A 55,974-nucleotide genomic window follows, 5' to 3' on the forward strand; every position below is an offset into this window, starting at 1 on the left:
GTTCATCGAGCGCGCCATGATCCGCGCCAACGACAATCTCGCGATCCTGTCGGCCGAAGCGCCGATCAACCAGCCGCTGATGACCGATGGTTCGGCCTTCATGCAGCTGCAGGACGAATTCCGTCACGCGTTCGAAATGACCGTGGTGGATATGCCGCGAAACATGATGATCAACTTCCCGCATCTCCTCAACGAGGTGAATGTAGTGGTGCTCGCAACGGAGATGTCGCTTGCCTCGGCGCGGGATTCGATCCGTATCCTGTCCTGGCTCAAGACCAATGCTCCGCATGCGACCCCGCTGATCATCGCCAACAAGGTCCAGCCTGGCGCTGCTGAAATCAGCAAGGTCGATTTCGAAGCTTCGATTGAACGGAAGATCGATGTCTCCGTACCCTTCGATCAGAAGGCAGCCGCCAACGCTGCCAAGCTGGGCAAGACCTTCATCGAAGCCAACGGTGCCTCGAAGGCCGGCTCGGCGATAAAGCAGGTCGCCTCGCGGATCATCGCCATCGGTCACGAAGGTGAGGAAGAAGATGGCGAGGAAGCGGCGAAGAAGTCGCTGCTCGGCGGGCTCGATTTCAAGGGACTGCTGTCGAAGAAAAAAGGCGCCAGCGCCGAACCCGCGGAAGCGGTCGAATAAGGACGCTCCGGGTCCGGCGCATGCCTCCGGACCCGGCCAGCGATCAACGAATACAGGGGACGGAGTCAGCGAATGGATATCATTCAAGTCGTATTGCTAGCGATGGGGATATTGGCCCTGCTCGCTATCGGCTATGCGCTGGTCGCCGGACCCGATGCGGCCAAAGCGAGCCAGCGGCGCCTGCAACAGGTGCGCTATCGCCACTCCGAAAGCACCGACGCAAAAGTCGAATCGCAGTTAAAAAAGGCGATCGCTTCGCGCAAACCCAAGCGGCACAAGGTCGCCGGGTCGACCTCGCGTGTCGATGCATTGGCCATCCGGCTTGATCGCACCGGTAAGAACTGGACGCTCAGCCACTACGCCTATGTCTCGATCGGTATCGGCCTCGTCGTCGCGCTCTTGCTGTTCCTGCAAAGCGGCTCGCCTGCGCTGTCACTCGGCATCGGCGTCCTGGTGGGCGCCGGCCTGCCCCACTTTATTGTTGGTCGCCAGATCAACAAGCGCACGGCACAGTTCAACGCCAAGTTCGCAGATGCCATCGAACTGCTCGTGCGCGGCCTGCGCTCCGGCCTCCCCGTAACCGAAACGCTTGCAGTCGTGTCGCAGGAAATCGGCGGCCCGGTCGGACAGGAGTTTCGCGGGATCGTGGAGCGTATCAAGATCGGCAAGACCATGGAGGATGCACTGCAGGATACTGCCGACCGTCTCGGCATTCCGGAGTTCAACTTCTTCTGCATTACCCTGGCGATCCAGCGCGAAACGGGCGGCAACCTTGCTGAAACGCTTTCGAACCTCGCCGACGTGCTGCGCAAGCGCGCGCAGATGAAGCTCAAGATCAAGGCAATGAGCTCGGAATCGAAGGCTTCCGCCTACATCGTCGGTTCGATGCCCTTCATCGTGTTCCTCCTCGTCTACGTTATGAACCCCGACTACGTCTCGGGTTTCTTCACCGACGATCGTCTGATCATCGCCGGTCTCGGCGGGCTTACGTGGATGAGCATCGGCGCCTTCATCATGGCCAAGATGGTCAACTTCGAAATCTGAGCAGGGAAGAGACTGACCATGGATCCCTCAACCGGCCCAAAGCTTCTCGGCTTCGACGTCATCCTCGTCGGCTCGATCCTCGCCGGGATCGCCGCCCTCGCCGTCCTGTTCGCGATCTATACTGCCGTCACGATCAAGGATCCGATGGCCAAGCGCGTCAAGGCGCTGGAAGGGCGCCGCGAAGAGCTGAAAAGCGGCCTCATGACCGCAGGCACGAAGAAGCGCCAGAGCCTCGTCCGCAAGACCGATACCACAGAAAAGCTCAAGGACACCTTGGGCAATATGAAGGTCCTGCAGCAGAGCCAGGTCGAGGTCGTGCAGCAGAAGCTGGCTCACGCCGGCATTCGAAACAAGGAACTCGCGGTCGTTGTGATCGCGGCGCGCATCGTCCTGCCGATCTTGCTTGGCGGAACGGCATTCCTGTGCATCTTCCTGCTTGACATGTTCCCCGACTGGGGCGGGATCAAGCGCAATGGCGCGCTCGCAGCCGCGGTGTTCGTCGGGTACAAGGGCCCCGAAATCTACATCGGCAACATCGCAAAGAAGCGTTCCGATGCCATTCGCAAAGGTCTGCCCGACGCGCTCGACTTGCTGGTCATCTGTGCCGAAGCGGGCCTGACCGTCGATGCTGCCTTCAACCGCGTCGCGAAGGAACTTGGTCGGGCCTATCCCGAACTGGGCGACGAATTCGCTCTTACGGCGATCGAACTGTCCTTCCTCAACGAGCGGCGCAAGGCCTTCAACAACCTCGCCTATCGCGTCGATCTCGATGCGGTGAAAGGCGTGGTCACGACCATGGTGCAGACGGAGAAATACGGTACGCCGCTTGCGTCTGCCCTGCGTGTCCTGTCGGCCGAATTCCGCAATGAGCGCATGATGCGCGCGGAAGAGAAGGCGGCGCGCCTGCCGGCGATCATGACCGTGCCGCTGATCCTTTTCATCCTTCCGGTCCTGTTCATCGTCATTCTTGGCCCGGCGGCCTGTTCGATCGCCGACGCCTTTAGCGGCGGAGCGATGGGCGGCTGATAGTCTCCGACCATTCCAGTTCGCCCAACGAAGCCTGGCCGACCTCTAGTCGGCCAGGCTTTGTGCGTCGAACTCACCAGCGTTTTCGCGCACGCGGTGCAGCATGTCGCGCAGCATCGCACGCTCGTCGTCGCTGAGGACGGCGAAAAGCTCTTCCTCGATCTGGCGCGCCAGCGGCATGATCCCGGCATGGACTGCCCTACCCTCCACCGTCAGTTCGAGCAGATGCGAGCGGCCGTCCTTTGCATTGGGCGAGCGCCGGACAAGTCCGCGCTCTTCCAGCCGCTTGCAGGAGCGGTTTACCGGTACCTTGTCCATCAGCGTAAGCTGCGACAGGTCCCGCTGGGTCAGCGCTCCGCTATCGCCCAGCACGGCCATGATGCGCCATTCGGTCGTCTTCAGCGCGAACCGTTTGCGATATTGCTCGGCGATGCGCGTGGAGACGGCGTTCGAGGCAACGGAAAGCTGGTAAGGCAGGAAGTCCGCGAGACGCGGCGATAGCTGGCGGCTGGGCATGGTGCCTTACTTACGCCCCATGGCCACCTTGGCAACCCGGTTGCACGCGTGACTGTCGCAATGGCAACTACTTGTAGGCAGGCTCCTCCCACCAGGGGTAGAAGTCCGGCATGTCCTCGCTCACCGTGTCGGGATAGTTCGGCGCGCGCTTCTCGAGGAAGCTCGCGATGCCCTCCCTGGCGTCCGCGCTGCGGCTGAGGCGATAGATCGCCCGGCTGTCCACCCGATGCGCGTCCATCGGGTGGCCGCCCGCGCCGTTGTGCCACAGCATAGCGCGGGTCATCGCCACCGACACGGCAGAGGTGTTGTCCGCGATTTCGCGCGCGATTCCGACTGCTGCATCCATAAGCTCGTCCTGCGGGTGAACCGAGCGTACCAGGCCACGCTCCAACGCTTCGCCCGCATCGATCAGTCGCCCGGTCATGCACCATTCGAGCGCGGTCTGCATGCCGACCAGCCGCGGCAGAAACCAGCTCGAGGCGGCCTCGGGCACGATGCCGCGCCGCGCGAAGACGAAGCCATAGCGCGCCGTATCGCTGGCTAGGCGGATGTCGAAAGGCAACTGCATGGTTGCCCCGACGCCGACCGCGACGCCGTTGCAGGCGCCGATCAGCGGCTTCTTCGACTGGAACAGCCTAAGCGTCAGCCGCCCGCCCCCATCGCGCACGCGCTCGTCGGAGAAATCCTCCACAGGGTTCGGATCGGAGAACACCTGCCCCCCACCCTCCGGTGTCAGGTCGGCGCCCGCGCAGAAGGCCCGCTCGCCATGCCCGGTCACGATCACAGCCCGCACGCTGTCGTCCGCATCGGTCGTGTCGAGCGCGTCGATGAATTCGTCCATCATTGTCCGCGTGAAGGCGTTCATCTTCTCAGGCCGATGAAGCGTCACGGTGGCGATGCCCTCGGCGATATCGAGCTTGATCTGCGTGTAGGACATATGTTGGCTTTCTCTCCTCTCAGTACCCCGACATGGACCGCATGTTACACGGTCCATGCAAGGAAAACTTTGGTCGCCCGGAAACCGTGGCAGGAATTGGCGAAAGTGAAATGGGATTGCTCACGGCGACGATAGTGTCAGCCAGATCGCCAGTAGGAAAGGCGATGTCCGCTTCCCGGACGCAGTGGCCCGGCGAGCCAGCTTTCGAGCCGTCCCTGCATATGAAAGAAGGATGTTTTTGCGCCACTTGCCATGAACAGCTTCCAGCAAAAGCCCTCCTGATGTAGCTTGGCCTTGGTGGAATTGACCGAACATCCCATGCGCCGCGAACTGGTCGGCGAGATGCACCTGAGACGGTTCGCACCAGTTGCCGCACCCGCCACCATCCTCCAGGCAGTGCTGTTGGTCGGGGAGGACGAAAGAGACGACGAATTTCAGCGCCTCGCTACGCTGGCGCTGGATCACGACGTCGATCTGCACCCGAAGGCGCGGCACGCGCTCATCGCTCTTGGCGATGGCCTGATCTTTCTGTGGGAACGCCATACCGAGGCAACGACGCTGACGATAATCGCTGAAACGCGGGTCGAGGACACCAGCGCGGATCTGCCCCAATTTCTCGAGCGGTGGCCCGGCCTGATAGTGCGGGCCACCAGGATCCATGTCGAAAAGGATGTCGCAGGCGCTCAGAGCCGGTTGGAGGCAATGAACTTCGAAGACGACGAACTGGTTTGCTGCGGGGTCAATTCCGGAGTGATGATGTGGTCGGATTTCCGCATCCGGAAAGACGGGTTCGGTCGGCTGTTGGTCACCGCCGGGAAAGCCGGACCAGCCGAACTCGGCCGGATCATCCAGCGCCTGCAGGAACTGGGAAATTACCGCAATCTGGCGCTGCTCGGCCTGCCTGAAGTCCGTCGTCTCACTCCAACACTCACCGATCTGGAGAAACGGCTCGCGCGCTATTCGAAAGAACTCGGAGAAGAAGGGACCGAAAGCGACGAACGCCTGATGCTGGACCTTTCCGCGCTATCGGCCGAACTGGCGCAATTGCGAGTGGCGAGCAGTTACCGCCTCAGCGCCAGCCGCGCTTACGCGCAGATCGTGATGGACCGGCTAGATGCGCTGTCGATTACGCCGGTGGAGGGCTATCAGGATCTGGCCGAATTCACCGAACGGCGCCTCGTACCGGGAATGCGGACTTGCGACAGTTTCGTCGAACGGCTGCGGCGGCTGTCGGAGCGGGTCGGGGACGCGATCGCCCTCCTCAACACCCGGATCGATACGCGGATCAAGGCGCAGAACCTCGAACTGCTGCGTTCGATGGAAAGCAGCTTCAATCTCCAGCTCAGGCTCCAGCATCTCGTGGAAGCTCTTTCGGTGATCGCGGCCAGCTATTACGCGGTCGGCCTGATCGCTTTCATCCTGAAAGGTGCGAAAGCCTTTCCCGACTGGAATTCGATCGACCTGCTTCTCGCAGTCATCACCCCGCTCGTGATACTCGGGATATTTGCGTTGGTCAGTTTGATGAGGAAACGGTATCTCGGCGAAACGTCCGATAGCATTGCGAAAGTGGAGTAACCGCTAGGATTGACAGAAAAAGGTGTCTATAGCGTTTGACGAGAAGGGTTCAGAACGACCGAGGAGAAGGTGTGATGAGGAATATGAATGCCCTGAAGGGCGGCGTCGCCGTCGCAGCGCTACTTGCCTTGGCTGCATGCGGCAGCCGCGCGGACGAGGAAGCTGCCGAACCGGCTGCCGCTCCCGAACCCGCCGCCACTGCCACCGAAGCTGCTCCCGCTGCGGCGATGGAGCCCGAGGTCGAACCCAATGGCAACGTCATCGAAATCCAGATGCTGACACGCGATCCCGACGGCAGCGGCATGCAGGTCTTCAAACCGCGCCTGATCACTGCTCAGGTCGGCGACACCATCCGGTTCGTGCCCACCGACCCCACGCACCAGTCCTCGTCGATCGCAGGCATGATCCCCGAAGGAACGCGCGGCTGGGAAGGCGAAGTCAATCAGCCGGTCGAATATGTCGTGCCCAAGCCGGGCATCTATGGATACCAGTGCGTACCGCACTATTCGGCGGGCATGGTCGGACTGATCATCGTCGAGGGTGATGGCATGACGGACAATCTCGAGGCTGCAAAGGCGGTTACGCATCCGGGCCTTGCAGGTCGCGAGTTCACGGAAATCTTCGAACAGGCCCAGTCCGAAGGCATGCTGTCCCAGTAAACGCTTCGGCGCCAGCCGAACGAGCCAGTCAAACAAGAAGGCCCGGCTGGCCTTACGGAGAGCCGGGCCTTCTTGCTTTTCAAGCTGTCCGCGCCGTCAGCGGTCGATGAAATCGGTATCGTCCCGATCTTCTTTCTGGTGTTCCCGCGCTTCGCGGCGGCGCATCTCCTCTGCCGCCTTTCCTTCCGGCGTGTCCATCGGGTGACGGTTCTTCCGGCTCCGCATGAAAAGCGCAAAGGCGATCGCGAGGATCAGCACGATGATGATCAATGTGGTGAGCGACAGGCCGCCCAGCAGTGTTTCGGTGTTCATCGGTTTGTCCTTCCCGCAGCAGCGCTTCGTGTATCGCCGCTTGCAATATCAACGAGCCGTGGGTTTCAGCGGTTCCGGCTCAGGCGGCTGTCGCCATCCGGGCGAGCTCGCATTGCGACCAGATCTCGCTCAGCGCCGTGATGAGGCGGTCGATATCGCCATCGTCATGCACCGGCGACGGGGTGAGGCGCAGGCGCTCGGTCCCGACGGGCACGGTCGGATAGTTGATCGGCTGCACGTAGATGCCGTGATTGTCCATCAGCCAGTCGCTGATCCGTTTGCACTTGTGCGCATCGCCCACCATCACCGGGATGATGTGACTGGGATTGGGCAGATGCGGGATGCCCATCGCATCGAGCCGCGCGCGGACTTGTGCGACGCGATCCTTCTGGCGCTCGCGCTCAGCATTGCTTGTCTTGAGATGCTTGATGCTGGCGCAGGCCCCGGCGGCCACGGCCGGCGGAAGGGCGGTGCTGAAAATGAAGCCGCTGGCGAAAGTGCGGACGAAATCGACCAGATCGGCCGAGGCAGCGATATAGCCGCCCATCACGCCGAAGGCCTTGCCAAGCGTCCCTTCGATGACCGTAATCCGGTCCATCAGGCCTTCGCGCTCGGCGACCCCACCGCCGCGCGGGCCGTAGAGGCCCACGGCGTGCACCTCGTCGATATAGCTCATCGCGCCGTGCTTCTCACAAACATCGAGAATATCCGCGATCGGGGCGATGTCGCCGTCCATCGAGTAAACGCTCTCGAAGGCGACCAGCTTGGGCACCTCTGGTCCGAAGTCCGACAGCTTGCGGTCGAGATCCTCCACGTCGTTGTGACGCCAGATCTTGTAGGGGGCGCGGCTGTGGCGGATCCCCTCGATCATCGAGGCGTGATTGAGCGCATCGGAGAACACGACGCAGCCGGGGATGCGCGATGCAAGCGTGCCCAGCCCCGCCCAGTTCGACACATAGCCCGAGGTGAACAGGAGCGCCGCCTCCTTGCCATGCAAGTCCGCCAGCTCGCCTTCGAGCAGGACATGGTGATGGTTGGTCCCCGAGATATTGCGCGTGCCGCCCGCACCCGCCCCGCACTCGTCGAGCGCGTCGTGCATGGCCTCGAGCACGACGGGATGCTGCCCCATTCCGAGGTAGTCGTTGGAGCACCATACGGTGACCGCTTGCGTTTGCTCGCCAATGAAGCGCGTGGCCTGCGGGAAAGAGCCGCGATGGCGCTTGATGTCGGTGAAAACCCGGTAGCGGCCCTCCTCGCGAACGCCGTCGAGTTGCTGCTCGAAAAAGGCTTCGAAATCCATGGTCAGGTCACTCCCTCTTCAATCACATTTTCAACCGCGCGCTTGCGGATCGGCAGAGCCCAGCCCCACAGGGCACCGTCGCGGAACGGCAGGGCGAAAAACAGGTGTTCGAGAACGCCGAGTGCGGCGAGCGCGAAGAGCAGGCTGGCGCCGACCATCCCGGCGCTGCCTGGCTCTGCAGCCCAGGCCAGCGAACCGAGCCATGCGGCCAGAGCAGCACTTGCCGCAAGAGTCCCGCCCAGTAGCCAGGTGAACCGGTTCGGCCCGAAGTAGCTGGTCAGATAACCGAGGTGCGGCGGCAGGATATCGGTGCTCATGTTGGGCACGCCTGCAAACATGTTGAGCTTGGCGCTCAGCCGCAGCACGAACAGGAGGACGAAGACCATCGTCCCGACCTGGTTCGGCGCAGTCCAGGTGATGGCGAGCAATAGCAACGCCGTGACGGCGAGCGCGATCTCGTGATGGATCACTGCCGCGCTTGCATGGGTGAACCGCTGGAATCCGGACACGCCAGCGGGGCACTCGGTGCGTCGCGGCCCCGACACGGCACCGGTCAGAAAGGCCAGTTCGTGCCACGACCAGACCAGCAAAGCCCCGATGAAGGACAAATAGACCGCCGATACCGAAACCGTTTGCGCGGATTGCAGGATGAACAGCAATCCTCCCACTCCAGCGATGCCCCCCAGCGCAAGGCTGCGCGGGAAGGTCGCACGGTCACGATTATCGAGCCATGCGATGAGGCCGGTTGCGAAGAACCAGATCGCGATGGCGACGATCACCGGGAGGATATGGCCGCTCCAGCTTACCATGCGGGTTGCAGCCTCACGCTTTGCGGAAGCTCGTTTGTCCGGGCGCGGTGGACGTACATCTTCGCGAAATTCCAGCCGGCCCCGGCCATGCCGCTCACGCGTTTCAACAGGCCGCCAACGCCGCCCTGCTCCTTGCCATCCTCGATCCGCAGCACCGCCTGCCGGAGCGCTTCCATGCTGGCACGGAACCGCGGGCTGTCGATGTCGAGTTCCACCGGATAGACCTGGCGGCTGATGCGGTTGCAGATCTCGAAGACCTTGTAGTCGTAGTCGGTCGGATCGACGCCCAGCGCCTCGTGAAACACGGGCCGCGCATGATCGCGGACATACATCGTCGCGTAAACCGACAGCAGGAAGAAGCGGATCCACAGCTTGTTGTGGCCCTTCAGCAGCTTGGGATCGGCGCGCATCAGCATGGCGAAGGCCTCGCCATGACGGAACTCGTCGTTGCACCACTCCTCGAACCAGTCGAAGATCGGGTGGAACTTGTTCTGCGGGTTCGCCTGCAAATGGCGATAGATCGTGATGTAGCGCGCGTATCCGATTTTCTCGGACAGATAGACCGCATACCAGATGAACTTCGGCTTGAAGTACGTGTACTTCTTGGTCTTCGTCAGGAAGCCGAGATCGACGCCGATACCCGCGTCCTTCAGGCTTTCGTTTATGAAACCGGCATGGCGGCTCTCGTCGCGGGCGAGCAGCTTGAACAGCTGCTTCACATCGGGATTCTTGGTGCGCCGTGCAATCTCCGCATAGAGCACGCAGCCGGAGAATTCCGAAGTCATCGAGCTGACCATGAAATCGGTGAACTCGGCGCGCAACTTCGGTTCGAGGTTTTCGATGATCCCGGCGAAACTGCCCTTGTCGCGGAAGTGCTTCTTGTTCGGATCGCCGAGCATGTCGGAGATGAGCTGGTCCCATTCCTCGCGCACCAGCGACACGTCGATCGCGTCGAGCGCGTCGAAATCGGTGGTGTAGAAGCGCGGTGTCAGCATCGTGTCCTGCGTGGCGAGGGCCATGGCCTCGTCGCTGGTCATGATCCTGCCGCCGTGCGCGGCTTCGATTTTACCCCTCTCGATCTTTGATGGCGCGTTCACTTGATCCTCCCGGGATTGAAGCTGACCTCGTAGAGTTCCTTGAGGTCGAAATAGGCAGCGATCTTGGTCAGGGCGCGCTCGATCGGACCGGCACGGGTGACGGTGGCGCTGCGCTCGAACGTGGCGCTGTGGCCAAAGGGTATCTGGATCGGATCGCCATGCACGCGCACGCTGTCGCCCGGGTAGATCGGGACATTCCCGGCGAGGTCAACATGCGCGTGAAAATGCATGTCGCTCTGTTCGACTGAGATCGTGCAGCGGGTATCGAAACGATTGCGGCGCATCATGCCTCGCCTCCTTCCAGCAGAACCGCGAAGGCCTCGCGATTGTCGGGGCCAAAGGCGTGCAGCTCGACACTCTTGCCCGTTTCGCTATCGCTCAGCGAAAGCGTACCGTTCTCCCATTCGGTCAGGACGAAGGGCGTTTCGGCACCGATTCCCTTGGCGCGGCGGACATGGACGAGGCTGCGAAGCGTCGTGCGGACGAAGCCGCCTGTTCCCGGTTCGACCTTGGCCACCATCTGACCGTTTGCGGCATCCTCGATTCTCACGCCGCCATCGGGCTCGTCATGGAAGTACAGGCTGCGCTCTGCAGTCGCGGCAACACCGGCCTCCGCGCGCGCCTCGCCAGGCACCGCATCGCGCGAGATCAGGCCTGCGCTGGTCGCCGAAGCAAGGGCCAGCGCGAGCAGCGCGAGGCCGCCCATCATCAGCAGCGGGACCTTGGGAATGTCCTCGTTGTGCTCGTGGTCCATCATGCGAGCGCCTCCTGCAGGTCCTCACCTGCGGCCGCGCGGCCTTGCGGAACCTCTGCCATGGCAATGTCGCTGTACTCGGCGGTGGCGGCAGCCAGTCTCGCCCCGACTTCGGCTACATCAGGAATGGCGCGTAACATCGGCTGGGGACGCGAGAAGCGCAGCGGGCGCGCGTGCGGCCACAGCATCGCATAGCCGAGCCCGTGGCCCTTCAGCGGCTCGATGGCGATATCGCCCATGCCCGCGCCGCGATCGGTCAGATGCGCAGCGCCGATCAGCCTGAGCGGCAGGTTGATCGACTTCTCGATCGCCATGCCGATGTTGAGAATGAGCCTCCGGTCGGTGAGGACGTAGGTCGTCGTTCGCGCGGCCAGCCAGGCAAAGCTGTAAAGCAGGCCCAGCGTCACCAGCCCGGCGAGCGCCGTGAGAATCGCGCCACCAATGCTGCCAAGTGCAACCGCGCTCAGGATCAGCACGCCGAAGTACACCGACACCTTGCGGGTGTGGAACGCCGTCCGCGCAAGGGTCGCCATATCCGGCTTGCCTTCCCACAGGACCCGCTCGTCGGCCTGCGGCACGCCCAGCACCTCTATCTGTCCATGCGAACGATGCGTGGTCATATCAAAGGCTCCTGGCGTTGCGGGTCGGCATAAAGGTAGCCGCCTCCGAAATAGGCAACGATGCGCTCTTCCTCGTTGAGCGTGATCGTGCCCGGCTGTTTGATCTTCGGTACGCCGGCGAACTGGTCGGCGCGGATGGCGTCGATCACGACGACCCCGCGCTTCCCGTGAACCTTCGCCATCGCCATCGGCGCGAGTACCTGTCCCCCGGGCGTCGCAACCTCGAGATAGCGAATATGATGCTCGGACATGTCGACCCAGGCATCGGTGACCTTGCCGGCCTCCTTGCCGTCAGCACCGATCATGGTCATCCCGACGGGCTGTGCGTCGCGCGGTGAGACAGTCACGTGGTCGGTACTGCTGAGCGGTACGATCCGCAGCCTGCCGTCGGCGGTCAGGTCCGGCGTGTGCATGCGCTCGGTCCAGGATGCGGGCCCCAGCCGATCGGCGAAGGGATCGCCGGTCGGAACATAGGGCGCTCCGTTGGAACCGAATGCACGTTTTGCGGGAATATCGACCGGATCGCGGCGCCACCGTTCCGGGCTCGATGTGCCCTGCCCATGCGGCAGGAGAAATGTCTTGGGCTCGGCCCGGCTCAGCGGCCCGCCTGGCGTGTCGACCATGCCGGTGGCCTCGTCTTCCAGCGGATATCCCTCGCGCCGGTCCTCGCGGCGCAGGTAGAATACCAGGGCGATGAAAAAGAGGACGAACGCGTAGAATACGAGCTGCGTCACATCCAGCGTGCCTACGATCTTGACGTCATCCATGGGTGTCTCCTTGCCCGGCAATCATGTCGGGAATTCGCGAAGGCCGAGAGGCCCCGAAGCGGTAAAGGCGCGCTCACCGTTCTGGCTTACCAGCGGGCCGAGCGCGACGAGGCTCGCCAGTAGGATCAGGATTTCAAGGCAATAGACCGCGGCATAGCCGGTCGCCGGATCGCCCAGAGCGAAGCCGAGGTGGCCCCGGGTCGCCTGGGCGGAAATGAAATCGCGGAAGATGCCGCCAAGCGCGACGGCGAGCCCGGCGCAGCCAGCCTGCACCGCGCCCCAGGCGCCGAGAACCAGGCCGGCCCCCTCGCGCTTCGCCAGCCCCATCGCCTCGATCAGCGTACCGACCGAGAACAGGCCGAGGCCCAGACCGATCGCGCACCCACCTGCGAACAGCATGGCGGTTGACTGGAAGGGCGCTGCAAAGAGGATCATCAGAAAGGCGGCGACACCCACGACAAGGCCGTTTCCGGCGAGCCGCAGGGGATCCCCGCCGTCGGAAAGGACGCGGCCTGACATTGCGAAACCGGCCAGAGCACCGGCGGCCCATGCGCCGGTCAGCGCGGTCGTCGCACCCACCGAGAGGCCGAGTATTTCGCCGCCGTAAGGTTCGAGCAATGCGTCCTGCATGGCAAAGCCGGCCGCGCCGATGCCGATTGTGGCGAGCAGCCGCGGGGTGCGCCCGCGCGCGATGAATGCGCGCCACAGCTCGCCAAAGGCCGGCGGGATTTCCTCCTGCCGGGGCGAAGGCGCATTGCGCGCCTCCTGCTTCCAGAGGGCGACGATGTTGAGGAGGAAGGTCAGCACCGCCGCGCCCTGGATGACCTGCACCAGGCGGGTCGGCGTGAAGTCGACCAGCAGCGCGCCCATCGACAGGGCGGCGACCATCATCCCGAGCAGCAGCATCACATACAGCAGCGCGACAGCGCGCGGGCGCTTGTCCTCCGGCGCGAGATCGGTCGCCAGCGCGAGGCCGGCGGTCTGGGTCATGTGCATGCCGAGCCCTGTAAAAAGGAACGCGAGCATGCTGGCCGCAACCCCGAGGGCTTCATCTCCCGGGCGCCCCAGAAGCAACAGCGCGAAGGGCATGATGGCGAGCCCGCCGAACTGCATCAGCGTGCCGAACCAGATGAACGGGACCCGCCGCCAGCCCAGCACCGAGCGATGCGTATCCGAACGATGCCCGATCAGCGCCCGCAGCGGCGCGACCAGCAAGGGGATGGCAATCATCAGCGCCACGAGCCAGGCCGGGATCGACAGTTCGACGATCATGACCCGGTTTAGCGTACCGTTGAGCAGCACTGCGGCCATGCCCACGCTCACCTGGAACAGGGCGAGCCTCAGCAGGCGGGACAATGGCAAATCCGCGCTCGCCGCATCGGCGAAGGGCAGCCAGGCGGTGGCTACCTTCGTCCAGTGCGATGCAAGGCGGCGTTCTTCGGTCATCTCGTGCGGACCAGTTCCATTGCCTGAGAGGTGTAGAAGCCGCTTGCGATGCGCTGTGTGCGGGCGACTCTCCAGCCCCGCACACGGGACAGCTTGCGGCGCAATTCCGCTTCGCTCACCGGTATGATCGCCGGGGAACGATTGCCGCGAGGGAACAGCTTGCCGGCCATGTGCATGGCACCGAGCAGGCGCGTGTAAGGCGCGAAGGTAAAGGCAATGGACTTGCGGCACCGCGCACCAAGCGCCTCGATGGTCTCGACGATATCGTCGGAGCGATAGTGGATCAGCGAATCCATCGCGACGACATGGTCGAATTCGCCGAGCGCGGGATCGAGCATGTCCCCCACGTGCCAGTCGATCCTGCCATGACCGACGAAACCGGGCGCGCGCTCACGGGCGATGGCGACCAGCCCAGACGCAATATCGACTGCGGTCACTTGTGCGCCCCGACAGGCAGCGTCGACGCTGAGCGCCCCGGTACCGCATCCGGCATCGAGGACCGACATGCGCCGCAGGTCCGCAGGGAGCCAGTCCAGCAATTGCGCGCGCATCGCGTCCCTGCCGGCACGCACCGTGGCGCGAATACCGCTGACCTCGACATCCGACGTAAGATCGATCCACGCCTTGCGGGCCGTGCCGTCGAAATAGGCGGCTAGCTTCTCGCGCTGCGTGTCGTAGCGGGTGGGGAGCGGGTGGGTTGCCATCAATCGTCGCCTCTCATTCGAACCCAAGGAAATCGAAGATGTCGCGGTCCTTCATGGGATGCGACTCAATCGGATCGACGCCGTCCCACAACTCCTTCGCGAGCCTGAGATATTCGGCCTGAGCCTCGGCGACGCCCTCGTCGCTCGCGTCCATTTCGAACAGAGTGCACTTCTTCAGCCGACTGCGCCGGATCGCATCGACATCGCGGAAATGGGCAAGACGCTTGAGGCCGGTCGCCTCGGCAAAGCGATCGATCTCGTCGGTTTCGCGGCTGCGGTTGGCGATGACCCCGGCAAGCCGGACGTCGTAATTCTTGGCCTTCGCATTGATGGCGGCGGCAATGCGGTTCATCGCGAAGATGCTGTCGAAATCATTCGCGGCCACGACCAAGGCGCGATCGGCATGTTGGAGCGGTGCGGCGAACCCGCCGCACACGACGTCGCCCAGCACGTCGAAGATGACCACGTCGGTGTCTTCAAGCAGGTGGTGCTGCTTCAGCAGCTTGACCGTCTGGCCCACGACATAGCCGCCGCAGCCAGTCCCGGCAGGCGGGCCGCCCGCTTCGACGCACATCACGCCGTTATAGCCTTCGAACATATAGTCTTCGGGCCGCAATTCCTCGGAATGGAATTCGACCGTTTCGAGCACGTCGATGACGGTCGGCATGAGCTTCTTCGTCAGCGTGAAAGTGCTGTCGTGCTTGGGGTCGCAGCCGATCTGCAGCACACGGTGGCCCAGCTTGCTGAAGGCCGCCGAGAGATTGGACGAGGTGGTCGACTTGCCGATCCCGCCCTTGCCGTAGACCGCGAAAACCTTGGCACCCTTGATCTGGTCACCAGGGTCAAGCTGGACCTGCACACTGCCCTCGCCATCGGGGGGAGTGAATTTCGCCTTGGGGTCGAGCAGATTCATGTCATTTCCTCATTCGGCCGCGATCACACCTTCGAGGCGATCTTCCAGATCGTTGCTCGCGGCGTGGAGTGCAGCCAGGGTTTCTTCGTCGGGTTGCCAGAGTTCGCGGTCGCACGCCTCGATCAGGCGATTGGCGACACGGGCCGAACTCTTCGGATTGAGGGCCGAGAGCCGTTCGCGCATTGCGGGGTCGAGCACGAAGGTCTCGCTGATCTGCTGGTAGACCCATGGGGCGACCTGCCCGGTCGTGGCGGACCAGCCCATCGTGTTGGTCACATGGCCCTCGATGTGCCGCACGCCTTCGTAGCCATGCTTGAGCATGCCTTCGAACCACTTCGGATTGAGTGTGCGCGTGCGCGTTTCGAGGTCGATCTGCTCTGCCAGCGTGCGCACCTTGGCGGCGCCGCGGGTCGCGTCGAGGATATAGACCGGGGCTTCCTTGCCCTTTGCGCGGGCGATGGAGCGGCTGATCCCGCCAAGCCCGTCGACATACTGATCCAAATCGGTGATGCCGACTTCGACGCTTTCGAGGTTCTGATAGGCGAAATCCACGCCGGCGAGCGCGCTTTCGAGCAGCTCGCGGCGTTGCACCGGCTCGCCCTTCACGCCGTATGCGAAGCCCTTGTGCGTTTCGAAGGCGTTGGCCAGCTCGTCGGGATCGGTCCAGACGCCGCCATCGATCAGCTGGTTCACGTTCGCGCCATAGGCACCCTCGGCATTGGAGAACACGCGCAGGCTCGCCGTTTCGAGGTCGCAGCCTTGCGCCGCGGCATGGGCGAGGCTGTGCTTGCGGACGAAATTCTGCTCCACCGGCTCGTCCGCACTGCTTGCAAGCCATGCGGCCTCGGCGAGCATCCGGGTCTGGAGCGGGAGCAGGTCGCGGAAAATGCCGGAGAGAGTGACGACGACGTCGATGCGTGGCCGGCCCAGCTCCTCGAGCGGAATGAGTTCGGCTCCGGCAAGCCTGCCATAGCCGTCCCGCCGCGGGCGCGCGCCGATCAGGGCCATGGCCTGGGCAAGCTGCACGCCCTCGCTCTTCATGTTGTCGGTGCCCCAGAGCACTATGGCGAGACTTTCGGGATATTCGACCTCGCCAGCCATGCGGTGGCGCGCCAGGAGCTGTTCCGCCTGCCGGGCGCCTTCGGCAACGGCGAAAGCGCTGGGGATACGGAAGGGATCGAACCCGTGGATGTTGCGGCCCGTTGGGAGGACTTCGGGATTGCGGATCACGTCGCCGCCGGGAGCGGGCTTCACATAGCCTCCGTCGAGCGCGTGGATCAGCGCGCCAAGTTCGTCATTCGAGGCGAGCTTCTGCGCGATCGCCGCGCGATCCGCATCCGGATCGGCTTCAAGCACCGCATCGATCAGGGCATCGCGCTCATCGCCTTCGACAGCCTTGCCGAACACATGCAGGCCGTGCGGGATTAGCGCGCGTTCCAGCTCGTAGAGATGGGCAGAGATGTCGGCGATGTCGCCCTGCTCGACATCGAGGTCTTCGCATTGCTCGGCGATCATCGCTTCGAGGGCAGACAGCTCCTCGGCCTCGTTGCACGACCGCCAGCGCTCCACCAGCGCCTTGAGATCGGCAAACCCCTTGTAGAGGCCCGCTTCGGCGAGCGGCGGCGTAAGATAGCTGATCAGCGTGGCCGAAGCCCGGCGCTTCGCCAGCATGCCTTCGGAAGGATTGTTCGCTGCGTAGAGATTGAAGTTCGGAAGATCGCCTATCAGGCGTTCGGGCCAGCAATCGCCGCTCATCCCCGCCTGCTTGCCCGGCATGAATTCGAGCGCGCCATGGGTGCCGAAATGCAGCACCGCGTCGGCGCCGAAATCCTCCCGGATCCAGCGATAGAAGGCGGAAAAAGCGTGCGTCGGGGCGAACTCGCCCTCGAACAGCAGCCGCATCGGATCGCCCTCGTAGCCGAAGGCTGGCTGAACCCCGACGAAGACTTTGCCGAAATGCGCGCCATAGATGTGGATCGAACCGCCATCGCTTTGCTGGCGCCCAGGAGCAGGTCCCCATTGCGCCTCGATCGCCTTGAGGTGCGGCTCGGCACGGACATGCTCGTCCGCCGGAATGCGCGCCGCGACATTCGCATCGGAGCCGAAGGTTTCCGAGTTGCCCCTGAGGATCGCATCGCGGAGGTCCTCGACCGTGGCGGGCACCTCCACGTCGTACCCCTCGTCGGAAAGGCGCGTCAGCGTGGCGTGCAGAGATTCATAGACTGCCAAATGGGCGGCCGTCCCGGTCGCACCGCCATTTGGCGGGAAATTGAACAGCACGACCGCGAGCTTGCGCCGGGAGCGTTCGACCTTGCGCAAGGCGATCAGCCTTGCCGTCTTCGATGCGAGGGCAGCCGCGCGTTCCGGATGCGAGCGCATAGCGCGCACCGGACCATCGGCATCGTCGCTGCGGCCGCCGAACACGCTCGGGCAGATCGCGCCATCCAACTCGGGGATCGCAACCATCATGGTCGCTTCGACGGGCAGGAGACCCAGCTTGCCTTCGGACCAAGCCTCGAGCGACTGGAACTCGATCGGATGCGCCGCGATATAGGGCAGGTCGAACTTGCCGAGGATCTCGACCGCGGCTTGTGTGTCGTTATAGGCTGGCCCGCCGACCAGCGAAAATCCGGTCAGATTGACCACCGCATCGACCGCCGGCTTGCCGTCGCGCATGAAGAATTTCTCCATCGCGGGCCGTGCATCGAGGCCACTGGCGAAGGCGGGAATCACCCGGAGTCCCGCGGCTTCCATCGCTTCGATAACGCCATCGTAATGCCTGGCGTCGTGGCCAAGGACGTAACTTCTCAGCAGCACGAGACCGACGGTGCCGTTCTGGCCGCTCGAGCGAGGCAACATGCGAAGGCTTTCCGACATCAGCTGGCGCGAACGCGGGTGATAGACACCGAGTTCGGGATATTCCTGTGGCGGCTCTGCCGGTGTGGCCCCGCGGCGGGACGCACGGTCGCCCGACGCATACCGATCGACCAGTGCGCGGACCATCTGGACGACATTCTCGTCCGAGCCTGCCAGCCAGTATTGCAGCGTAAGGAAATAGGCGCGCACATCCTGCGCGGTCCCGGGAATGAACTTCAGGATCTTGGGCAGCCTGCGCAGCATGCGCATTTGGCCTGCGCCGGAACTCGCACCCGCCTTTTTCGAACCGCGCAACTTCTTCAGCAGGGCGAGCGGGCCTTTGGCGGGAGCGTCCATGCGATAGCCGCCGATGCGGGTCAGCTTCACGATCTCGGCGGTCGACATCAGGCCGAGCATCGCGTCACAGTGCTCGCGCCGTTCCTCGAGGGCAGGCCGGATCGCGCGCACATGGTCGTCGAGGAAGAGCATGGTGGCGATCACGATGTCGGCCCGCGCGACATCGGCCTTCGCGCGTTCCAGCGAGGCGGGATCGCGGTCCCAGTCCGCCGCAGCATGCAGGACCAGGTCGATGCGGTCGGCGGCAAGCTTTTCGCCCGCCCGCTCGACGGCACCCTTGAGGTGATTGTCCAGCGTCACGATGACGACGCGAACCGGGGGGAGCGCGCTACCGGGCATAATGGGCCTTTGCATCGTAGAGCGTCTCGAGATCGATCTGCGCCCGGCCCACGTCCGCCGCAAAGCTTTCCGTATTCCGGCGGGCCTTGCCGCGGACGAAGAACGGGATTTTTCTCAGTTCACGCTCGGCTTCCTCGGTCCACAACGTATCCTCGGTCACAGGTTCCAGCGCAGCTGGTTCGGAATGGCCTGTCTTCGGGGCCTGCGCATGGAGGTGGCTCGCCCCCGCCTCGTCGGAGAATTCGAAGTCCTCGCGGAACATCGTGAGCAGGTGCTCTTCGAGGCCCATTACGAGCGGGTGGACCCAGGTATCGAAGATCACGTTCGCACCCTCAAACCCCATCTGGGGGCTGTAGCGCGCGGGGAAGTCCTGCACGTGGACTGGCGAGGAAATGACGGCACATGGCAAGCCCAGCCGCTTGGCGATATGCCGCTCCATCTGCGTGCCGAGGACGAGCTCCGGCTGCGCCGCGGCGATTGCTTCCTCGACTTCCAGATGATCATCGGTGATTAGCGGCTCGACGCCGTAGAGCGCGGCCGCTGCTCGGACATCGCGCGCAAATTCGCGATTGTAGCAACCGAGGCCGCAGACCTCGAAGCCCAGCTCCTCATGCGCGATGCGCGCGGCAGCCACGGCGTGAGTGGCGTCGCCGAAGATGAAGACGCGCTTGCCGGTGAGGTAGGTCGAATCCACCGAGCGGCTCCACCAAGCCATGCGCGACTGGTCGTCGGAAAGAGCATGCTCAGGATCGACGCCAGCAAGCTGCGCTACCTCGCGGATGAATTGCTGCGTCGCCCCGATGCCGATCGGCACGGTGCGGACTGCGGGTTGCTTGAATGTACGCTCGAGCCAGCGGGCGGCCTCGTCGCCGGTTTCAGGGTACAATACGATGTTGAAGTCGGCCGCGCCGATGCGGGCGATATCCGCAGGAGAGGCGCCCAGCGGCGCCACCAGATTGATCTCGATGCCCATCCTCGCGAGCAGGCCGGAGATTTCGCGTACATCGTCGCGGTGACGGAAGCCCAGCGCAGTCGGACCAAGCAGATTGACGAGCGGACGACGGCCTTCGCGCCCGGCCGGAGTCAAATCCTTGTCGGCCAGATGGCGCACGATCTGGTAAAAGGTCTCGCTCGCGCCCCAGCTTTCCTTGCGCTGGTAGCTCGGCAATTCGAGCGGGACGACTGGGATCGGCAGCCGCATCGCTTCGGCCAGCCCGGCGGGGTCGTCCTGGATCAGCTCCGCAGTACACGACGCGCCGACCAGCAAGGTCTGCGGCTTGAACCGCGCAAGCGCATCCATCGCCGCGGTCTGGAACAGCTGCGCCGTGTCCTTGCCCAGATCGCGCGCCTGGAATGTCGTGTAGGTCACCGGCGGGCGCTTCCCGCGCCGTTCGATCATCGTGAACAGCAGGTCGGCATAGGTATCGCCCTGCGGCGCGTGGAGTACGTAATGCACGCCTTGCATCGCGGTCGCGACCCGCATGGCGCCGACATGCGGCGGTCCTTCGTAGGTCCAGACCGACAGCTGCACCGCTACACCTGCAACACGTCGCGCCGCCTGAGCGGTCGCGCAAAGAGTTCGGCGAGATCCCCGGCCTGGTCGAAACCGTGGATCGGCGAGAAGACGAGCTCGATAGCCCATTTGGTGGAAAGGCCCTCGGCCTCGAGCGGATTGGCCAGGCCCAGGCCGCAAACGGTGAGATCAGGCCTGTCCTCGCGCACGCGGTCGAGCTGCTTATCCACGTCCTGCCCTTCGCTGAGACGCGTGCCTTCGGGCAATTGCGGCAGTTCGGCGGCAAGGATGCTGCGATGGAGGTAGGGCGTTCCTATCTCGACCGGGATCATGCCGCATTCGGTCGCGAGGAAACGTCCGAGCGGAATTTCGAGCTGGGAATCGGGCAGGAAGGAGATGCGCTTGCCATCCAGCTTCCCGCGCTGGCGCTCGAGCGCGCGCTTCGCCCGTTCGCGACCCGGCGCGATCACACGATTGAAATGCATGTCTTCGATATCGAAGACATTGGCAGCAGCCTTCAGCCAGGCTGTCGTGCCTTCCGCCCCGAAAGGAAATGGTGCCTCGAGATGGACCGCACCGCGCGAAGTCAATGCCCGCAAGGTGTCCCCGAGAAAGGGTTGCGCCAGGAGGACGCGGGTGTTGGCGCCGACAGCCGGCAGATCGGCCACCGCCCGGGCAGGCAGGCATCCGACGTTCTCGATCCCAAGCTCGGCGAACAGCCGCAGGAACTGGTCCTCGACGATATCCGGAAGCGAACCGACCAGCAGGAGAGACGGCGTAGCATCCGGTGCAGCCGCGGGCATCTCCGGCACCAGCGAGGCGAGACATGCATCCTCGCCTTCGGTGAAGGTGGTTTCGATCCCGCTCCCCGAATAATTGAGGATACGCGTGTCCCCGGCATGTTTCGCGCCGAGTCTCTCGGCAGCCTTGGCAAGATCGAGCTTGATCACCTCGGACGGGCAGGATCCGACGAGGAAGAGAGTCTTGATCTCGGGTCGCCGGGCAAGGAGGCGATCGACCACCCGGTCCAGTTCTTCCTGCGCATCGACCATGCCGGCGAGGTCACGTTCCTCCATGATTGCGGTAGCAAAGCGCGGTTCGGCAAAGATCATCACGCCGGCCGCCGATTGCAGGAGGTGGGCACAGGTGCGCGAACCGACCACGAGGAAGAAGGCGTCCTGCATTTTGCGGTGGAGCCAGACGATCCCGGTCAGGCCGCAGAAAACTTCGCGCTGGCCGCGTTCGCGCAGGACCGGTGCGCAATCCGTACCCGGTGCCTCGAGGAGACCGGCGCCGCTCATCCGGGCGCTACTGCATTGCGAGGGTCTTCAAGCCGGGCAGCGCGCAGCTTGAGGAGGAATTGTCCGGCATTGACGACATAGGTCGCATAGGCGGCAAGCGCGACCAGCAGGCGCTGCTCGATCGAACCCAGGCCGCCGATCAGCATGGCGAGATAGGCCGTGTGCAGTGCGATCACGACCATGGAGAATACATCTTCCCAGAAGAAGGGTCTGGCAAAGAGCCATTTGCCGAAGACCTCTTTCTCCCAGATCGAGCCGGTGATCATGATGGCATAGAGCGCCAGGGTCTTCGCAACGATCGAGATGTCGGCGGCGAGCGCGCCTTCCCCTGTCATCAGGAAACGAAGCACAAGCATCAGGCTGACAAGGAAGATCAGGAACTGGAGCGGAGCAAGCAGGCCTTGCACGAGCGTCCAGGGCGACTCGTCACGGCGAAGGCGCTCTTCCGGCGAGTACAGGGTAAGGCCCTGTTCCTGACGGATATCTTCGCTTTGGCCACCCGGCGAATTGCGAAAGAGCCTCTCCATTCTGTCGCTCTGCCTCCAATCTTCATGTGGAAGCTACGCCCCGGCAGCCCCGTGTGTCAATCGCGATTGACGTTAATTGCACTGGACACTTGTGGATTCGACAGGCGCCACAATTGGGCCTAGGGTCGTGAGACTCGGACGGAGTCGACAACACAATCTGACACGCCGGGCATGACGCGATCCGCGCCGCTACCAGACTGGGAGAGTCTGAAATGGCATCGGCTATCGGTATGGGCCCTGCCGCCCTGCTAAAAGCGATTTCCAACCCGCTGAAAGGTTGGATACGACAAGATGATGTCCAGTCGGATGTCCCGAGGGTGAAGCCGGGTGATGATCTCGGCACGGTCATCGAGGCCGATTTCATCCCGCGCCTTCTCATGAGCCATGCGAGAAACGGCAGGCACCCTGCCGTGGAAACCGGCGGCCAGATCAATAGCGACGAGGCGGCCGAATTCGCCACGCTCCCCCTTCAGATCGAGGTCGACGAACTCCTGCTCGCAACGGAGGCGTTTCTTCATCGCGGGGTCAGCGTCGAGTCCATTTTTCTCGATCTTCTTGCGCCCTCGGCTCGCGAACTCGGCCGGATGTGGGAAGAAGACGATTGTGATTTCGTCGAAGTCACCATGGGTCTCTGGCGCCTTCAGGAAGTGATGCGCGAAATCGCCGCCAGGTCGCCGCCGGTCATCCGGTCACTCGGCATCGAGAGAAGCGCACTGTTCTCACCCGTGCCCGGTGACCAGCATTCATTCGGCGCACTGATGGTCGATGAAATCTTCGCGCGCGCAGGGTGGAAAAGCGAGGCTTTGATCGATCCGCATCGTCGGGAATTGCTCCGGCTGATTTCGGAAAAATCGTTCGATCTGGTGGGATTGACCGTCACAAACGATTGCCCTAGCGGAGCGCTTTCCAAATTGATCAGTGCAATTCGCACAGTCTCAGCGAACCCACAGATTGCCATCCTTATTGGCGGGCGGGCAGTCACCGAAAATCCCCATCTCGTCGAGGAAGTTGGCGCCGACGGAACCGCGGTCGATGCGGATGCCGCCCTCACCCTGGCGGCGCAGTTGGTGGAAGGTGCGAGATTGAGCGCATAGCACGCATCCCGGATGCGAGAACCAGATGTTGACACGGAAGCATAGCGTTGATGCAAAGCGACCCTTCGCCGACTCCGGCGATGTGTTCGGTGCCATCGGCGCAGATGCTGCAAAAACGCTGGCCATGGTCGCCGGTGACGTCGTTCTGATCCTCGATACCAGCGGCACCATTCTCGACGCATCCTTCGAAGAGGACGCCTTTCCCGAATTTGCCGGATGGGTCGGAGCCAACTGGCTCGACACGGTTACGGTCGAAAGCCGCCCGAAAATCATGGAGATGCTCGCCGGCGCTCGCAAGGGCGAGACGCAGCACTGGCGGCAGGTCAACCATCCGACACAGCATGGCGACGTTCCGCTCAAATACGTCGTCGTCAGCATCGAGGGCGGCGAGCGGGCAATCGCTTTCGGTCGCGACCTGCGCGAGTTCGGCAAGGTGCAGCAGCGCCTCTTGCAGGTCCAGCAGTCGCTCGAGCGGGACTACCTGCGCATGCGCCATGTCGAGGCGCGCTACCGCTTGCTGTTCGAACGCTCGCGCGAGCCAGTCATGATCGTGGAAGCAAGCGATTACCGCATTCGCGAAGCCAATCCGGCGGCCTATGCGCTGGTCGGCGCGCGGGCCGGATCGCTGGTAAACAAGCAGCTGCCCCAGATATTTTCTCGCAAGAGTGCGCCGGCTGCCGCCGCCCTGCTGGCCTCGGCGCTCACGTCCAATTCGGTTTCCCCGGTTCCGGTGATGCTCGCCAAGGGTTCCGAGGAGGTGCAATTGAGCGCTTCGGGCTTTAGCCAGGATCGTCGCCAGTACCTGCTCGTCAGGCTTCATGGCGAAGAGGCGGCCGTATCGAGCGATCAAGCCACTATTGCCGATATCATCGAAGACATGCCGGACGCCTTCGTCCTTGCGAATACGAAGATGGAGATCGTCACGGCAAATGCCGCCTTCATCGAGATGGTCCGTGCAGCAGGGCTGGACCAGATCAGGGGCACCGACCTGTCCAATTTCGTCGGCCGCCCGGGCATCGATCTGGACCTGATCGCAGGGCAGATCGACAAGGAGGGCGATGCCCGAAACGTCTCGACGATATTGCGCGCGATGAGCGGCGAGGACGACGAGCCGATCGAGATATCCGCCGTCGCCACGAAGGCGGAAGATCCGCACTATGGTTTCGTAATTCGGCCGATCGCTCGCCGGATGCGGGACCTGCCCCCGAGTTCGGAAGAGCTGCCCCGCTCGGTCGAGCAGCTCACCGACCTCGTCGGGCGGATGCCGCTCAAGGATATCGTACGCGAGAGCACCGATCTGATCGAGCGCCTGTGCATCGAAGCAGCGCTGCTCTACACCTCGGACAACCGCGCTTCGGCCGCGGAAATCCTTGGATTGAGTCGCCAGAGCCTGTACTCCAAGCTTCACCGTTACGGGCTGGGCAACCTCCAGACCGAATCCGACTAGCCACCCTCGACAAGTTTGTGTCAAAACAGTTTGACGCACGTGAGTGTCAGGCATAGCCTGCGGGCATGCTACGTTCGGCGGCCTCGACTCGAACAATGCCGTCACCTTCGGCATCCGACGTCCTTGAGCTGCTCAAACCGATAACCTGGTTTCCCCCGATGTGGGCCTTCGGCTGCGGTGTGCTTTCCGCAGGCGTCGCCTTCGATGAGCGCTGGTTGTTCGTGATCGGCGGAATTGCACTGACCGGACCTTTCGTGTGCGGCACGAGCCAGGCGGTGAACGACTGGTTCGATCGGCATGTCGATGCGATCAACGAACCCGATCGACCGATCCCGTCGGGCCGCATCCCGGGCCGCTGGGGCCTCGGCATCGCGGTAGCCGGGACCGTACTGTCGCTCGGCCTCGCAGCAATCCTCGGTTTCTGGGTCTTCGCCGCTGCATGTCTCGGTCTTAGCCTCGCATGGGCTTACAGCGCCCCGCCCTTTCGCCTGAAAACCAGCGGCTGGGCCGGACCGGCGACAGTCGGTCTGACCTATGAAGGCCTTAGCTGGTTCACCGGCGCGAGCATCCTCGCGGGAGGGCTGCCACCCGCCCCCGTCATCGCGATACTGCTGCTCTACAGCATCGGTGCCTTCGGGATCATGGTGCTCAACGATTTCAAGGCAGTCGAAGGCGACCGGATAACGGGGCTCCGCTCCTTGCCGGTGACGCTGGGCGTAAGCCGGGCAGCACGACTTGCTTGCCTTGTGATGGCGCTGGCCCAAGCGGTGGTGATCGCACTCCTCTTCCTGCTCGGCTATGCGCTGTCGGGCGCAGTCGTCGCAGCACTTCTCCTCGGCCAGATGTTCCTCATGGTGCGCCTGCTCAAGGACCCCGCCCGCCATGCCCCCTGGTACAATGCCACCGGGGTGACACTCTACGTCCTCGGTATGCTCGCGGCGGCGCTGGGCCTTGGAGGGTACGTCTGATGGCGTTGGCGAAACCGGGTTTCGGATGGTTGTCCATAATTCGCCTGGGCCTTGTGCAGGCGTCCATCGGCGCGATCGTGATGCTGGCGACCTCGCTGCTCAACCGCGTGATGGTGGTCGAATATGCCCTCGCCGCTGCGATTCCGGCAGGACTGGTCGCCTGGCACTACGCGGTGCAACTCACCCGCCCGCTATGGGGTCATGGCTCTGATCGCGGACGAAGGCGTACCCCCTGGATACTGGGCGGCATGGCGACCCTCGCGTTGGGTGCGGTGATGGCCGTCTATGCGACGATCCAGATGGCACCAAATCCCCTTCTCGGGGGCGTTCTGGCAGTCGCAGCTTTCAGCCTGATCGGCATGGGGGTCGGCGCAAGCGGCACCTCGATGCTCGCCCTGCTGGCTTCGGCAGTCGCGCCCGAGAGGCGCTCCGCAGCGGCAGCCGTCACCTGGATCATGATGGTCGCAGGCATCGTCGTTTCGGCCGGCGTATCGGGAGCATTGCTCGACCCGTTTTCCGAACAGCGCCTCGCCATGGTCTCCTGCGGTGTGGCGCTCACAGCCCTGCTGGTCAGCGGTCTCGCAGTGCGCCACCTCGAGCCCGACCAACCGTTCGTCTTCGAAGCCTTGACTAAGGACGGCGCACCCAGCTTCCCCGAGGCCTTGCGCGAAATTCTGCACGAAAACGCCGCGCGCCGGTTCACCGTGTTCATCTTCGTTTCCATGCTGGCCTACAGCATGCAGGACCTCATCCTCGAACCGTTCGCCGGGCTTGTTTTCGGCATGACCCCCGGGGAATCGACTCAACTGGCAGGCGTGCAGCACACAGGGGTGTTGCTCGGCATGATCGCCGCAGGGATCGGGGGCAGCGCCTTTGCCGGACGCATGCCGATCGACTTGCGCATCTGGATAGTCACTGGCTGCGCCGGCTCGGCGCTCGCGCTGGCGGGACTAGCGGCGGGCGCGATCCACGGACCCGGCTGGCCGCTGACCCTCAATGTGTTCGTACTCGGCCTCTGCAACGGACTGTTCGCTGTTGCGGCGATCGGCGCGATGATGGGGCTGGCCGGGGCTGGCCGGAAAACGCGCGAGGGCGTGCGTATGGGCGTCTGGGGAGCGGCACAGGCGATTGCCTTCGGGCTTGGCGGCCTGACGGGCGCACTCGGCGTCGATCTCGCACGCGGGGCGCAGGGACAGGACGGCAGCGCATTCCAGCTCATTTTCATGATCGAGGCATGCCTGTTCGTGGTCGCGGCCGGCCTCGCCATCCATGCCACGCACAAGACAGTTTCGAGGGGCAGGAAGGCGGCGACGATATGAACGAGGCAATCTACGACGCAGTGGTGGTTGGCGGCGGACCTTCGGGTGCAACGGCGGCCAACGATCTGGCCGTGGCCGGACGCAAGGTGTTGCTGCTGGATCGCGCCGGCAGGATCAAACCTTGCGGAGGCGCGGTGCCCCCTCGCCTGATGGAAGACTTCGATATTCCGCAAAGCCTGCTGGTCGCCCGTGCGCGCTCGGCGCGGATGATTTCCCCGTCGAACCGCAAGGTCGACATGCCGGTCGGCGAGATCGGTTATGTGGGGATGGTCGACCGCGATGTCTTCGACGAATGGCTGCGCGAACGCGCCGCAAAATCGGGCGCGGAAAGGCGCACAGGCACATTCGAGCATATCGAGCGCGACGAGAACCTTGGCACACTCGTTTGCTACCGTAGCAGTCGCGGAGGCGAGATCGAGAAGGTGCGTACCCGCTTGGTGATCGGCGCGGACGGCGCCCGCTCCGCCGTGGCTCGCCAGAATATCGCCAATGCAGAGCGTATGCCCTGCGTTTTCGCCTATCACGAGATTATCAAGTCGCCCGAGACAGACAGCGATGTTTTCGACGGCTCGCGCTGCGATGTCTTCTACCAGGGCAAGCTCTCGCCGGATTTCTACGCCTGGGTGTTTCCGCATGGCGAAACGGCCAGCATCGGGCTCGGCAGCGCGAACAAGGGCTTCCCGCTGCGCGAGGCTGTGTCCGAGATGCGCCACGAACTGGGTCTCGGCGAATGCGAGACCATCCGCAAGGAAGGCGCACCGATCCCGCTGAAACCCCTCAAGCGCTGGGACAACGGCCTCGACGTGATCGTCGCCGGTGACGCGGCCGGAGTGGTCGCACCCGCCTCGGGAGAGGGCATCTACTACGCCATGACCAGTGGGCGTCATGTCGCCGAAGCGGCTGACGAATATCTCCGTACGGCCAATCCCAAGGCGCTGAAACTGGCTCGCAAGCGCTTCATGCGGGACCACGGCAAGGTCTTCTGGGTACTCGGGATTATGCAGTATTTCTGGTATTCGAGCGACAAGCGGCGCGAAAGGTTCGTCACCATGTGCGCCGACAAGGATGTGCAGCAGCTCACCTGGCAGGCCTATATGAACAAGCGACTGGTGCGGGCCAAACCGCTTGCCCATGCCCGAATTTTCCTGAAAGACTGCGCCCATCTGCTGGGATTGAGGGCCGCCGCCTGATGCACAAAAGCTGGTTGTTGCCGATTATCGTGGCCGGTATCGCCGCGATCGGCGTTGCCATGCTCGGCACCACGATCACCGATCTCGGGCCGTGGTACCAGTCGCTCGAAAAGCCGGGCTGGACGCCGGCAGACCCCGTTTTCGGCATCGCCTGGACGCTGATCTTCGCCCTCGCCGCAGTGGCCGGTGTCAGCGCATGGCGCGCCGCGCCTAGTACGCGTGTGTCAGACACCATTATCGGTTTGTTTGCCCTGAACGGCTTCCTCAATATCCTGTGGAGCCTCATCTTCTTTCGCATGCAGCGGCCCGACTGGGCCTTTGCCGAGCTCTTGCTGCTGTGGCTTTCGGTCGGCGCGCTGATTATCTTTTGCGGCCGCTATTCGCGCCTCGCCGCTCTTGCCCTGTTACCCTATCTCGGTTGGGTATCGATTGCCGGGGCGCTCAACTGGCAGGTCATCGAGCTGAACGGCCCGTTCGGCTGATGGACCAACTTTTCAGCAGTGGCCATGCGGCCGACATCGTGCTGGCGGTGCTGCTGATCGAAGCTGTCTGGCTGAAATCCCGCGGATGGGAAGCGCGCTCGCTCCTTGGCCTGCTCGGGCCGGCTGCCTTGCTGGTTCTCGGCCTGCGCGCGGCGCTCGTCGGCGCACCTTGGTATCTCGTGTCGCTGCCGGTCGCCCTTGCCTTTCCACTGCACCTGATGGACCTGCAGGCTCGCTCCCGGCAAAAGGACTGACCAGCTCAGCGCAAAAAAAGAACCCGGCCGTGGAGGCCGGTTCCTTCTTGTTACCTGCGAAGGAAGCGCGTCATCCTCCCGGTGCGTATTGATGCTGCTGCGCCCACAGATACCAATTGTCGACCACGGTACCTGTCAGCAAGATGCCGATCCCGCCGGTCAGCGTGGTCAGCACGGCGAACCACCACGCCCAGCGGTGGACCGATTCCATCGTTGCATTGAACCCCATGGTCCAGCGCCAGAACAGGCCAGCCCTTTCCGAGGCCGTGCCGCGGTCTGTGATCTGCTCGATCTCGCGTTCCCCGCCGTAGCGGCTGACCGCCAGGATCGTGGCCCCGTGCATCGCGAACAGCAGAGCCGAGCCGTACAGGAATGCGATCGAAAGCGCATGGAACGGGTTGTAGAACAGGTTGCCGTAGATCAGCGAGAAATTGTTGGTCCAGTCGAGATGCGGGAAGATCCCGTAGGGCACCGCTTCGGACCAGCTTCCCATCAGCATCGGCCGCAGGAAACCGAGCACGAGGAACAGCCAGATCGCACTGGCGAAGGCCCAGCAAACGTGCAGTCCCATGCCCAGCGACACGGCACGGCGATAGGATCTGATCCACCAGAGGAGGACCGAAATCGTCAGGAAGAATCCGGTCAGGATGAACCAGCCCCCTTCGGCCAAGGGCACGAAGGGACTGAAGCCCCATTCCGGCCCGGGCGGATCGAGCGACAGCCAGAAAAACTCTCGCATGAAAGCGATCGGGCTGAAGTTCACCTGTGCGGCCATGTTCCAGCCGATGATCGAAATCGCGAGGAACCCGAACAGCAGCGAGGCGATGCCCAGCCAGCCGAGATAGATTGGGCCGATCTGCGCCTGGCCGAACTTGCCGAACCAGTAGTTGTAGCCGGTCAGCCGGTAGCGTTCCTCGTCTCCGGGAGGCAGCGGCACACCCATCTCGGGGGCCGTCTGAAGCTGCACTTGCGTAAAGAGATTGTAATAGCGCGCCATTGCTCAGACCCTCCTCAGGACCAGATCGGGATGGATTTCCACCAATCCCACCATTCGACGAAGCTGCCCTGGTAGAGCGGTCCGGCCAGGATGATGCAGGCGGCGCTCCAGAACCCGGCGTTCAGCGCCAGCAGCAGCCCGAGGCGGTGGATGCCGAGAGTGCCGATCGAATAGCCGATGAAATCGCGGAAATAGGTGTCTTCGTGTTCAGGCGTCTTGACCGCCTGGCCTTTAGGCACATTCACGGCGGAGAGGATCAGCGATCCGTGCAGCGCCAGCGCCAGGCAGGTGGTGAAGAAGAACGACACCGCGATCATGTGCAGCGGATTGTAATGGAAGTTCACGTACATGTAGCCGGTGTTCGACACCCAATCGAGGTGGGTGAAGATACCGTACGGGAAAGCATGGCCCCACGCGCCCATCCACAACGGGCGAATGACGACCAGCGTGACGTAGGCAAAAATCGCGAAACTGAAAGCGATCGGCACGTGATAGCCGATGCCGAGCTTGCGGCTGATCTCCACTTGTCTGAGCGCCCATGACGAGAACGCCACGATCGCGCAGATGGTGATGATTTGCCAGTATCCGCCCTGATTCAGGGGGGCTGCGGCCAGCCCCATCTCGATGGCGGGCGGCTCGATCGAGATGAGCCAGGGGTTCCAGGTCGGCCCCTGCGACGCAGCGGCAAAGATCAGCAAAGTGCCCAACAGGGCGCTGATCGCAGTCGTCACGCCGAAGAAGCCGACATAGAAGGGTCCGACCCAGAAATCGAACAGGTCGCCGCCTATCAGCGTACCACCCCGCACGCGGTATTTCCGCTCGAAACTCAGCAGCGCCATAGCTAATTCCTTCCTACCTTTGGGGCAGGCTCATCGGGTTCCTACTCGATGGCCGGAGAGACAGGCAGGCGGATCCCCGCCCGCTCTCACAAAGACCGAACGGTCAGCCAGTTTGTGTTGTCGTCTCGGTCACCGCTGCCGTTGCGGGAGCGGCACTTGCCCCGTCCAGCCAGTTGTAGCGGTTGGTGCTGAGCAGGATGAAGTGGATCAGCAGCGCGAGGACGAACAGGAAGACGAACAAGGCAACGAGCGCCCTGCGCGGATCGAAAATCAGCCAGATTCTCCACATTGTCTTTCTCCTTCAATGTGTAGTTTGGGTCCAGCTTGGCCGGTCGGGCCGGCAGTCAGCTGGCGAAAAGCGTGGTCAGATCCACGGTTTCCATGCCCAGACGAGGACGTGGGCGACAACGGCAATCGCGGTGAAGCCGAGGAAGCTGCCCATAAAGATCTTGTGGAATTCCTTGGCCTCCTCAGGCGTCAAGTAGGTCCTCAAGCCAAAGCGATCGTCACCAGAAGTCGGATCGTTCATTGGATTTTCTCCCAGTCAGTTGCGGGGTGGTGGAGACTGAATGCCTCCGGCGGTATCCGCGCAGGCAGACCTGCGGGGATCTGGTTGCCCGTTTCCAGGCAGATAGGAGCGAGCCCAGTCATGCGGCCGAACCTTCAAGCAGGATGTCGGCGAGGCAGTCGGCTGAAACCGATGAGTGGCCCTGCTTGCGAGCAGCGCGTTCGGCGGCGTCGCGCAGGCGTTTTGCGGCGGAAATTCGAACCAGCACGGGCTGCGCCTCGACCAGCGCATCGAGCTTGGCTTTCGCGTCCGGCGCCCAGGGCAATTCCTCATGCGACTTGGCAGGCGTCGCCTCGACCTTGTCCAGATCGGTACCGAGCGGAAGGATATGGAACAGCGCGTCGAACAGCGCATTGCACACCTCCTGCACGAGGTAGGTGGCACCTGCGTAACCCATGAACGGCGTTCCAGTGTGACGGCGAATGGCCGCGCCCGGGAAGCTCGCGGCAATGAACTGCCCTGAAGGGCCGTAGGCCTTACCCGCCACTTCGGCGAGATACATGCGTTCGTTATAGCTTCCGAAAACGACCAGAGGCGGGTTCGCGTGGATGGCCGCGCGCACCTCCTCGTTCTTCGGCTTCACGCCGGCCGAACGAGAGAAGGCGAAATTGCAGGGCAGGCCCAAATCGTCTTCGAGGAAATGGCGGATGCCGCGCGCGTAGGTTTCGTTGGCGCAGATGCCGAAATTGGCGGTGCCGAAGAAGTCCTGCGTGACCGAGCGCCACAGGTCCCACAGCGGCTTGATCGTGGTGTGCTTCTCACGCTTGATGAACGGTTCGGGATCGAGGCCAAGCTCTTCCCCGAGCGAGCGCAGGAATTTGGTGGTCGAGGTCAGCCCGACGGGCGCCTGGAAGTAAGGCTGCTCGAGCAGCTCGCACAGATTGCGCCCATATTCCCGGTAGAGGCACACATTGGCCTGCGCATTGGCCAGCTGGCCGACATCGGCGAGGTGGCTGCCGAGCGGGAAAGCCATGTTGACCTCCGCCCCGATGCCTTCGACCAGCCGCCGGATCTCCGCGAGATCACTGGCCATGTTAAACATGCCATAGGCCGGGCCGATGATGTTGACCCTGGGCTTCTCGCCTTCCTTCACCGGTTTGACCGCGGGCATCTTCTTCGGCCCGAACTCGGTCCACAACCAGCTCAAGGCGCGATCGGCGCTTTGCCACTGGTCCTCGTCGATCGTACGCGGCAGAAAGCGCTTGATGGTGGTGCCTTCGGGGGTCACGCCGCCGCCGATCATCTCGGCGATGGAGCCGGTCACCACGACCGAGGGCAGTTCGGGGTCGAGCGTTTCCCAGGCGCGCTTCATCGCGCCTTCGGTCCCGGTCTTTCCCAGTTCTTCTTCGCCCAGCCCCGTCACGACGATAGGCAATTCGTGCGGCGGCAATCCGTCGGTGTAATGCAAAACCGAAGTTACCGGCAGGTTCTCGCAGCCGACCGGGCCGTCGATGACAACCTGAAGCCCCTTCACCGCCGTGAAGACGTAGACGGCACCCCAGTATCCGCCCGCCCGATCGTGATCGAGGACGAGGGTCATGTGCCCACCGCCTCGGCCGCCTTGATGGCCGCCGCCGTCTGCGCTGCGAATTTCTTCTTGAACTTGGGCCGGTCCATGGGCGTGTCGTCCCAAATGCCTGCCTTGTCGCCCTCGCCCGCATCCCCGAAGAACTCCGCCATGCGATCGAAGCGGTCCTTGTTGGCTAGCGCAGCATTGACGACCTGCGCGAGGCTGCCCGCACCCGCCGGGCCCATCAGCGGACGGGCCGAGATGAGGTTGGTGAAGTAGAGCGCCGGGATCGCGCGCTGCTTCGCGTGCTGCACGACCGGCGTGGTACCGATCGCGAGGTCGGGTCCGAATTCCTCGACCGCGGCGATGTCATCTTCGAGGCTCGCGCGGTAATTGACCCGTACGCCCTTGGCTTCGAGCCACTCGCGATCAGGGTCCGACCACGGTGTGCGCGGGCATGCAGTGCCGACATACGGGACCTCCGCACCGCTCTCGATCAGCAGACGGGCAACGAGCAGTTCGGAGCCCTCGTAGCCCGAAACGGTGATCCGGCCCTTTACCGGCATCGCTGAGAGCGCGCCACGAATGGCACCGACCATCGCATCCTTGGTAGCATCGACCCGCGTTCTCTCGACTCCGCAGGCTTCGCCGATGGCTTCGAGCCAGGCTGCCGTGCCGTCCGCGCCGACCGGGGCCGAGCCGATCACCTTGCGCCCGGCCTTCTCGAATTCGCGGACGCTCGCCGTGTAGAATGGATGGATCGCCGCCACCGCTGCGCAGTCGAGCGCCGAATAGAGTTCGCGCCACTCGCGAGTTGGAACGACCGGGCCCGCGGCAAGCCCCATGGGTTCGAGCATCATGCCGATCCCGACCGGGTCAGCCGGGAACATTTCTCCCAAGAGTGTCACCGCCGGGCGGTCCGGTCGCTCCTTGGGCGCGGCCACGGGGCCTTGTTCCGCTTCGCCGCGTGCATAAGCGAGCATTGCTCCCGCCAGGACGTCCTTCGCCTCGGCATGGGTGGGGATGCCGAAACCGGGCACGTCGATCCCGATGATGCGCACGCCGTTGATCTGGTCGGGCAGCAGGCGCAGCGGCACGCCGCTCGCGGTCGGGACGCAAAGATTGGTGACGACGATCGTATCGTAATGTTCGGGATCCGCGAGCTGCTCGACCGCTTCCTTGATGTCCTCGAACAGCTTGCCGGTGACCAGCGTTTCCGAACTGAAGGGAACGTAACCCACCGTCCGCCGCGCACCATAGAAATGGCTGGTGAAGGTCAGGCCGTAAACGCAGCAGGCGCTGCCCGAGAGTACGGTTGCCGTACGCCGCATCCGAAGCCCGACGCGCAAGCTGCCAAAGGCGGGGCACATGCTCTGCGGTTGGTCGTGCGGACCTTTGGGATAATCCTGTTCGTAGCGATCGAGTATCTCGCTCGCCCCGGCCTTGCGCGCGGCGTCCTTCATCGTTTCCGCGCTGGCGCAACCGCCCTCTTCGACGCTGTCGAGATCGAGCCGGTCGCGTTCGCGGACGGAGGTGCCGAGATCGGTCAAGCGCTATACCTCATCGTAGATGACCTCGAGCGAGGGCTTTTCTTCGTAAGTGCCGCCGCGCATGTCGGCCTGGGTCGCGGGGACCAGCTCGACATTGCCGCCGGTCTCTTCGGGACTGAACAGGTCAAGCAGGCCATCCTGCTCCAGCGGCTTGGGCTGGTGCGGCGGCGCGTTGGCGACGTTTTCGGCGAGCTGTTCGAACAGCCCTGCCCATTCGCCGCCGGGCTTGCCGATGATCTGGTAATTGGCGCTCTTGCGGCGGATGTCCTCGTCAGCCGGGATCGCCGTCAGCACGGGAATGTCGACCGCATTGGCGAAAGCCTGTGCCTCGCCCGTGCCGTCATCCTTGTTCACGATCATGCCGGCCACGCCGACATTGCCGCCCATCTTGCGGAAGTATTCGACCGCCTTGCAGACGTTGTTGGCGACATAGAGCGACTGGAGATCGTTCGAGCCGACGACGATGACCTTCTGGCACATGTCGCGCGCGATCGGCAGGCCGAAGCCGCCGCAGACCACGTCGCCGAGGAAGTCGAGCAAGACAAAATCGAAGCCCCATTCGTGGAATCCCAGCTTCTCCAGCAGCTCGAAGCCGTGGATGATACCGCGCCCACCACATCCGCGACCGACTTCCGGGCCACCGAGCTCCATTGCGAAGACACCGTCGCGTTGGAAGCAGACGTCCTCGATAGTTACGTCTTCGCCAGCGAGCTTCTTCTTGGAGGACGTCTCGATGATGGTCGGGCAATTCTTGCCGCCAAACAGCAGGCTGGTGGTGTCGGACTTGGGATCGCAACCGATCAGGAGGACTCGCTTGCCCTGCTGCGCCATCATGTAGCTGAGGTTGGACAGGGCGAAGCTCTTGCCGGACCCACCCTTCCCGTAGATCGCGATGATCTGGGTTTCCTTCTTCACGTCGCCGGTGGGCACCGGATCGGGTTCGATTGACGCCTCTTCGCGCAGGGCAGCATCGGTATCGAGCATCGTCATGCGTATTCGCTCCAATCGAGAACCATCTTCAGGCAGTCGTCGGCCTGGAAAGCTGTGGGATAGGCGGCCTCGGCGCGACCCGCGGGCTCGACGTCCGAAATCAGGCCGGAGAGGTCCAGTTCGCCGCTCTCGATCATCGCCCGGGTCGAGGCGAGATCATCGGCCTGCCATTCCGCTGCAACGCGAAGGCGCGCTTCGTTCAGGAAGGCGGGCGGGAAGGCGAAGCTGATCCGGTTGGCGTAAAAGCCTGCCAAGACGATTTCGCCCTTGCGACCGAGCCTGCTCATGAGAATGTCGATCACGTCGCTGCTGCCGCTTGCATCGACGATGAAGCGATAGTCTTTACGGTCATCGTCCGCAGGCGCGATCACGTCGTAACCGAGCCCACCTGTGCGGCGGTGAGCCTTGTTCTCCCAAACCGTCGGCGGGGGTCCGCCCGAGGCTATGGTCATGCGGGCCAGCAATCGCCCGAGGACACCGTGGCCGACAATGAGCTCGGGAAGCTCACCGCCTTTGAGGGCATGCAGCGCCGTGGCTGCCAGGGCATAGAGGACACCCTGAGCGCCAAGGTCTTCGGACACCGGCAATGCGCGGGCCGAGGGGACGCTCAAGCGCTGCGCGGTCCCGCCGAACAGGCCGCGTGCGTCAGTGTAACAATCGGCGCCGGGCACGAAGACCCATTCGCCGATCCGGTCGCGTACGTCCTTGCCTGAATCGATGATGCGGCCGACCGACTCGTAACCAGGCACCAGCGGGTAGCCCATCCCGGGAAAAGGCGGCATTTCGCCCGACCACAGCAGCTTTTCGGTTCCGCTGCTGATCCCGCTCCAACGAATGTCGACAAGCACATCGGAAGGCTGGAGAGCGCACAAGTCGAGTGCCTTCAGCGACAAGCGCCTCGGAGCTTCGAGCGTGACTGCCATGGCCTTCATCTTCGCTGGCTCTCTCCCTCTGCGAAGCCGATCCAACGGAATTGGCACGCAAGGTGTAAGCTAAGCCGAACACCGCATAGTGTCAAATTGCAATGACAACTGGATCGTCAAGCGGTTGCGACAACAAGTGAGGTAACCACCGGCTGGCCGGTCGCAATTTCGCGCGCGGAGGCGAATCCGGCGTGTTTGAGCATGGCGCAATTCTCATCCACAGAGCGCGGCCTGCCTGAGCCCATCGCCCAGAGATACATACCGAAATAGGCGTCCCCCATGCCTTGCGCTCCGCTTGTGCCAGCCATCGGTTCCGCGAGAATCAGGCGCGACCCGGGCTCCATCGACCTGTGGATATTCTCAAGCAAACGCCGGGCCGGTGCATCGTCGTGATCATGCAAAACCCTGACCAGCGACACCAGATCGTAGCCACTCGGTATCGAGTCGCTGAAAAAACTGCCTTCGTGAAATCGCGGTTTGGCCGGACCGGAGAATGCGTCCTTCGCGAGCGCAATCACATTCCGCAGGTCGAACAGCCCCAGCCGAAGGTGCGGGTGCGCCGCAGCGACATTCCTCAAGAATGCCCCGTTCCCTCCGCCGACATCAAGCAGCGAACCGGCGCGTGAGAAGGAAAATGCGGACAGCACCTCCTCCGCAACCGCTGCCTGGGATTGCGACATGAGCTGCGAGTATTCGGACGCGGCGGCCCGGAATTCCTCGCTTTCACTCTCAGAAGCAGCGTATTTCCAGAACTGCGCGAGCCGCGTTTCCGATCGACTTTTGTCACGAAGGAGTGCGAGGGGGTCCGCTAGGTCGGCATAGAGCAACCGATGATGACGGATCATCGCGACAGCCCCCTCGTTGCCTTGCAACGCCGCCCCTTGCCGACCCAGCACCCACCATCCGGATTCGCCCTCTTCGACGATCTCGATGGCGGCGGCAGCGCGCAGCAGGCGCAGCGCCGCATCCTCGCGCAGCTTGGTGACCATCATCGCGTCAGCCAGACAGGCGGGGCCCTGAACCAATCGGGCCAGCAAGCCCGACTCGACGATGGCGAAGAGCACCTGCGAGTAGACGAAGCCGGCAACCAGATCGAACACCGCGCTCGCGCGCCGGCGGGCGACCGATCGAAGCAGCGGGTTTCGCGCTGCGAAGCGTCTGAAGCCGGTACTTCCGAGCACGCGGTTGCGCCATGCCAGATACCGCATTCGCAAGCTCTGCGGCGGACCGTCCATCAAGGCGCCATCGCGATTCATTTGTCCATCTAGGTGGACAGATGATATGTAAAGGTCAATCACGGAGTCAGGAGGCCTGATCGCTTGGAGGAACGAGTCGTAGTCATCGGAGCGGGAATTGGCGGCCTTGTGAGTGCCGCTCTGCTTGCCGCGTCCGGGCGCGACGTGACAGTCGTCGAAAAAGAACCGAAGGTCGGCGGAAAAGCGCGCCGCGTCGAAGTCGACGGCACTCCAATCGATGCAGGCCCGACCGTGTTCACGATGCGGGACGTTTTCGAAACGATCTTCCGCGCGTGCGGAAGCGAGCTAGACGAATGCCTTGCGATCCGCCCCGCCGAGGTTCTCGCCCGTCACGCCTGGAGCGGGAGCGAGACACTCGATCTCTTCGCCGACCCTCAACGAAGCGAGGACGCAATCGGAGATTTCGCCGGAGCCGATGCGGCGAAAGGCTATCGCAGCTTTCGTGCCGAAGCGCGCCGTATCTACAATATCCTCGACCAGAGCCTGATGCGGCAATCAAAAGTCAGCTGGCCCTTGCCGCTGATGTGGCGCATCGGCCTATGGCGTGTCGGCGATCTGATCGCGATCCGCCCCTATGAAAGCCTCTGGAAAGTCCTCGGCGAGCATTTCGCCGACCCCCGTCTGCGCCAGCTGTTTGCGCGCTACTCGACCTATTGCGGCTCCTCGCCCTTCGATGCGCCGGCAACGCTGATGCTGATTGCCCATGTCGAAGCGGAGGGAGTGTGGTTGATCGATGGCGGCATGAGCGCGCTGGCCGAGGCTCTCAAGTCGCTGGCGGAACGCAATGGTGCCACCTTCAGCTTCGGTGAAGCTGTCTCGGCCATCGAGGTCGACCGGTCAGGCGTGTCGGGCGTAACGCTGACCTCGGGCGAAAGGCTTCCTGCCGATGCGGTAATCTGTAACGCCGACCCCGCCGCGCTCGGCGCGGGTCTGCTGGGAAAATCTGCCAGCCGCGCGGTCGGTAAACCTGCTCCCGAGAGAAGGTCGCTGTCCGCCTTGGTATGGCTGGCACATACCGAGACATCGGGCTTCGCTCTGTCGCGGCACAACGTGTTCTTTTCGCCCGATTATGCTGCCGAATTCGACGCCTTGCAGGACGGGCGAACGATCGCCGACCCCTCGGTCTATGTCTGCGCGCAGGACCGAAACGCCGATGATACCGACACCACGCAGGGGCGCGAGCGCCTGCAGATCATCGTCAATGCCGCCGCTAACGGCGACACCCACCACCCCACCCCACAGGAGCTTGAACAATGCACCCAAGCGATGACACATTCTCTGGCGCGCTGCGGGCTGACGCTGGAGGCGGACATGCCGCATTCGCTGGTGACGCCGCGGGATTTCGAGGCGCTCTTCCCCTCGACGGGTGGAGCCCTTTATGGACGGGACTCGCACGGGTGGGCGGCATCCTTCCTCCGGCAGGGCGCGCGGACGCGGATCCCTGGGCTCTATTGCGCAGGCGGGAGCACCCATCCTGGCGCGGGCGTCCCGATGGCCGCCTTGTCCGGGCAGATGGCAGCGAACACGCTGATGGCAGACCGCGCTTCGATGCGCCGGTCCCACCCGGCGGCTACGCGTGGTGGTATATCGACGCGATCAGCGACGACACCACGGGAGGAGCGGGGCGCCACGGCCTGACCATTATCGCCTTCATCGGCAGTGTCTTCTCACCCTATTACAAGGCCAGCGGCAGGGGCGATCCGACCAATCACGCATCGCTCAATGTCGCTCTCTACGGGCCCCGCAGCCGCTGGGCGATGACCGAAAGGGGCCGCGGCGACGTGACACAGGAGCGCGACGTCCTGGCCATTGGTCCCAGCAGCGTGCGCTGGACTGGCGATGCGCTGGAAATCGATATCGAAGAACGGGACAAGCGCCTCGGTATACCCTGGCAGCGACGTGTGAGGGGCAAGGTCAGAGTTTTTCCGGAAGCACTCAATCCCGTGAGCTATGCCCTGGATCCGGAGGCGCGACACATCTGGCACTGTCTCGCCCCGCGGGCCCGGATCGAGGTGGAGATGAAGCAGCCGGCGCTCTCGTGGAAGGGTCGCGCCTATCTCGACTCGAACCGAGGGAATGAATCGCTGGAAGAGGGCTTCGACGTCTGGCACTGGTCGCGCGCGCATCTGAGCGACGGCGCGGCGGTGTGTTACGAAGGTCGGCGGCACGATGGGTCGCATTTCGCCAGTGCGATCCGTTTCGACCGGCATGGCGTTCCCGAAAGCGCCCCCCTGCCCCTCGCCGCGCCCATGCCCAACACGCTCTGGCAGATGGAAAGAAAGACACGCGCCGACCGGGGTCACGCCAGCGTGATCAAGACCTGGGAAGATGCGCCTTTCTATGCCCGCTCGACGCTCGCCTCGCGCCTGTATGGCGAACAGGTCGTGGCCGTGCAGGAAAGTCTCGACATGCGCCGCTTCACCTCACCGATCGTCCAGTTCATGCTTCCCTACCGCATGCCCAGGATCGGCAGCTGACTCCTCGGCTTCGCGCTTCACCTGCTTGTCGCGCTCGATTTCGCGGCTGACCGACCAGTACTGCCAGCCGCCGAAACCGAATGCGACCAGTGCGGTGAAGAGGATTTCCACCCAGCCGAAGTTTTCGCTGAACTGGTCCATCGATGATCCTTTCAAGCCTCGGCATGGGCAGACCTTATCATGGCAATCGCCATTTCCGGCCGCTCCTCATGGGCAAGATGACCCAGATTCGGCAGGATCTCCAGCCGGGCATTGGCGAGCCGCTCCGACGCCCTGCGAACAGAAGCGAGCGGGACTGCCGGGTCCTTGTCGGAATGCACCAGCAGCACGGGGTTGGCGATATCGGGGAGCCGGCGCTCGAACTCTTCCAGGTTCCAGTTGGCCATCATTGCCAAAGCGCCTTTGCAATGCGCACTGTTGGTAAGCAGCATTTCATAGCATCGCAGTCCGGCGGCATCGATCCGCGAATTCGTCGAACGCATCAGAAAACGTTGCGTCTCGCCTGACAGCCGGACGAAGCCAGAAAAGAGGCGCGGCACGAGGGGGTTCACGAACAGGAGCTTAGCCATCAGGGGAAAGGCTTGCGCGCCGAGGCCCGGGAACGGAGCGAGTGCGGGACTGAACCCGATCATCGGTATGGCCGCTTCCCGTTCATGCAACATCTGGAGGGCGATCGCCGCACCGGCCGAATGGCCTGCAATCATTGCCGGAGACGTGCCCAGTTCGTCCAGCAGGCCCCACAGCGCCTTCGCCATAGCCGGGAGCGACATGTGGATCTGCGAAGATCGGGTGAAGGCATGGCCGGGCAGGTCGGGAGCGATGACGCAGAGATCGTCCGCCAGCGCTGGCATGATGTCGCGCCAGGAATGACTTGAAGCTCCGGTGCCGTGAAGCAACAGGATAGCCGGACCGCTTCCCATCTGCTGAATGTGCCAGCGAATGCTCCCGGCATCGACAAAGCGGCTGGCTTCGCGATTTGGCCAGTTGCGACCCTCGCGCGACCAGTCGAGGCGCCGGCTCATGCCGCCCTTGACGGAGTTGCTGCGCGAACCGCGGCGTGAAGTTTGCGCGCATCCGCCATCGGCAGGGCGAGAAAGCGCGCTTGCATCAATTCGGCAAGGCGCGGCCCATCAGGACCGGGCCGCGCCGATATATCCACCACCAGCGCTTCCACTCCGTGCGCAGCGATCGCCCTGGCAGCCTGCTCGACATCCTGCCCCGAACGGCTGCGGCTGGCGCTGCCATCTGCAGCGATGTTCCCCCTGCCGTCGGTGAGCACGACCAGATGTGGAGTCCGGCCCCGCGCCTCTGCGGATAGGGCCACCTCGCGCGCTGCCTGCAGTCCCATCGCCAGCGGAGTTCCTCCGCCGCCCGGTAATTCCGCCAGCGCCCTTCGTGCACGGGTCAGTGAGCGGGTCGGCGGCAGGATCAGGTCGGCAGCTGTGCCACGAAATGCGACCAGCGCGACCTCGCTGCGCGTAGCGTAGGCTTGCGCCAGCATGAGCTCGACAGCGCCCTTCGCTTCGGCGAGGCGCGCAGCCGCCGCCGATCCAGACGCATCGACGCAGAAGATCGTGAGCCGCGCCGCGCGCTCCTCGAAGCGACGGATGCGCAGGTCCTCCTTCTGCACGATCAACCGACGATCTTCGCCTCTCTGGCGCCGCCGCAGCGCCTGCCATGGAATAGCCGCTCGCATGGTATCGATCAGGGTGAGCCGGGCGCCGCCGCGCGGAACGCCGGGGCGAACCCCTATCGGTTTGCCTCTCAGCGCAGACTTGCGCCGTTTCCCGCTGCCGCTACCGGCTGCATTGCGATTGGCTTTGCCAGACGAAAGCTGTGCCAGCAGGTCGGGCGGGATTGCAGCGGCTGCCGCCTCCAGCACGATGTCCTCGAGCTTGCCTTCGCTGGTTTCGCTCCCGTCATCGGTGCGCTCCGCAGGACTCTCGTTCTGCGCTTCTGCGGGCTCCGGCTCCGATGCGGGAAGCTGCCGGGCGCGCGGCGCAAGCACAAGCCGCGCAGCTATCTGCAGGTCGTTCTCGTCGGGCTGTTCCCGCCCGTTGAGTGCTGCGTGCAGCCGGGCGGTCTCGGCTGCGAACAGCATCGGCCTGACCGAGGGGATGCCGAGTGCCGACGCCGTTGCCGCAATGCTGGCCAGTTGGCGATCGTCCAGCAAGGCCACTGCATCGGGCTCGATAGCAATCGACTTTCCGGCATCATCGACATCCAGGCTCGCGACCCGCGACAGATCGCAATCGAATGCGATCCTTTCGAGCAGGCAGCTCGGCGGCCTGTCATCGGGCTCGATCCCATCGTCGAGCAGCACGAGGCCAAACCCGCCCGCCATCGAGGCTGCGTCCAATTCCTGCGCGATCCGTCCGGCAATCGCTTCCGGCAAGCGCTCCGCGAGCGGCACCACGAACACGCAACCCGCAGCCTCTTCCAGCAAACCGCGCTGTCTGACCTTGTGGCCGGACGCGATGCTGGCGGCGAAATCCACCCCTCCCAAAAGCCGCTCGTCATCGACATGCATCGGTATACGCCGCAATTCGGCGCCATCCTCGCGCAGCTTTTCCAGCACCAGGTCGCGAGCGGGGCCACCTCCCCTCAGGGACAGTCCGCCCAGCCGTACAGGAGCCATCAGGAACAATCGCAAGGCAAGCAGCGCATCGTTGAGCGGACCAACGGGCACTGCCGCCTCGTTCATCCGAACAGGTCGCCCAAGGCCCGCTCTATGCGCGCGGTCGATCCCGTTTCGTCGAGAACATCACGCCGCAATCGGTGCCGCAACGCGGACGGTGCGATGGCGATGACGTGCTCGCGCCGCACCGCTTTTGCGCCGTTCAGCGCAGCAAGCGCCTTCGCCCCGCGCATCAGGGTGAGTTCGCCGCGCAACCCATCGGCGCCGACGGCAATGCAAAGCTCCGCGCAATCCGCCAATATCTCGTCTGGCACCTGCATCGTCGCCAGCTTCTTCTTGCCGCGCGCGACCTTGCGCAAGATCTTCTCATCCTCTGCGGCCCATTCCTCCGCGAAGCTTTCCGGATCGCGTTCCTGAGCTGCGCAGCGACGCATGATTTCTACCCGGTCATCTATTTCGGTTGGCGTGCGCACTTCGACAGACAGGCCGAAGCGATCGAGCAATTGCGGGCGCAACTCGCCCTCTTCCGGGTTGCCGCTCCCGATCAACACGAATTTGGCGGGATGGCGTACCGACAGCCCTTCGCGCTCGACCACATTCTCCCCTGAAGCGGCCACATCGAGCAGAAGGTCGACGAGGTAGTCCTCAAGCAGGTTTATTTCATCGATGTAGAGAAATCCGCGATGTGCCTTGGCCAGCAGCCCGGGCTCGAAAGCCTTTTCGCCCGAGCGCAGCGCGGTTTCGAGGTCGAGGGAGCCGATGACGCGGTCTTCGGTTGCACCGAGAGGCAGGTCGACGAAGGGCACCGGACGCTTGCGGATCGGCCCGGTTCCGCAGACGTCGGGAAAGCGTTCCTTATCCTCCGCCGAGCAACCATAGGGACAGTTCTGAATCGCTAAGATCGGTGGCAGGAGCGAGGCAAGTGCGCGCGCCGCGGTGGACTTGCCCGTCCCCCGGTCGCCGAAAACCATGACACCGCCGATTGCCGGGTCGACGGCACTCACGAGCAGCGCCTGCTTCATCTCGTCCTGTGCAACGATTGCGGAAAAGGGAAAGCGCGCCATATGCTTCGGCTTTCTGGCGCAGCAATGCGGCATCGGCAAGGGCTTTGCCAAGCGCGTGTTCCGGAGCACGGAAGGCAAGGTCATGGCGAACGCACGATCGGCCTTTCCAGAACTGCCCCCTGCGCCTAGGCTGCCCGCGATGGAATTTTCCGTCCTCTTCGCCGCCGCTTGGGCCATTCTCCTCGGACTGGGTGGCGGGCTGCTGACCACGATCGACAGCTGGTATCGCGATCTACGGAAGCCATCCTGGCAGCCGCCCGACTGGCTCTTCGGACCCGCATGGACGATCATCCTGGTGCTCGCGGCGTGGGCATTCGTGTTGAGCTGGGATAGCGCCAGCGCCCGTGGAGAGCAGGCGTTTCTGATCGGCCTCTACCTGGTCAACGGCCTCTTCCACTTCCTGTGGTCGCCGCTGTTCTTCAAAATCCGCCGCCCCGACTGGGCGCTCGTCGAGGTGCCGTTCCTCTGGGTGTCGGTGTTGGCGCTCTGCGTGTTTCTGAGAGACTGGTCAGTCCTCGCCAGTTGGCTGATTGTCCCTTATCTGGTCTGGGTCAGCTTTGCGGCGATTTTGAATTTGACCATCGTCCGCCTAAATGGTCCTTTCGCGAAAACCTCCACCTGAACCTGCGGAAATGACGAAGAAACGCCGCCCGTCCGGCTGGGACGAGCGGCGCTCCAGGATACGATGCTGGATCGCTTATCGCGGCATCATGCGGCCCTTTCTCGCGTCAACGAGGGGCCATGCGAATGGCACCGTCGAGGCGCACGTCCTCGCCGTTGAAATAGCCGGTCTCAATCATGCACATGGCGAGATTGGCATATTCCTCCGGATAGCCGAGACGCTTGGGGAACGGGACCGATGCGGCCAGTGCTTCCTTCACCTGAGGCGGAGCGGCATTCATCAGCGGAGTGTTGAAAATCCCCGGCAGGATGGTGTTCACGCGGATGCCTTCGCGCATCAGGTCGCGTGCGATCGGCAGGGTCATGCCGACTACGCCGCCCTTCGAAGCGGAATAGGCCGCCTGGCCCATCTGGCCGTCTTCGGCAGCGACCGAAGCGGTGTTGACGATCGCGCCGCGGTCGCCTTCCTCGGTCAGCGGATCGAGGCTCATCATGCCGGCTGCCGACTTGGCGATGCAGCGGAAGGTGCCGATGAGGTTCACCTGGATCACGAAGTCGAACGCGCTGATCGGAAAGTGCTTGATCTCGCCGGTCTGCTTGTCGCGGCTGGCGGTCTTGATCGCGTTGCCGATGCCGGCGCAATTGACCAGGATACGCTCCTGCCCATGGGCTTCGCGCGCCTTGGCGAAGCCAGCATCGACGTCTTCGTCGCTGGTCACGTTGACCTTGCAGAACACGCCGCCGATGTCCTTCGCGACCGCTTCGCCCTTCTCCTCGTTCATGTCGAAGATCGCGACCTTCGCGCCCTTCGCCGCGAGCGCGCGGGCGGTGGCCTCGCCGAGGCCCGATGCGCCGCCGGTCACGACGGCGGGAGTTTTACTGCTGACTTCCATTGTTCTCTCCTGAGATCACAAAACCGTTCGCCCTGAGCTTGTCGAAGGGCCGTTCTTTACTTGTGGCGCAGCGCTAGAAGAAAGTGCGGTGCTTCGACAAGCTCAGCACGAACGGGTAATTTTCGTATAGCGTTCGTTTACAGAGCCTCGACAATGGTCACATTGGCGACACCTCCACCTTCGCACATTGTCTGCAGGCCATACTTCTTGCCGCGCGCCTTCAGCGCATGAACGAGCGTCGCCATGAGCTTGGTGCCCGATGCACCGAGCGGGTGGCCAAGCGCAATAGCGCCGCCGTTGACGTTGAGCTTCTCGGGGTCCGCGCCGGTGTGCTTGAGCCATGCTAGCGGCACGGGGGCAAAAGCCTCGTTCACCTCGTATAGGTCGATGTCACCGATGTTCATGCCTGCCCGCTCGAGCGCGCGGTCGGTGGCGAACAATGGTTCTTCCAGCATGATCACCGGATCGCCCGCCGTGACGGTGAGGTTGTGGATGCGCGCCATTGGCGTAAGGCCATATTCCTTGAGCGCCTTCTCGCTCACCACCAGCACGGCGCTGGAACCGTCGCATATCTGGCTGCTGGTGGCCGCGGTGATCTTGCCCTCGGGGCTCAGCAATTTGACGCCGGCGATACCCTCCAGCGTGGCATCGAAACGGATGCCTTCATCGACCGTGTGCATTTCCTCGCCTTCGGGCGTCTCGATCTGCACGGGGACGATTTCGGCCTCGAAAGCGCCGGACTTCGTCGCCTCGATCGCCTTCTCGTGGCTGTTCAGCGCAAATCGGTCGAGGTCGTCCTTGGAGAAACCATGCTTTTGCGCGATCATTTCCGCGCCCATGAACTGGCTCCACTGGATGCCGGGATATTTCTCTTCGAGGCCCGGCGACTTGTAGTTTCCGAGACCCTCTTTCATGTGGAACATGGCGGTCGAGCCCATCGGCACGCGGCTCATGCTTTCCACTCCGCTGGCGATCACGACGTCCTGCGTGCCGCTCATCACCGCCTGTGCGGCAAACTGGATCGCCTGCTGGCTGGATCCGCATTGGCGGTCGATGGTCACAGCGGGGACACCCTCGCCCAGATGCTTGCTGGCGAGCACCGCATTGCGCCCGACCTGCATGGCCTGTTCGCCACCTTGACTGACACAGCCCATGACCACGTCGTCAACCGCCTTCGCCTCGAGGCCCGAACGCTCCATGATCGCATCGAGCGATTTAGCAGCGAGATCGACCGGATGGACACCCGCCAGGCGCCCTCCGCGCCGTCCGCCGGCAGTCCTGACGGCTTCAACGATATAGGCTTCGGGCATCGCACTTGTCCTCGTTCGGTTTCGTTTCGCCACTCGCCTATGGACGCTTTACGTTAAGGTCAAGCGCGCGGCTGCGACGTTGCGGAAATGTCGGGCGCATACGTAGTCAGAACGCCATTCTTTCGCGCGCTGTTGCATGTGTGCCATTCGAGCAACACCCGCGTGGGCATTCGGGAAAACGCCCAGATTTGCTTTGCAATGTAACTAACCGACAAGGCAGATACCGCGTTCCGCCGATGGGCCTGTCGTTCGGGGGTACCTGTGCAGGCAGTCCATCCATGGGGGTTCTTACACGCGCATCGACCCTCGATGCGGGTAACGGAAGAAGGACTTTATCGAGTGAAACTCCAGACTTATTTCAAAGCCAGCGCGGCCCCGGCCGTTCTCGGCCTCGCGCTCATCGCGCAGCCGGCGATGGCCCAGGTTGCGACGGAAGACGAAGAGAGCGTCGATTCGCCCGCACCTGCCGGCCAGGCGATCGTCGTCACCGGTTCGCGCATCTCCAACCCTAACCTCGAACTGGCCAGCCCGGTCAGCGTCGTCAGCAGCGAAGATCTCGAGCTTGCCCAGACCAACGTCGCGGAAGAATTCCTGCGCGAACTGCCCTCGGCGGTTCCGAGCATTGGCTCGGCCGTCAACAACGGCAACGGCGGTGCCAGCTTCGTCAACCTGCGCGGCATCGGCTCCAACCGCAACCTGGTCCTGCTGGACGGTCGCCGCTTCACCCCGGCCGACACGACCGGCCGCGTCGACTTGAACAACATTCCGCTCGCCGTCATCGAGCGTACGGAAATCCTGACCGGCGGCGCCACCACCACCTACGGTGCGGACGCTATCGGCGGTGTTGTCAACTTCATCACCAAGCGTGATTTCGAAGGCGTCGAAGCGACGTTCTCCGAACAGATCACCGAAGAAGGCGACGGCAACGTTTTCCGCGCCGACGTCACGATCGGTGCGAACTTCGACGACGGTCGCGGTAACGCCGTTCTCAGCCTCGGCTACCAGAACCAGGATCCGGTGTTCCAGGGCGACCGTGACTTCTCGGTCTTCAACATCGGTTCGTTCACCGGTGCGGGCAGCGGTTCTTCCAATGCCGTTCCGGCAGTAATCATTGCGGCTGACGGTCCGGACGCCGACACGGCCGGAATCGTGGGTCAGATCAGCGACGATGGCCAAACGCTCGGCGCGTTCGACCGTCCGTTCAACTTCAACCCGTTCAATATCTTCCTGACGCCATTCGAGCGCTTCAACATCTATGGCTCGGGTCGTTACGAAGTTTCGGACGCGGTAGAAGTCTTTACCCAGGCCGCGTTCTCGAAGAACACGGTGTCCACGATCATCGCTCCGGGCGGTTCGTTCTTCAACACTTACACCTTCAACCTGAACAACCCGTTCATTCCGGATGCGATTGCCCAGCAGTTCGGCAACAACCTCGGCCTTACGGCTGCGCAATTTGCCGCTGCCCGCAACACGCAATTCGGTGCAACTCTTGCTGACGGGTCGCCGAACCCCGACTATGTCGAATTCGACGCTCAGGTCCGCCGTCGTACGCCGGAAGCCGGCTCGCGTACGTCGGACTTTACCACCACGCTGTTCAACCTGGTGGGTGGTCTTCGCGGCGATCTGACCGACAACATCCAGTGGGAAGTTTCGGGCACATACGGTGAAAGCGAGCAGATCCAGCGCCAGGGCGGCTTTGCCCGTTTCGATCGTCTGCAGCAGTCGCTGATCGCGATCCCCGATGGTTCGGGCGGCGTGGTCTGCGCCGATACCAGCCGTGGCTGTGCGCCGATCAACCTGTTTGGGGCGCTGGGCAATCTCGGCTCGCAGGAAGCGGTGGATTTCGTCTTCAACCTCACGCAGCAGGTCATCACGAAGGCATCGCTGCAGCAGGTCCAGGGCGTTCTCAACGGCGACCTCGGCTTCGGTATCACCGACACTCCGATCGCCTTCGCGGCCGGTGCGGAATATCGCAAATACACCGCGTCGCAGATTTCGGACGAAGCCTCGCAGACCCCTGGCGCTGTCGTCGGCGGTGGCGGTGCCGCTCCGAACATCGACGGTGAATACGACGTCAAGGACGTCTTCGGCGAACTGGTCATCCCGATCGTGGAAGATTCGTTCATCGAAGATCTGACCCTCGAAGTCGGCGGTCGTTATTCGGATTACTCGACGGCAGGCGGCGAGTTCACATGGAAGGCGGGCGGTACGTTCGCTCCCGTGGAACAGCTGACCTTCCGCGGTAACTATCAGCGTTCGTCGCGTACGCCCAACATCGGCGAGCTTTTCGCACCGGTGACCACGTTCCTGACCAACCTTGCAGTCGACCCTTGTGCTGGCTCCAACCCGGTTGGCGATGCTGCCCTGACGGCAGCCTGCGTCAGCCAGATCGTTGCCAATGGCGCGACTCAGGCTCAGGCGCAGTCGCTCATCGGCAACATCCTTCAGCCGGCTGCTGGTCAGATCAACGCGACGGGCGGTGGCAACCCCGACCTTGGTGTCGAAACCGCCACGACCTGGACGGTCGGTGCGATCATCGAACCGCTCTACAACCTGTCGCTGACGGTCGACTACTGGAACATCAAGATCGAAGACGCGATCACTTCGCCGACGGTGAACGATATCGTCGGTGGGTGTTACGATAATCCCAGCGCCAGCAACCCGATCTGTTCGCAGATCCTGCGTAGCGCGACGACTGGCGGCCTCGACGGCTCGCCGGACGAAGTGCCCGGGCTGCAGCTGGCTTCGTCGAACCTCGGCCTGATCAAGACCGACGGTATCGACGTCAGCCTGCGCTATCGTACGAGCCTGACCGATAACATCGGTTTCCGGTTCGCTACCGATGGTACCTGGGTCAACAGCAACACCTTCCAGGCTACGCCGACCTCGGTGAACCGTGAATGCGTCAGCTATTATTCGGTGAACTGTCCTTCGATCCAGCCGGAATTCGTCTTCAACACCCGGGCGACCTTCTCGTTCTTCGATCAGGTCGATCTGTCGGTGCTCTGGCGCTACCTCAGCGCAACTGAGTTCGAACCGCTTCAGCGTGCTGAGTCGGGCGACGCATTCGTTGGAGAGCTCGATCCGTCGGCTGGCCCGGTTGCTGGTCAAGAAGTCGACTTCAACAACATCCCGGCCGAGAACTATTTCGACCTGAGCGCTCGCTTTGCAGCGAGTGACAACCTCGAACTGGTGCTCACCGTTCAGAACCTGTTCGACAACAAACCGACCATCGTCGGTTCGGACATCGGTTCGACTGCCTACAACTCGGGTAACATCTATCCGTCGACCTACGACGCGCTGGGCCGCCGTTATGCGGCTGCCGTGAAGCTTCGCTTCTAGTCACACGTCGTTTATCGAAAGGAAGGGGCGGCACTTCGTGTCGCCCCTTTTTTTTCTTCAGCGTTTTATGTTAGGCTTGCTGCCCAGCTCGAAGGAATTGCCATGAAACGTGTCTTCGCCCTCTGCGCAATCGGTGCCGCTCTTGCCCTCCCCGCCCTTCCTGCGACTGCGCAGGATGCTGGTGTCGAGCAGACGGCAAAGATTACCGACAAGGACCATCCCGATTTTGTCAAATGCCGGACCGAACGAGTGATCGGCTCGCTGGCCAAGCGCAAGAAAACCTGCTTGACCAATCGTCAGTGGGAGGAGTTCGCCCGACGCGGTAACGAGAACGCGCGAAGAACCGTTGAAGAGAATGCTGCTGGGCTGGCCGGCAACTAGTACAAGAAGCCCTAGGAGCCTGCGTATCAATCCAGGTCCAGGGTTGAACACGGATGGCTGTCAAGGTCGATATCTCCGGCCAGGTGCCGAACCCATTCGGCGACCATCTCGATCTCGTCCTTATTGTTTGCCCGCGTCCGTTCGATCTGGTCACGGCGCTGCTGCGCCGAATACTTACCTTGATCCTTGGAGTTGCGATTGAAAACGTCGCCCTGTCCTATCTCGTGAACTTCCGTCTCGTTCAACAATGTCTTGAAGTGCGAGTAAGCCGCCCGTGTCGTCGCCAAGGGATCTCGCAACAGAGTGGTGCTGTCGCAAACAGCGACGCGACTTTCGCCGAACTTTTCACGCAGCCGCGTGAAAATAGCGAGGTGAGAGAGCCAGCCTAGTCCGGCAACCTGCAGATCGGTCAGTTCCAACAATTGTTCGGTAGTGAAACGATGGCTCAATGCACCGTCCTTCGCCTGACCGATAAGCGACGTGCGAACCCATTGCCGACCCCAGAGGCCCTTTACCGCAATGGAGGACAGGAAATCCTCGATCGGCGCATAAAGGAGAAGCGCACGTGACCTTGGGCGAATTCCTAGCATCGCGGGAGCGATTGCGTTGACGATACTGGACGGCTTCGCGACGACAATCTCGGCGCTACCGAAAGGTCGGCTCAGGAGCTCCAGCGAAAGATCGAGGACCGCTGCCAATTTTTGTGTGTCGGCCCCGCGGCGGCGCCAACCCACCAGGTCGTTGAGGACTTGCGGCTCCTTCAGTCCCATAGCGCGCCCTTCCCGATCGAACATGCGCGCCACAAGGGTCGAGCAGCAATAGGCCGAATGGAAGACGAAATGAATGTCGCCGGAGGGGAGCGCCGCGCGGTCGATATCGGCGCGCGGGATTTCACGATAGTCGGCGGAATTCGTAAGATAGTCGTCCGTAAGGAAGGTTGCCTTGCGATGATCGCTGCGCGGGACATGGATGAACCTGAAAGCGTCACGCGCCTCGTCATAGCGATGCGGCAGCCAAGCGGGGTCGGCTAGCAGAGTGGCCGTGTCCATCGATCTACCGCTCGTTACCGATCTCAGCGGATCCGGTTGACGCCCTTGAAGCCCGACTTGTCAGGAATGCGAATGCGATAGCCCCCGGTTCCGCTTTCGCTGATGACGACATTCATGCCCGGGCGGAACCGTGCGCGCAGGCCGCCGGTCGAATTGAGTTGCCAAACCTGTCCGTTGTCGAGCGCGATCGCCGTGATCCCGGACCGCAGGTCCTCGTCGACTTCGGTGACAATGGCTTCGAGTTCCGTCAATTGCATGCCGCTGTCGTCGACCGGCAGGCCAAAGCGATCCCGGCGGTATTCCTCGCGTTTGGCCTGCAGTTCCTCGTCGACCCCGTAAAGAGCATCGAGCGCCGCATCGTAGCAGCGCAAGCGCTTGGAATCGCTTCCGATGGCGCGACACTCCTCGATCGAGGAATCAGGCGCGGGCGTGACTTGGGCGATGGCGGCGACTGGTAAGACCGCCGTCGCGAAAAGCGGATAGAGAAACGCGCGATGCATGTGTCGTCCTATTCCTGGCAGTTGCGTGTCGGGCGATAACAGATGGCCCGGACACTACCAACCTTGAAGGCCCGGACCGAAATAGCGATTCGCACCGCCAAACCCCAACCCTTCCGATCCGACATAAAGTTTCTTGAAATCGGGCCTTTACGGAAATTATCAGAGGATCGAGATAGGGGCACGCCTCGACCTGTTGCAATTTTGTGACCCCTTCTCGCCAGATTACCGCCAGCTTGCCGGATAAACGCCGACGGCTCTTGCGCGGCTACGTGCGCATTGCTTTTATTCAGTTCCATGGGCCGATTTTTGACCGGCTCAAGTAGGGGACTGAAAAAATGAAAAAAACGACTTCCACCTGGGGTGGACGGGCCGCACTGTTTGCCAGCGTAGGCGCCACCGCTCTTCTTGCTATCCCGACGCAGGCCGTAGCCCAGATTGCCGGGCCTCCCGAGCCGGTCATCACTGACGAGGATGCCGACGGTGTCGATGAAGACCAAGCCCGCAATGCGGACGGTTCCGAGGCAACCAATGTCATAACCGTAACGGGCTCGCGCATCCGCCTGCCCGAAGTGCAGTCCCGCAACCCGATTTTCGTGGTGGACGAGAGCTACATCGAAGATCGCAACATCACCAATATCGCCGATGCGCTGAACGAATTGCCCGCCTATCGCGGCAGCGTGACACCCGCCGGTGCACAGGGTTCGTTTGGCCAGGGCGTGAACTTCGTCAACAACCTTGGCCTTGGTTCGAACCGGAACCTCACACTCGTAAACGGTCGCCGCTTCGTGTCGTCGAACGTACCGAGCCTGTTCAACAACGCCAGCCAGGGCGTCCAGGTCGACCTTAACGTCATTCCGGCAATCCTGATCGACCGCATCGACACCATCGGTGTCGGCGGCGCCCCGGTGTACGGTTCGGACGCGATCGCGGGGACGACCAACGTCATCCTGAAGACGCGCTTCGACGATATCGTCGTCAGCGGCACCAGCGGCATCACCGAGCGCGGCGACAATTTCCGCTGGAACGTGTCGGGTGCAGCCGGCTTCAACTTCCTCGACGACCGGGCGAACATCACGGTGGCCGTGTCGCATGACGAAGTCGAAGGCGTTTTGCAGAACGATCGCAGCTTCTTTCGCGATGCCATCGAAACGCAGGCTAACGTGCCTGGTCTTGGTGAACCCGCAAGCGCATTCCGCGTAAATCCGAATATCGGCCCTGACACCGGTGACGCGGACGGTATCCCGCCCTCGGTTCGTTTCCGCGGCATCACTATCCCGTTCCTCGATCGCGGCGGCGTGATCTTCGGCGGCCCGCTCAGCCTGTCGGCTTCGTTCGACGGCCGCGGCAACCTCAATCCGTTCGATTCCGGCGAAACCTTCCCGGGGCTCGGCATTCGCGGTCTGGGTGGCGACGGCTTCCGCTTCTCCGATTTCGGTCAGATCGAAAGTGATCTGCGTCGTACTGTCGTCAATGGCTTCGCCAATTTCGACGTAACCGACAATGTGACGCTGTTCGCCGAAGGCACCTACTTCAAGTCGCGGGCGGACGAACTGGTCCAGCAGCCAAGCTTCAACGCGCCGCTGTTCGGTGGTGCTAGTGGCGCTGTAATCTTCGACGTGAACAACCCGTTCCTGACCGACCAGGCGCGCCAGACCCTGATCGACAACGGCGTAACGGCGTTCCAGCTTTCGCGCGTCAATCTCGACCTCGCCGACACTTCCGGTTTTGGCGAGAACGAAATCCTGCGCGGCGTCGTCGGATTGCGAGGCGAATTCGACGCTCTCGGCCGTGTTTTCAACTTCGAGGCCAGTGCGAACCGCGGCTCTGCGGAAATCGTCACTTTCAGTCAGGACATCAATCGGCAGAATTTCATCAATGCCGTCAACGTCGCCGCGGATGCCAATGGCAATCCGATCTGCTCCACCGACCCGACGGTTCTCGGCACGCTGTTCGCCGGACCCGGCGGGACCCCCGTTGCCGACCCTAATTGCGTTCCGCTGAATCTGCTCGGCGAAGGTCGCGCATCGGACGCAGCGCGGGCCTATGTCATCCAGGACAATGTTGCGGTGGCGGAACTCGACCAGACGGTCTTCAACTTCAATATCGGCAGCACGCTGTTCGATATCTGGGGTGCCGGCCCGGCCGGGTTCAACATCGGGTACGAACACCGCAAGGAAGAGGCGGCGTTCATCCCGGGTGAATTCCAGCAACAGGGGCTCGGGCGATCCGTCGCCATCGGGCCGGTCAGTGGCGAATTCAACGTCGACGAAGTCTTCGGCGAAGTTCTCATTCCGCTGGTCTCGCCTGCGAATGATTTCTTCATTCACAGTGCGGAAGTCTCTGCCCAAGGTCGCTATGTCGATAACACCGTCAATGGCGGGTTCTTCGCATGGTCGGCGGGCGGACGCTTCGCGGTTATTCCCGACATCGAATTCCGCGGGAACTTTACGCGGTCTTTCCGTGCTCCGGCTGTGACCGAACTCTTCCAGCCGGCCAACAATGCCTTCTCGGCGGTGGTGACACCCTGCCGTCCGCAGGACATCAACAACGGGCCGAATCCCGAAGCGCGTCAGGCCAACTGTGCCGCCTTCCTGGCAGCGTTCCCGAACGCCAATCTGGACCCGGCAATCTCGGCCACCATCCCGATCACGTCGGGGGGCAATCCGAATCTCGAAAACGAACAGGCCGACAGCTACACCTTCGGCGTCATCATTCGTCCGCGGTTCCTCCCCCGCTTCGCGCTTACCGTCGACTATATCAATATCGACATCGCGCAGCCGATCGTGAACCTTGGTGTGGCCGACATTGTCAGTGCCTGCTTCGACAACGAGGTCTTCAACACCGCTGACCCGGCCAACGGCAACGAATTCTGTTCTCAGATCCAGCGCCTGCCGGCCGGGACCCTAGGCCCCGATCCGCGTGACCCCAATGCCCCGAACATCGATGTCGGCGGCTTCGTGGTCAACGATCCTGCCAATCCGGGTGTGGCCACTGGCTTCATCAACGGTCAGCAGATCAAGTTCGAAGGCATCCAGAGCACGCTCTCCTACACGCTGCCGGAAGACTTCCTCGGCATTCCGGGGACCTTCAGCCTTGGCGGCGACCTGCTTTACGTGAAGGAGCGTTTGATCAATGAAACCGGCGTCGCGGCAACGCGCAGCGATGGCGAGATCGGCGATCCCGAGTTCTCCGGCCAGTTCCGTGTTCGCTACAATGCGGATAACTGGGGTGCGTCCACCTTCATCAACTATGTGGGTGAGCAGCTGTTCGATCGCGACAACCGCGGCATCGAATTCCGCGAGATCGACGAATATGACGACTTCGTCACGGTCAATGCTTCGGTGTTCTTCGATGCGGCGGACACGTTCCGCTTTACCTTCGCGGTAACCAACCTGTTCGATAGGCAGGGCCAAGAATATTTCGACAGTCTGGTCGGCATCAACGACGCACTCGGCCGCCGGTTCTCGGTCGGCGCGCGAGCGAAGTTTTAAGTTTTTCGGCTTCGGACAAAAGGAAGGGCCCCGGGAAACCGGGGCCCTTTCTGTATAACTCGGCGATGAATTGGAGCGCCGCGGCGCTTATGTCACCGTCATCTGCAAGGCACCGTCCCCTTCCTCAACCTTCACCGTCGATCCGTCCGGCACGTCGCCGCGCAGGATCTTGTCGGCCAGTGGGTCCTGCAAATAGCGCTGTACCGCCCGCTTCAAGGGCCGCGCGCCATAGACCGGATCATACCCCACCCTGCCCAGCCACTTCTTGGCGGCATCGGTGAGATCGATGGTGATCTTGCGGTCCGTGAGCAGCTTCTGCACCCGGCCGACCTGGATTTCGACGATCGGGGCCATGTGCTCCTGCGCCAGGCGGTGGAACAGGATGATCTCGTCCAGCCGGTTCAGGAATTCGGGGCGAAAGTGCCCGCGTACCACGTCCATCACCTGCGGCTCGACATCCTCGACTTTCTGGTCGTCGGTCATCTGCGCGAGGTACTGGCTGCCCAGATTGGACGTCAGGATGATCAGCGTGTTGGTGAAATCGACCACGCGGCCTTGCCCGTCGGTCAGGCGCCCGTCGTCGAGCACCTGCAACAACACGTTGAAGACGTCGCTATGGGCTTTCTCGACCTCGTCGAACAGCACGACCTGATAGGGCCTGCGCCGCACCGCCTCGGTCAGCACGCCGCCTTCCTCGTAACCGACATAGCCCGGAGGCGCGCCGATCAGCCGGGCGACCGCGTGCTTTTCCATGAACTCGCTCATGTCGATGCGGACCATCGCCTGGTCGTCGTCGAACAGGAAGCCGG

Annotated in this window: 54 protein-coding genes (2 of these 54 cut by a window edge); 19 read left to right on the forward strand and 35 right to left on the reverse strand. The window is 62.9% G+C overall.

The features are described from left to right. The 3 genes from P8Q88_RS12655 to P8Q88_RS12665 all read left to right on the forward strand — a co-directional run. Positions 1-640, forward strand: the 3' end of a protein-coding gene (locus P8Q88_RS12655; RefSeq protein ID WP_278324192.1) for a pilus assembly protein CpaE. 656 nt of this gene lie to the left of the window's left edge; only the last 640 of its 1,296 coding nucleotides appear in the window; the start codon falls outside the window, past its left edge; it ends in the stop codon at positions 638-640. A 72-nt stretch (positions 641-712) separates the two neighbouring features. Further along, a complete protein-coding gene (locus P8Q88_RS12660; RefSeq protein WP_278324193.1) occupies positions 713-1,684 on the forward strand; it encodes a type II secretion system F family protein in 972 nt (323 codons plus the stop codon). An 18-nt stretch (positions 1,685-1,702) separates the two neighbouring features. Further along, positions 1,703-2,710 carry a type II secretion system F family protein gene (locus P8Q88_RS12665; RefSeq protein ID WP_278324194.1) on the forward strand — a complete coding sequence of 336 codons (1,008 nt, stop codon included), beginning with the start codon at positions 1,703-1,705 and terminating at the stop codon, positions 2,708-2,710. 45 nt (positions 2,711-2,755) lie between these two features. Here the strand turns inward: P8Q88_RS12665 and P8Q88_RS12670 are convergent, their stop codons facing one another. Together P8Q88_RS12670 and P8Q88_RS12675 are read right to left on the reverse strand one after the other, a co-directional pair. Then, positions 2,756-3,226, reverse strand: a complete 471-nt coding sequence (locus P8Q88_RS12670) for a MarR family winged helix-turn-helix transcriptional regulator (RefSeq protein WP_278324195.1) — start codon at positions 3,224-3,226, stop codon at positions 2,756-2,758. A gap of 67 nt (positions 3,227-3,293) precedes the next feature. After that, positions 3,294-4,163 carry a crotonase/enoyl-CoA hydratase family protein gene (locus P8Q88_RS12675; protein WP_278324196.1) on the reverse strand — a complete coding sequence of 290 codons (870 nt, stop codon included), beginning with the start codon at positions 4,161-4,163 and terminating at the stop codon, positions 3,294-3,296. Positions 4,164-4,460: 297 nt separating this feature from the next. On the opposite strand from P8Q88_RS12675, the gene P8Q88_RS12680 reads away from it, so the two are divergent. Beyond that, a complete protein-coding gene (locus tag P8Q88_RS12680; protein ID WP_278324197.1) occupies positions 4,461-5,738 on the forward strand; it encodes a DUF3422 family protein in 1,278 nt (425 codons plus the stop codon). Between the two features lie 74 nt (positions 5,739-5,812). Further along, a complete protein-coding gene (locus tag P8Q88_RS12685) occupies positions 5,813-6,397 on the forward strand; it encodes a pseudoazurin (RefSeq protein ID WP_278324198.1) in 585 nt (194 codons plus the stop codon). A gap of 96 nt (positions 6,398-6,493) precedes the next feature. On the opposite strand, the gene P8Q88_RS12690 is transcribed toward P8Q88_RS12685, so the two are convergent. The 15 genes from P8Q88_RS12690 to bchF form a co-directional block, all read right to left on the reverse strand. Then, positions 6,494-6,709 carry a hypothetical protein gene (locus P8Q88_RS12690; RefSeq protein WP_278324199.1) on the reverse strand — a complete coding sequence of 72 codons (216 nt, stop codon included), beginning with the start codon at positions 6,707-6,709 and terminating at the stop codon, positions 6,494-6,496. Between the two features lie 79 nt (positions 6,710-6,788). After that, entirely contained in the window at positions 6,789-8,009 is a 1,221-nt protein-coding gene (gene hemA / locus P8Q88_RS12695; protein WP_278324200.1) for a 5-aminolevulinate synthase, read from the reverse strand. 2 nt (positions 8,010-8,011) lie between these two features. Continuing rightward, on the reverse strand, positions 8,012-8,818 hold the full coding sequence (puhE, locus tag P8Q88_RS12700) for a putative photosynthetic complex assembly protein PuhE (RefSeq protein WP_278324201.1): 807 nt from the start codon (positions 8,816-8,818) through the stop codon (positions 8,012-8,014). Next, positions 8,812-9,855, reverse strand: coding sequence for a magnesium-protoporphyrin IX monomethyl ester (oxidative) cyclase (gene acsF, locus P8Q88_RS12705; RefSeq protein WP_278324494.1), 1,044 nt, complete (start codon positions 9,853-9,855; stop codon positions 8,812-8,814). Before acsF ends, puhE begins: the two co-directional genes overlap by 7 nt. 56 nt (positions 9,856-9,911) lie before the next feature. After that, positions 9,912-10,202 (reverse strand): O2-dependent cyclase accessory protein, encoded by a 291-nt coding sequence (locus P8Q88_RS12710; protein ID WP_347569015.1) that lies wholly within the window; start codon positions 10,200-10,202, stop codon positions 9,912-9,914. Beyond that, positions 10,199-10,672 (reverse strand): photosynthetic complex assembly protein PuhC, encoded by a 474-nt coding sequence (puhC, locus tag P8Q88_RS12715; RefSeq protein ID WP_278324202.1) that lies wholly within the window; start codon positions 10,670-10,672, stop codon positions 10,199-10,201. Before puhC ends, P8Q88_RS12710 begins: the two co-directional genes overlap by 4 nt. Beyond that, positions 10,669-11,289, reverse strand: a complete 621-nt coding sequence (gene puhB / locus P8Q88_RS12720) for a photosynthetic complex putative assembly protein PuhB (protein ID WP_278324203.1) — start codon at positions 11,287-11,289, stop codon at positions 10,669-10,671. The genes puhC and puhB overlap by 4 nt, the downstream gene beginning before the upstream one ends. After that, positions 11,286-12,056 (reverse strand): photosynthetic reaction center subunit H, encoded by a 771-nt coding sequence (puhA, locus tag P8Q88_RS12725; RefSeq protein WP_278324204.1) that lies wholly within the window; start codon positions 12,054-12,056, stop codon positions 11,286-11,288. Before puhA ends, puhB begins: the two co-directional genes overlap by 4 nt. 21 nt (positions 12,057-12,077) lie before the next feature. Next, positions 12,078-13,502 carry a BCD family MFS transporter gene (locus P8Q88_RS12730; RefSeq protein WP_278324205.1) on the reverse strand — a complete coding sequence of 475 codons (1,425 nt, stop codon included), beginning with the start codon at positions 13,500-13,502 and terminating at the stop codon, positions 12,078-12,080. Continuing rightward, a complete protein-coding gene (gene bchM, locus P8Q88_RS12735) occupies positions 13,499-14,206 on the reverse strand; it encodes a magnesium protoporphyrin IX methyltransferase (protein ID WP_278324206.1) in 708 nt (235 codons plus the stop codon). The genes P8Q88_RS12730 and bchM overlap by 4 nt, the downstream gene beginning before the upstream one ends. Positions 14,207-14,219: 13 nt before the next feature. Beyond that, positions 14,220-15,119 (reverse strand): ferredoxin:protochlorophyllide reductase (ATP-dependent) iron-sulfur ATP-binding protein, encoded by a 900-nt coding sequence (gene bchL / locus P8Q88_RS12740; protein WP_278324207.1) that lies wholly within the window; start codon positions 15,117-15,119, stop codon positions 14,220-14,222. A gap of 9 nt (positions 15,120-15,128) precedes the next feature. Further along, positions 15,129-18,671 (reverse strand): magnesium chelatase subunit H, encoded by a 3,543-nt coding sequence (locus P8Q88_RS12745; RefSeq protein WP_278324208.1) that lies wholly within the window; start codon positions 18,669-18,671, stop codon positions 15,129-15,131. Then, positions 18,661-20,202: a ferredoxin:protochlorophyllide reductase (ATP-dependent) subunit B gene (bchB, locus tag P8Q88_RS12750; RefSeq protein ID WP_278324209.1), complete on the reverse strand. Its 1,542-nt coding sequence runs from the start codon at positions 20,200-20,202 to the stop codon at positions 18,661-18,663. Before bchB ends, P8Q88_RS12745 begins: the two co-directional genes overlap by 11 nt. Before the next feature lie 2 nt (positions 20,203-20,204). Beyond that, positions 20,205-21,485 carry a ferredoxin:protochlorophyllide reductase (ATP-dependent) subunit N gene (locus P8Q88_RS12755; protein ID WP_278324210.1) on the reverse strand — a complete coding sequence of 427 codons (1,281 nt, stop codon included), beginning with the start codon at positions 21,483-21,485 and terminating at the stop codon, positions 20,205-20,207. Beyond that, on the reverse strand, positions 21,482-22,012 hold the full coding sequence (bchF, locus tag P8Q88_RS12760) for a 2-vinyl bacteriochlorophyllide hydratase (protein WP_278324211.1): 531 nt from the start codon (positions 22,010-22,012) through the stop codon (positions 21,482-21,484). The genes P8Q88_RS12755 and bchF overlap by 4 nt, the downstream gene beginning before the upstream one ends. Positions 22,013-22,224: 212 nt before the next feature. On the opposite strand from bchF, the gene P8Q88_RS12765 reads away from it, so the two are divergent. The 7 genes from P8Q88_RS12765 (at position 22,225) to P8Q88_RS12795 (ending at position 28,766) form a co-directional block, all read left to right on the forward strand. Next, positions 22,225-23,106 carry a cobalamin B12-binding domain-containing protein gene (locus tag P8Q88_RS12765; RefSeq protein WP_278324212.1) on the forward strand — a complete coding sequence of 294 codons (882 nt, stop codon included), beginning with the start codon at positions 22,225-22,227 and terminating at the stop codon, positions 23,104-23,106. A 25-nt stretch (positions 23,107-23,131) separates the two neighbouring features. After that, entirely contained in the window at positions 23,132-24,553 is a 1,422-nt protein-coding gene (gene ppsR / locus P8Q88_RS12770) for a transcriptional regulator PpsR (RefSeq protein ID WP_278324213.1), read from the forward strand. Between the two features lie 95 nt (positions 24,554-24,648). Continuing rightward, positions 24,649-25,521 (forward strand): chlorophyll synthase ChlG, encoded by an 873-nt coding sequence (gene chlG / locus P8Q88_RS12775; RefSeq protein ID WP_446532563.1) that lies wholly within the window; start codon positions 24,649-24,651, stop codon positions 25,519-25,521. Further along, a complete protein-coding gene (locus tag P8Q88_RS12780) occupies positions 25,521-26,840 on the forward strand; it encodes a BCD family MFS transporter (RefSeq protein ID WP_278324215.1) in 1,320 nt (439 codons plus the stop codon). The genes chlG and P8Q88_RS12780 overlap by 1 nt, the downstream gene beginning before the upstream one ends. Continuing rightward, positions 26,837-28,030, forward strand: a complete 1,194-nt coding sequence (locus tag P8Q88_RS12785) for a geranylgeranyl diphosphate reductase (protein WP_278324216.1) — start codon at positions 26,837-26,839, stop codon at positions 28,028-28,030. Before P8Q88_RS12780 ends, P8Q88_RS12785 begins: the two co-directional genes overlap by 4 nt. Continuing rightward, positions 28,030-28,512, forward strand: coding sequence for a TspO/MBR family protein (locus tag P8Q88_RS12790; protein WP_278324217.1), 483 nt, complete (start codon positions 28,030-28,032; stop codon positions 28,510-28,512). Before P8Q88_RS12785 ends, P8Q88_RS12790 begins: the two co-directional genes overlap by 1 nt. Beyond that, a complete protein-coding gene (locus P8Q88_RS12795) occupies positions 28,512-28,766 on the forward strand; it encodes a hypothetical protein (protein ID WP_278324218.1) in 255 nt (84 codons plus the stop codon). The genes P8Q88_RS12790 and P8Q88_RS12795 overlap by 1 nt, the downstream gene beginning before the upstream one ends. A gap of 70 nt (positions 28,767-28,836) precedes the next feature. On the opposite strand, the gene pufM is transcribed toward P8Q88_RS12795, so the two are convergent. From pufM to P8Q88_RS12840, 9 genes are all read right to left on the reverse strand, one after another. Next, positions 28,837-29,763, reverse strand: coding sequence for a photosynthetic reaction center subunit M (gene pufM / locus P8Q88_RS12800; protein WP_278324219.1), 927 nt, complete (start codon positions 29,761-29,763; stop codon positions 28,837-28,839). 14 nt (positions 29,764-29,777) lie between these two features. Then, positions 29,778-30,602: a photosynthetic reaction center subunit L gene (pufL, locus tag P8Q88_RS12805; RefSeq protein WP_278324220.1), complete on the reverse strand. Its 825-nt coding sequence runs from the start codon at positions 30,600-30,602 to the stop codon at positions 29,778-29,780. A gap of 103 nt (positions 30,603-30,705) precedes the next feature. Next, positions 30,706-30,891, reverse strand: coding sequence for a light-harvesting antenna LH1, alpha subunit (pufA, locus tag P8Q88_RS12810; protein ID WP_278324221.1), 186 nt, complete (start codon positions 30,889-30,891; stop codon positions 30,706-30,708). Between the two features lie 75 nt (positions 30,892-30,966). Continuing rightward, positions 30,967-31,131: a light-harvesting antenna LH1, beta subunit gene (gene pufB / locus P8Q88_RS12815; protein ID WP_278324222.1), complete on the reverse strand. Its 165-nt coding sequence runs from the start codon at positions 31,129-31,131 to the stop codon at positions 30,967-30,969. 118 nt (positions 31,132-31,249) lie between these two features. After that, a complete protein-coding gene (gene bchZ, locus P8Q88_RS12820) occupies positions 31,250-32,710 on the reverse strand; it encodes a chlorophyllide a reductase subunit Z (protein ID WP_278324223.1) in 1,461 nt (486 codons plus the stop codon). Continuing rightward, complete coding sequence (gene bchY / locus P8Q88_RS12825; protein WP_278324496.1) at positions 32,707-34,143, reverse strand: chlorophyllide a reductase subunit Y; 1,437 nt, start codon at positions 34,141-34,143, stop codon at positions 32,707-32,709. The genes bchZ and bchY overlap by 4 nt, the downstream gene beginning before the upstream one ends. Positions 34,144-34,233: 90 nt before the next feature. After that, positions 34,234-35,220 (reverse strand): chlorophyllide a reductase iron protein subunit X, encoded by a 987-nt coding sequence (locus P8Q88_RS12830; protein WP_278324224.1) that lies wholly within the window; start codon positions 35,218-35,220, stop codon positions 34,234-34,236. Then, on the reverse strand, positions 35,217-36,152 hold the full coding sequence (bchC, locus tag P8Q88_RS12835; RefSeq protein ID WP_278324225.1) for a chlorophyll synthesis pathway protein BchC: 936 nt from the start codon (positions 36,150-36,152) through the stop codon (positions 35,217-35,219). The genes P8Q88_RS12830 and bchC overlap by 4 nt, the downstream gene beginning before the upstream one ends. Before the next feature lie 107 nt (positions 36,153-36,259). Further along, on the reverse strand, positions 36,260-37,399 hold the full coding sequence (locus tag P8Q88_RS12840; protein WP_278324226.1) for a methyltransferase: 1,140 nt from the start codon (positions 37,397-37,399) through the stop codon (positions 36,260-36,262). A 63-nt stretch (positions 37,400-37,462) separates the two neighbouring features. Between P8Q88_RS12840 and crtD the strand changes: the two genes are divergently transcribed. Beyond that, positions 37,463-39,037, forward strand: coding sequence for a 1-hydroxycarotenoid 3,4-desaturase CrtD (crtD, locus tag P8Q88_RS12845; RefSeq protein ID WP_278324227.1), 1,575 nt, complete (start codon positions 37,463-37,465; stop codon positions 39,035-39,037). A 14-nt stretch (positions 39,038-39,051) separates the two neighbouring features. Next, positions 39,052-39,876, forward strand: a complete 825-nt coding sequence (locus P8Q88_RS12850) for a carotenoid 1,2-hydratase family protein (protein ID WP_512700435.1) — start codon at positions 39,052-39,054, stop codon at positions 39,874-39,876. Here the strand turns inward: P8Q88_RS12850 and P8Q88_RS12855 are convergent. The 4 genes from P8Q88_RS12855 to bchI are packed head-to-tail and all read right to left on the reverse strand — an operon-like array spanning position 39,823 to position 43,578. Further along, complete coding sequence (locus tag P8Q88_RS12855) at positions 39,823-40,017, reverse strand: hypothetical protein (RefSeq protein WP_278324229.1); 195 nt, start codon at positions 40,015-40,017, stop codon at positions 39,823-39,825. The genes P8Q88_RS12850 and P8Q88_RS12855 overlap by 54 nt on opposite strands. Before the next feature lie 11 nt (positions 40,018-40,028). Next, complete coding sequence (gene bchO / locus P8Q88_RS12860; RefSeq protein ID WP_278324230.1) at positions 40,029-40,898, reverse strand: alpha/beta fold hydrolase BchO; 870 nt, start codon at positions 40,896-40,898, stop codon at positions 40,029-40,031. Beyond that, the gene (locus tag P8Q88_RS12865; protein ID WP_278324231.1) at positions 40,895-42,580 is read right to left on the reverse strand and encodes a magnesium chelatase subunit D; all 1,686 of its coding nucleotides are present in this window, start codon (positions 42,578-42,580) and stop codon (positions 40,895-40,897) included. Before P8Q88_RS12865 ends, bchO begins: the two co-directional genes overlap by 4 nt. Continuing rightward, positions 42,577-43,578, reverse strand: a complete 1,002-nt coding sequence (gene bchI / locus P8Q88_RS12870; protein WP_278324232.1) for a magnesium chelatase ATPase subunit I — start codon at positions 43,576-43,578, stop codon at positions 42,577-42,579. The genes P8Q88_RS12865 and bchI overlap by 4 nt, the downstream gene beginning before the upstream one ends. Between bchI and P8Q88_RS12875 the strand changes: the two genes are divergently transcribed. Further along, positions 43,484-44,200 (forward strand): TspO/MBR family protein, encoded by a 717-nt coding sequence (locus P8Q88_RS12875; protein WP_347569016.1) that lies wholly within the window; start codon positions 43,484-43,486, stop codon positions 44,198-44,200. The two genes, bchI and P8Q88_RS12875, sit on opposite strands and share 95 nt — an antisense overlap. Before the next feature lie 106 nt (positions 44,201-44,306). Here P8Q88_RS12875 and P8Q88_RS12880 read toward each other — a convergent pair whose 3' ends face one another. Together P8Q88_RS12880 and P8Q88_RS12885 are read right to left on the reverse strand one after the other, a co-directional pair. Further along, a complete protein-coding gene (locus P8Q88_RS12880) occupies positions 44,307-45,092 on the reverse strand; it encodes an SDR family NAD(P)-dependent oxidoreductase (protein ID WP_278324234.1) in 786 nt (261 codons plus the stop codon). A gap of 137 nt (positions 45,093-45,229) precedes the next feature. Then, positions 45,230-46,402: an acetyl-CoA C-acetyltransferase gene (locus tag P8Q88_RS12885; protein WP_278324235.1), complete on the reverse strand. Its 1,173-nt coding sequence runs from the start codon at positions 46,400-46,402 to the stop codon at positions 45,230-45,232. A gap of 339 nt (positions 46,403-46,741) precedes the next feature. Here P8Q88_RS12885 and P8Q88_RS12890 point away from each other — a divergent pair, with 339 nt between their 5' ends. Next, the gene (locus P8Q88_RS12890; RefSeq protein WP_347569017.1) at positions 46,742-49,744 is read left to right on the forward strand and encodes a TonB-dependent receptor domain-containing protein; all 3,003 of its coding nucleotides are present in this window, start codon (positions 46,742-46,744) and stop codon (positions 49,742-49,744) included. 102 nt (positions 49,745-49,846) lie between these two features. After that, positions 49,847-50,125: a hypothetical protein gene (locus P8Q88_RS12895; protein WP_278324236.1), complete on the forward strand. Its 279-nt coding sequence runs from the start codon at positions 49,847-49,849 to the stop codon at positions 50,123-50,125. A 26-nt stretch (positions 50,126-50,151) separates the two neighbouring features. Here the strand turns inward: P8Q88_RS12895 and P8Q88_RS12900 are convergent, their stop codons facing one another. After that, positions 50,152-50,895 (reverse strand): hypothetical protein, encoded by a 744-nt coding sequence (locus tag P8Q88_RS12900; protein ID WP_278324237.1) that lies wholly within the window; start codon positions 50,893-50,895, stop codon positions 50,152-50,154. A gap of 57 nt (positions 50,896-50,952) precedes the next feature. On the opposite strand from P8Q88_RS12900, the gene P8Q88_RS12905 reads away from it, so the two are divergent. Then, on the forward strand, positions 50,953-51,156 hold the full coding sequence (locus tag P8Q88_RS12905) for a hypothetical protein (RefSeq protein WP_278324238.1): 204 nt from the start codon (positions 50,953-50,955) through the stop codon (positions 51,154-51,156). Between the two features lie 41 nt (positions 51,157-51,197). Here P8Q88_RS12905 and P8Q88_RS12910 read toward each other — a convergent pair whose 3' ends face one another. Continuing rightward, a complete protein-coding gene (locus P8Q88_RS12910) occupies positions 51,198-51,674 on the reverse strand; it encodes a hypothetical protein (protein WP_278324239.1) in 477 nt (158 codons plus the stop codon). 335 nt (positions 51,675-52,009) lie between these two features. Here P8Q88_RS12910 and P8Q88_RS12915 point away from each other — a divergent pair, with 335 nt between their 5' ends. Continuing rightward, entirely contained in the window at positions 52,010-55,165 is a 3,156-nt protein-coding gene (locus P8Q88_RS12915; protein WP_278324240.1) for a TonB-dependent receptor domain-containing protein, read from the forward strand. Between the two features lie 87 nt (positions 55,166-55,252). Here P8Q88_RS12915 and clpB read toward each other — a convergent pair whose 3' ends face one another. Beyond that, on the reverse strand, positions 55,253-55,974 hold the 3' end of the coding sequence (gene clpB, locus P8Q88_RS12920; protein WP_278324241.1) for an ATP-dependent chaperone ClpB. It continues 1,855 nt past the right edge of the window; 722 of the gene's 2,577 nt are visible here — the last part of the coding sequence; its start codon lies off the right edge, out of view — the gene reads right to left on this strand; its stop codon occupies positions 55,253-55,255.

It is taken from the genome of Qipengyuania marincola (assembly GCF_029688625.1).
Taxonomy (GTDB): Bacteria; Pseudomonadota; Alphaproteobacteria; order Sphingomonadales; family Sphingomonadaceae; genus Qipengyuania.

What these genes read in the sequence shown, in the direction of transcription:
- puhA (WP_278324204.1), bottom strand. Translation starts at nt 12,056, where the DNA reads ATGGATGACGTCAAGATCGTAGGCACGCTGGATGTGACGCAGCTCGTA.
- P8Q88_RS12730 (WP_278324205.1), bottom strand. Translation starts at nt 13,502, where the DNA reads ATGACCGAAGAACGCCGCCTTGCATCGCACTGGACGAAGGTAGCCACC.
- hemA (WP_278324200.1), bottom strand. Translation starts at nt 8,009, where the DNA reads ATGGATTTCGAAGCCTTTTTCGAGCAGCAACTCGACGGCGTTCGCGAG.
- P8Q88_RS12675 (WP_278324196.1), bottom strand. Translation starts at nt 4,163, where the DNA reads ATGTCCTACACGCAGATCAAGCTCGATATCGCCGAGGGCATCGCCACC.
- P8Q88_RS12765 (WP_278324212.1), top strand. Translation starts at nt 22,225, where the DNA reads ATGGCATCGGCTATCGGTATGGGCCCTGCCGCCCTGCTAAAAGCGATT.
- P8Q88_RS12685 (WP_278324198.1), top strand. Translation starts at nt 5,813, where the DNA reads ATGAGGAATATGAATGCCCTGAAGGGCGGCGTCGCCGTCGCAGCGCTA.
- P8Q88_RS12905 (WP_278324238.1), top strand. Translation starts at nt 50,953, where the DNA reads ATGGAAGACGAAATGAATGTCGCCGGAGGGGAGCGCCGCGCGGTCGAT.
- P8Q88_RS12710 (WP_347569015.1), bottom strand. Translation starts at nt 10,202, where the DNA reads ATGATGCGCCGCAATCGTTTCGATACCCGCTGCACGATCTCAGTCGAA.
- bchY (WP_278324496.1), bottom strand. Translation starts at nt 34,143, where the DNA reads ATGAAGGACGCCGCGCGCAAGGCCGGGGCGAGCGAGATACTCGATCGC.
- P8Q88_RS12915 (WP_278324240.1), top strand. Translation starts at nt 52,010, where the DNA reads ATGAAAAAAACGACTTCCACCTGGGGTGGACGGGCCGCACTGTTTGCC.
- P8Q88_RS12790 (WP_278324217.1), top strand. Translation starts at nt 28,030, where the DNA reads ATGCACAAAAGCTGGTTGTTGCCGATTATCGTGGCCGGTATCGCCGCG.
- P8Q88_RS12690 (WP_278324199.1), bottom strand. Translation starts at nt 6,709, where the DNA reads ATGAACACCGAAACACTGCTGGGCGGCCTGTCGCTCACCACATTGATC.
- pufB (WP_278324222.1), bottom strand. Translation starts at nt 31,131, where the DNA reads ATGAACGATCCGACTTCTGGTGACGATCGCTTTGGCTTGAGGACCTAC.
- acsF (WP_278324494.1), bottom strand. Translation starts at nt 9,855, where the DNA reads ATGACCAGCGACGAGGCCATGGCCCTCGCCACGCAGGACACGATGCTG.
- P8Q88_RS12880 (WP_278324234.1), bottom strand. Translation starts at nt 45,092, where the DNA reads ATGGAAGTCAGCAGTAAAACTCCCGCCGTCGTGACCGGCGGCGCATCG.
- P8Q88_RS12855 (WP_278324229.1), bottom strand. Translation starts at nt 40,017, where the DNA reads ATGGACCAGTTCAGCGAAAACTTCGGCTGGGTGGAAATCCTCTTCACC.
- P8Q88_RS12875 (WP_347569016.1), top strand. Translation starts at nt 43,484, where the DNA reads ATGACACCGCCGATTGCCGGGTCGACGGCACTCACGAGCAGCGCCTGC.
- P8Q88_RS12745 (WP_278324208.1), bottom strand. Translation starts at nt 18,671, where the DNA reads ATGCCCGGTAGCGCGCTCCCCCCGGTTCGCGTCGTCATCGTGACGCTG.
- P8Q88_RS12865 (WP_278324231.1), bottom strand. Translation starts at nt 42,580, where the DNA reads ATGAACGAGGCGGCAGTGCCCGTTGGTCCGCTCAACGATGCGCTGCTT.
- P8Q88_RS12840 (WP_278324226.1), bottom strand. Translation starts at nt 37,399, where the DNA reads ATGAATCGCGATGGCGCCTTGATGGACGGTCCGCCGCAGAGCTTGCGA.
- P8Q88_RS12785 (WP_278324216.1), top strand. Translation starts at nt 26,837, where the DNA reads ATGAACGAGGCAATCTACGACGCAGTGGTGGTTGGCGGCGGACCTTCG.
- P8Q88_RS12660 (WP_278324193.1), top strand. Translation starts at nt 713, where the DNA reads ATGGATATCATTCAAGTCGTATTGCTAGCGATGGGGATATTGGCCCTG.
- P8Q88_RS12900 (WP_278324237.1), bottom strand. Translation starts at nt 50,895, where the DNA reads ATGGGACTGAAGGAGCCGCAAGTCCTCAACGACCTGGTGGGTTGGCGC.
- puhC (WP_278324202.1), bottom strand. Translation starts at nt 10,672, where the DNA reads ATGATGGACCACGAGCACAACGAGGACATTCCCAAGGTCCCGCTGCTG.
- pufL (WP_278324220.1), bottom strand. Translation starts at nt 30,602, where the DNA reads ATGGCGCTGCTGAGTTTCGAGCGGAAATACCGCGTGCGGGGTGGTACG.
- bchO (WP_278324230.1), bottom strand. Translation starts at nt 40,898, where the DNA reads ATGAGCCGGCGCCTCGACTGGTCGCGCGAGGGTCGCAACTGGCCAAAT.
- bchC (WP_278324225.1), bottom strand. Translation starts at nt 36,152, where the DNA reads ATGAAGGCCATGGCAGTCACGCTCGAAGCTCCGAGGCGCTTGTCGCTG.
- P8Q88_RS12665 (WP_278324194.1), top strand. Translation starts at nt 1,703, where the DNA reads ATGGATCCCTCAACCGGCCCAAAGCTTCTCGGCTTCGACGTCATCCTC.
- P8Q88_RS12670 (WP_278324195.1), bottom strand. Translation starts at nt 3,226, where the DNA reads ATGCCCAGCCGCCAGCTATCGCCGCGTCTCGCGGACTTCCTGCCTTAC.
- puhE (WP_278324201.1), bottom strand. Translation starts at nt 8,818, where the DNA reads ATGGTAAGCTGGAGCGGCCATATCCTCCCGGTGATCGTCGCCATCGCG.
- ppsR (WP_278324213.1), top strand. Translation starts at nt 23,132, where the DNA reads ATGTTGACACGGAAGCATAGCGTTGATGCAAAGCGACCCTTCGCCGAC.
- puhB (WP_278324203.1), bottom strand. Translation starts at nt 11,289, where the DNA reads ATGACCACGCATCGTTCGCATGGACAGATAGAGGTGCTGGGCGTGCCG.
- bchI (WP_278324232.1), bottom strand. Translation starts at nt 43,578, where the DNA reads ATGGCGCGCTTTCCCTTTTCCGCAATCGTTGCACAGGACGAGATGAAG.
- P8Q88_RS12910 (WP_278324239.1), bottom strand. Translation starts at nt 51,674, where the DNA reads ATGCATCGCGCGTTTCTCTATCCGCTTTTCGCGACGGCGGTCTTACCA.
- P8Q88_RS12885 (WP_278324235.1), bottom strand. Translation starts at nt 46,402, where the DNA reads ATGCCCGAAGCCTATATCGTTGAAGCCGTCAGGACTGCCGGCGGACGG.
- P8Q88_RS12830 (WP_278324224.1), bottom strand. Translation starts at nt 35,220, where the DNA reads ATGACGATGCTCGATACCGATGCTGCCCTGCGCGAAGAGGCGTCAATC.
- bchM (WP_278324206.1), bottom strand. Translation starts at nt 14,206, where the DNA reads ATGGCAACCCACCCGCTCCCCACCCGCTACGACACGCAGCGCGAGAAG.
- bchL (WP_278324207.1), bottom strand. Translation starts at nt 15,119, where the DNA reads ATGAATCTGCTCGACCCCAAGGCGAAATTCACTCCCCCCGATGGCGAG.
- bchZ (WP_278324223.1), bottom strand. Translation starts at nt 32,710, where the DNA reads ATGACCCTCGTCCTCGATCACGATCGGGCGGGCGGATACTGGGGTGCC.
- pufA (WP_278324221.1), bottom strand. Translation starts at nt 30,891, where the DNA reads ATGTGGAGAATCTGGCTGATTTTCGATCCGCGCAGGGCGCTCGTTGCC.
- bchF (WP_278324211.1), bottom strand. Translation starts at nt 22,012, where the DNA reads ATGGAGAGGCTCTTTCGCAATTCGCCGGGTGGCCAAAGCGAAGATATC.
- chlG (WP_446532563.1), top strand. Translation starts at nt 24,649, where the DNA reads ATGCCGTCACCTTCGGCATCCGACGTCCTTGAGCTGCTCAAACCGATA.
- P8Q88_RS12895 (WP_278324236.1), top strand. Translation starts at nt 49,847, where the DNA reads ATGAAACGTGTCTTCGCCCTCTGCGCAATCGGTGCCGCTCTTGCCCTC.
- pufM (WP_278324219.1), bottom strand. Translation starts at nt 29,763, where the DNA reads ATGGCGCGCTATTACAATCTCTTTACGCAAGTGCAGCTTCAGACGGCC.
- P8Q88_RS12780 (WP_278324215.1), top strand. Translation starts at nt 25,521, where the DNA reads ATGGCGTTGGCGAAACCGGGTTTCGGATGGTTGTCCATAATTCGCCTG.
- P8Q88_RS12795 (WP_278324218.1), top strand. Translation starts at nt 28,512, where the DNA reads ATGGACCAACTTTTCAGCAGTGGCCATGCGGCCGACATCGTGCTGGCG.
- P8Q88_RS12755 (WP_278324210.1), bottom strand. Translation starts at nt 21,485, where the DNA reads ATGAGCGGCGCCGGTCTCCTCGAGGCACCGGGTACGGATTGCGCACCG.